The sequence below is a fragment of the Paracoccus sediminilitoris genome (assembly GCF_003259195.1).
GTDB lineage: Bacteria > Pseudomonadota > Alphaproteobacteria > Rhodobacterales > Rhodobacteraceae > Paracoccus > Paracoccus sediminilitoris.
In genome coordinates, this window is record NZ_QJPK01000016.1 from 1 (window position 1) to 56,512 (window position 56,512).

Sequence of the window (56,512 nt, forward strand, 5' to 3'; positions counted from 1 at the left end):
CACTGCCGCGCGGCATGGGCAAGATCGTGAATATTGCCAGCCTGCTGTCCTTCCAGGGGGGCATCCGCGTGCCTTCCTATACCGCCAGCAAGCATGGCGTGGCGGGACTGACCAAGCTGATGGCAAATGAATGGGCCGCCAAGGGCCTGAACGTCAATGCCATCGCGCCCGGCTATATCGAAACCAACAACACCGAGGCCCTTCGCGCCGATCCCGACCGGTCGCGGGCCATCCTGGACCGCATTCCCGCGGGCCGTTGGGGCAAGGCCCAGGATATCGGCCAGACCGCCGTCTTCCTGGCAGCGCCTGCATCCGATTACATCAACGGCGCGATCCTGAACGTCGATGGAGGCTGGCTTGCACGATAGGCTGCATCACACCCCGTCCGATGCCCCCGCAGGCATCGTCCATCTGGGCCTTGGGGCCTTTTTCCGCGCCCATGGGGCGATCTATGTCGATCAGGCCATGCAGGCCGGTGGCGGCGATTGGGGCATCATCGGGGTGTCGCTGAAATCGCCGGGCACGCGCGACAGGCTGCGCCCGCAGGGCTGGGCCTTTACGGCGGTCGAACTGGCCCCGGACGGCGAACGCCCGCAGGTCGTCACCATCCTGCGCGACGTCCTGGTCGCCCCCGAGGACGCGCAGGCCGTGCTGGACGCGATGGCCGATCCCGCCATCCGCATCGTCAGCCTGACGGTGACGGAAAAGGGCTATTGCCACGAACCCTCGACCGGTCGGCTGAACCGCGATCACCCCGATATCCGGCACGATCTGGACAACCCGCTGCCGCGATCGGCGCCGGGTTTCCTGGTCCGCGCGCTGGAACTGCGCCGCGCTGCGGGCACCGCGCCCTTCACGGTGCTGTGCTGCGACAACCTGCCGGAGAACGGGCATGTCCTGCGCGGCGTCGTGCTGGAACTGGCGGGTCTGATCGACCCTGAACTGGCCGATTGGATCAGGGCCGAAGGGCGCTTCCCCTCGACCATGGTGGACCGCATCGTGCCCGCGACCAGCCCCGAGGATCTGGATCAGGTCGCCCGCCTGACCGGCCAGCGCGACGAGGCCCCGGTCATGCACGAACCCTTCCGCCAGTGGGTGGTCGAGGATGATTTCGTGGGCGGCGACCGCCCTGATCTGGGCGCGGTTGGGGTGCAGCTGGTCGCCGATGTGACGCCCTATGAACACATGAAGCTGCGGATGCTGAACGGCACGCATTCCTCGCTGGCCTATCTGGGCTATCTGGCGGGCCATCAGACGATTGCCGAAACCATGGGTGATCCGGTCTTTTCCGCCTTCGTGCGCAAGCTGTGGCGTGATGAGATCATCCCCGCCCTGACCCCGCCGCCGGGCGAGGATCTGGCCGCCTATGCCGATGCATTGCACGACCGCTATGCCAACCCCGCCATCCGGCACCGCACCTGGCAGATTGCCATGGATGGCAGCCAGAAGCTGCCGCAGCGCATCCTGGGCACCATTGCCGAAGGCCGCGCCGCGGGCCGTGCGGTTCCGGGGCTGACCTTGGCGGTGGCCGCCTGGATGCGCTATGTCTCGGGGGTCGATCTGGCGGGCAGGGCGATCGAGGTCAAGGACCCGATGGCCGACCGGCTGGCCACCCTGTGGTGCGACGATCCCGCCGAAACGGTTGCGGGCTTTCTGGCGCTGGAACAGGTGTTTCCGGCGGCGCTGCGGGCGGATGCGGGCTTTGCGCGCGATCTGACGGCGGCGCTGACGGCGCTTTGCGACAAGGGGGCGGCGCAGGCCGCGGCCGATGCGTGATCCGCTGATCCTGAACCCGGCTGACAACGTGGCGATCCTGACCGAAAAGGGCATCGCCCTTGCCGGTCACAAGATCGCCCGCGCGGGTATCGCCCAAGGGCAGACGGTGGTCAAATACGGCCAGACCATCGGCTATGCCACCGCCGACATTGCCGCGGGCGATCACGTCCACAGCCACAACTGCGCCTTCGGCGAGCATGACCGCGACTATCGCCCCGGGGCGGGACTGGCCCAAGCGCAGGCGGCGCTAGCGGCGCATCAGGACGCAGGAATGGTCTTTCAGGGCTATCACCGCGACGGGGGGCAGGTCGGGACGCGCAACTTCATCGCGTTGGTGGCGACCGTGAACTGTTCGGCCACAGTGATCCGGCGCGCCGCCGAGGAATTGCGGATCGAAGGGGCGCTGGACCCTTACCCGCATGTCGATGGTGTGGTGGCCTTCGCGCATGGGACGGGATGCGGCATGGCCGACAGCGGGCCGGGCTGGCAGGCGCTGCAACGGGTGCTGACCGGCCATGCGGGGCATCCCAATGTCGGCGCGGCGCTGTTCGTGGGCCTGGGCTGCGAGGTGATGCAGATCGCCCGCATGAAGCGGGATCTGGGGCAGGCCGCGCGGTTCCACGGGCTGACCATCCAGGAAAACGGCGGTACCCGGCGCACCATCGATGCCATCAAGGACCGCGTGCGGCAGATGCTGCCGCAGGTCGATCAGGCGCGCCGCGCGCCGGTGCCCGCATCCGCGCTGCGGATCGGGCTGCAATGCGGCGGCTCGGACGGGTTTTCGGGGATCACGGCAAACCCGGCGCTTGGGGTGGCCTGCGACATGCTGGCGGCGCAGGGGGCATCGGTCGTGCTGTCCGAAACGCCCGAAATCTTCGGCGCCGAACGCCTGTTGCTGGACCGCGTGTCGCGTCCCGAACTGGCAGACCAGCTGCTGGCCCGCCTGCGCTGGTGGGAGGATTACGCCGCTCGGAACGGCGCGTCGCTGGACAACAACCCCAGCCCCGGCAACAAGGCTGGCGGGCTGACCACCATTTTGGAAAAATCCCTCGGTGCGGTCGCCAAGGCTGGTGCCACGCCGCTGAACGCGGTTCTGGAATATGGCGAGCCCATCACCGCGCCGGGGCTGAATTTCATGGATACGCCCGGCTATGATCCGGTGTCGGCCACGGGTCAGATCGCGGGCGGGGCGCAGCTGATCGTGTTCACCACCGGGCGCGGTTCGGCCTTCGGCTCCAAGCCCGCGCCGACGATCAAGCTGGCCACGAATGACGCGCTTTATGCCGCGATGCGCGACGACATGGACATGAACTGCGGTGATATCCTGTCGGGTGTCAGCCTGCAGGACAAGGCCCGCCAGATCATCGCGATGATCCTGGACGTGGCCTCGGGGCAGGAAACGAAAAGCGAGGCCCTGGGGCTGGGCGACAACGAATTCCTGCCCTGGCAGATCGGGGCCGTGGTCTAACCCACGGCCTGCGGCACCAGGGCGCCGCGGTGCTGGATCACCCGGCGGCTGAGGTCATGTCCCGCCATGATCGCCGCATGGCAGTCGGCCCCTTGCAGCCATGCGGCCAGATAGCCCGCGTTGAAGCTGTCGCCGGCGGCCGTCGTGTCGATTGCCGCCTCGGGGCGCAGGTCGGGCAGCCGCCCCTGACCCTGCGTGCCCTCAAAGGCCATCGGCCCGCCGCCATTCTTCACCACGACATGGCAGCTGCCCACGGCCAGATAGCGGGCGATGGTGGCCTGCGGATCGGCATCGCCGAAATGGGTGGCCTCGTCGTCAAAGCTGGGCAGGATCAGGTCGGCATGGGACGCCGCCTGCTGGATCGTCTCGCGCATCGTCGCCGCATCCGCCCACAGCCGGGGCCGCAGGTTCGGATCAAAGATGACGGTGGTGCCCGCCTTGCGCGCTTGGATCAGCGCCTGCATCAATGTCTGGCGGCCTTCGGCGGGCAGGATCGCCAGCGTGATCCCCGACAGATAGGCCATGCGCGCGCCCTGCAAGGCCCGCGTCAGTGCGCCTGCATCATCGGCCAGCCTGCGCGCGGCCGAGTTGTCGCGCCAATAGGAAAAGCTGCGTTCGCCATCCTTCAGGCTGATCGCATAAAGGCCGATCTCTCGCTCCGGGTCGCGGGTGACATGGTCGGTGCCGATGCCCTCGGCTTTCAGGAAATCGACCAGTTTCTGCGAAAATTCGCCGGTGCCGACGCGGGTCAGGTAATCGATCCGCCAGTCGCGCGGCATCAGGCGGCGCAGATACCATGCGGTGTTCAGCGTATCGCCCGCGACCCCAAGGCGCCACAGGTCGGGCTGGTCGCTGGCCGACAGTTCCACCATCGCTTCGCCCACGGAAATGATGCGTGTCATGTCAGGTCCTTTCGCGATGGGTCGATGGAAACGGGATCGTTCGGGCCAAGGCCGCGCCGGGTCTGTCGCATCGGGTGTCTTTCAGTCGGTGAAATAATCGGGATGGGCCGCGGCCATTTCGGGCAGTTCAGTCAGCATCTGGCGCAGATGGGTGCGGATCGCGGTTTCCGCCGCATCGGCATCGCCCGCCGTCAGCGCGTCCAGAACCGCGCGATGCTGGGCGATGGTCCGGCTGCGGTCGAAGACGCGCATCGACATGTGGCGCAGGCGGTTCATCTGCGATTTCAGCCGTTCCAGATCCTGCCAGACGGCGGGCTGCCCTGCGGCCAGCGCCATCGCCTGATGGAACCGGTCGTCCGATGCGATGAATTCGGCCACGTCGCCCGCCTTGTCGGCCTGGTCCTGGATCGCCAGTTCGGACTGCATGGCGCCCAGGTCGGGGCGGGCATCGGCCACCATGCGGGCCAGATCGCTTTCCACGGCTTCGCGGATCAGGCGGGCCGAAAGCACCGCACGGACCGAGATCTTGCCGATATAGGTGCCGCGCTGCGGCTTGATTTCGGCCAGACCCTCGCCTGCCAGGCGGATGAATGCCTCGCGGACGGGCTGGCGGGACAGGCCGATGCTGTCGGCGATCTCGGTTTCGGACAGGCGCGCACCGGGGGGCAGGTCGCCGCGGATGATGCGTTGATACAGCCAGTCATGGACCTGCTGGGCGGTGGATGCGGGGCGCGCAAGAATGGTATGTTCGGGCATCGGTTTCTCCTGCTCTCAGGACTATTCCATACTTCCATACAAGTAAAGTCTACGGGAGGTGAATTGCCGGACTCGACTTGTGGAAAGATGTTCCGTAATTAGAACGTAAAGTGAACATAACGAATGGATGGGAAAGGATCATGGGACGGCGGCTGCTTGGCATCTGGTTTCCAAGGCTGGCAAGCGAAGCCAGCCTGCGGCATCGCCCCGTCGAAGGGCCCTTTGCCTTGGTCCTGCGTGTCGGCAATGCCGATCAGCTGCATTGCCTGAACCCCGACGCCCTGGCACAGGGCCTGCACCCCGGCATGGCCTTGGCCAATGCCCGCGCGATCTGCCCCGATCTTTCCACGCGCCCCGCCGATCTGGCGGCGGACGGGGCGGCGCTGGCCAGCCTGCGCCGATGGGCGATGCGCTATTCGCCGCTGGTGGCGCGCGATGGGGGGGACGGGCTGTTGGCAGACATCACCGGCGTCGCCCATCTGTTCGGGGGCGAGGCAGAGCTGCTGGCCGACCTGCAGGACGGTCTGTCGCGTGCCGGGCTGTCGGCGGTGGCCGCCATTGCGGGCACGCGGGCGGCGGCGCATGCGTTGGCCCGTCATGGCGGGGGGATCGTGCCCGACGGGCGGCTGGCGCAGGGGGTCATGCATTTGCCGGTCCATGCCCTGCGGATCGACGGGACGACGGCGGCCGCGCTGGGGCGGGCGGGCCTGACCCATGTGGCCGATCTGGCGGCCCTGCCGCGCGCGCCCCTGGCCCGCCGTTTCGGGGCCGACCTGATGATGCGGCTGGACCAGTTGCTGGGCCATCAGCCCGAACCCGTCGCCGCCGAACCTGATGCGCCACATTTCGGGGTCCGCATGACCCTGCCCGAACCCATCGGGCTGCGGGACGACGTGATGGCGGGTCTGGAACGCCTGCTGGGGCGGCTGTGCGATCACCTGTCCCACCATCAGCACGGCGCGCGTCGGCTGCGGCTGGAACTGTCGCGCGTCGACCGGGAAACCGTGACCGTCGAGATCGGCCTGGCGCGGGCCATGCGCGATCCCGACCGGATGGCCGCGCTGTTCGCGCATGGCCTGGACGATATCGATGCCGGCTTCGGGATCGAGGCGATGCGCCTGACCGCCCCCCGGACCGAACCCCTTGCGCCGGGGCAGATCGCCATGGACCAGGCCGGGCAGGGGGGCGACGCGCTGGCCGACCTGCTGTCGCGGCTGGGCAACCGGCTGGGTTTCGATGCGGTCCTGCGGTTCCTGCCGGTGGAGAGTCTGATCCCCGAACGCAGCTTTCATCTGGCCGCCGCGGCCTATTCCTGCGCGGCGCGGGGGGTCGCATGGTCCGGTCCCGCACGCCCCTTGCGCCTGTTCCCGCCCCAGCTGGTCACGCCCACCAGCGAACCGCGCCCCGGCACGCCGCCTGCAGGGTTCGTCTGGCAGGGGCAGGTTCTGACCACCCTGCGCGCGGGGGGACCCGAACGGATCGCGCCCGAATGGTGGCTGGACGATCCCGACTGGCGTACGGGGCTGCGCGATTATTGGCGCATCCAGACGCATCAGGGGCCGCGGCTGTGGTTGTTCCACACGCCCCAGGACCCCGGCTGGCACGTGGCGGGGGAATTCGCATGACCGCCCCCCATACCCGCTATGCCGAACTTTGCGTGACGACGAACTTCACCTTTCTGACCGGGGCCTCCCACCCCGAGGAAATGGTCACCCGCGCCGCCGAACTGGGCCTCGAGGCCATCGCCATCACCGATCGCAATTCCGTCGCGGGTGTGGTGCGGGCCTTTTCCGCCTTGAAGGAACTGCGCCGCCTTCACGCCGAGGCCGGGCCCATCATCCGGTCCCAGCGGGTAACCGACCATTCCAGCCGCCAGGTGGTGCCGCATTTCACCGGCCAGACCCCGGCGCCCGATCTGCCCAAACCCGATCCCTCCGTGCCTGATCTGCCCGGCCCGACCCTGCCGCGCCTGATCGCCGGCAGCCGGCTGATCCTGCGCGACAGTGCAGTGGAATGGATCGCCCTGCCGACCGATCTGGCGGCATGGTCGCGGCTGACGCGGCTTTTGTCCCTGGGCAAGCGGCGGGCGCCCAAGGGGCAATGCCACCTGACGGGAGCGGATCTGGCCGAATGGGGCGCGGGAATGGTGCTGATCGCGCTGCCGCCCGACCCTTTGGGCCAGGCCCCAGACAAGGATGACCTGCTGGCCGTGGCGCGCCGTTTTCCGGGCAATGCCTATCTGGGGGCGGCGCCGCGCTATGACGGGCGCGACCAGGGGCGGCTGGATGCGCTGGCGCAGGTCTCGGCCGCCACGGGCCTGCCGATGGTGGCGGTGGGGGATGCGCTGATGCATCGCGCCTATCGCCGTCCTGTGGCAGATGTGCTGACCTGCCTGCGCCTTGGCCGGGCCATCGACAACATCGGCAGCGCCCGCCTGCCCAATGCCGAACGCCGCCTGAAATCGGGGGCGGACATGGCGCGGTTGTTTCACCGCTATCCCGCCGCGCTGAACCGTAGCATCCAGATCGCGGCGCGCTGCACCTTTGCGCTGGACGATCTGCGATATCAGTATCCGCAGGAGGACAGCGGCTCTGAGACCGCCCAGCAGCGGCTGGAACGTCTGACCCGCGAAGGCATGGCTTGGAGGTATCCCGCAGGCGCCCCCCAGAAGGTGCTGGACGGGATCGGCAAGGAACTGGCCCTGATTGCCGACATGGAATACGCGCCGTATTTCCTGACCGTCCATGACATCGTGGCCTTTGCCCGCAGCAAGGGCATCCTGTGCCAGGGGCGGGGGTCTGCTGCCAATTCGGTGGTCTGCTATCTGCTGGGCATCACCGAGGTTCCGCCCGAAACCATCACGCTGATCTTCGAACGCTTCATCAGCAAGGACCGGGGCGAGCCGCCCGATATCGACGTTGATTTCGAACATCAACGGCGCGAGGAGGTGATCCAGTGGATCTATGAGAAATACGGCCGCGAACGTGCCGGGCTGACCGCGACGGTGATCCATTTCCGGTCGCGCGCCGCCATCCGCGAGGTGGGCAAGGTCATGGGCCTGTCGCAGGACGTGGTGGCGCGGCTGACGGGGCAGATCTGGGGCTGGTCCTCGGCGGCGCCGGGCGATGACCGTCTGCGCGATGCGGGGCTGGACCCGCGCGACCGGCGGTTGCGCCAGACGGCCTGGCTGATTTCCCAGGTCATCGGCTTTCCCCGCCACCTGTCCCAGCATGTCGGCGGCTTCGTCATCACCCGCGACCGCCTGGATGAACTGTGCCCCATCGAAAATGCCGCGATGGAGGGGCGGACCATCATCGAATGGGACAAGGACGACATCGACACGCTTGGCCTGCTGAAGGTCGATATCCTGGCGCTGGGGATGCTGACGGCGATCCGCAAATCCTTTGCCCTGCTGGCCGATCACCGCGCCCGCCACCTGACGCTGGCCAACATCCCCCCCGAGGATCCCGCCGTCTATGACATGCTGTGCCGCGCCGATGCGGTGGGGGTCTTTCAGGTCGAAAGCCGCGCGCAGCTGAACTTCCTGCCGCGCATGCAGCCCCGCGCCTTCTATGACCTGGTCTGCGAGGTCGCCATCGTCCGCCCCGGTCCCATCCAGGGCGGCATGGTCCATCCCTTCATCAACCGCCGTCAGAAACGCGAACCGATCGAGGACCTTGGCCCCCAGATGATGGAGGTTCTGGGCCGCACCTATGGCGTGCCGCTGTTCCAGGAACAGGCCATGCAGATCGCCGTGGTCGCCGCGGGCTTCACCCCTTCCGAGGCTGATCGCCTGCGCCGGTCGCTGGCGACCTTCAAGCGGATGGGCACCATCGGCAGCTTTCGCGACCGCTTCGTGTCGGGAATGCTGGCGCGGGGCTATGACGCGGATTTCGCGCAGCGCTGCTTTGCCCAGATCGAGGGGTTCGGCAGTTACGGCTTTCCCGAAAGCCATGCGGCCAGTTTCGCGCGGCTGGTCTATGTCTCGGCCTGGCTGAAATGCCACCACCAGGCGATCTTTACCTGCGCGCTGCTGAACAGCCAGCCGATGGGGTTCTATGCCCCCGCCCAGCTGGTCCGCGATGCCCGCGACCGCGGCGTCGAGGTGCGTCCGGTATCCGTCAACCATTCCGAATGGGATTGCACGCTCGAACCGCGGCAGGACGGGTCGCTGGCCATCCGTCTGGGGTTCCGTTTGATCCGCGGCATGAAATCCGAGGATGCCGCCTGGATCGGGCTGGCGCGCGGCAATGGCTATGCCGATGTCGAGAGCCTGTGGCGCCGCGCCGGCGTGCCGCCTGCCGTGCTGGAGCGGCTGGCCGAATCCGATGCCTTTGCCGCCTTGGGCCTGACGCGGCGCGACGCGCTCTGGGCGGCCAAGGCGCTGAATGCCCCCAAACCCCTGCCGCTGTTCGGCCTGGACGGAGAAGGCGGGGATGAGCCGCAGGTGATCCTGCCCCCCATGTCCCTTGGCCAGGAGGTGGTCGAGGATTACGTGTCCCTGCGCCTGTCGCTGCGCGCCCATCCGCTGGAACTGTTGCGTCCCGACCTGCCGGGTTGCGTCCCCCATGAACGGCTGGGGCAGGCGTCGGGGCGCATTTCGGTCACCGGGCTGGTCATCACGCGTCAACGTCCGGGCACGGCATCGGGCGTGATCTTCCTGACGCTGGAGGATGAGACCGGCAACGCCAATGTCGTCGTCTGGAACAAGGTCTATGAAGCCTTCCGCAAACAGGTGGTCACGGGGCGCCTGCTGCGCGTTCGGGGCCGGGTCCAGCGCGACGGCCAGGTGATCCATGTGATCGCCGAACAGATCGAGGACCTGTCACCGCGCCTTGGCGAACTGGGCCGCCCCGTCACGCTGCAGGTGAATGACGGACGTGCCGACGAAACCCGCCGCCCTGTCGGGGGCAGCATGGGGGGCGGTGCGCGCCATCCCCGCGATCAGGCCCGCCAGCTGTTCCCCAGCCGTGATTTCCACTAGGCCGATCTGGCGGCGGGCTGCGCCACCCCGTGCCGCCCCAAGGGCAGCATCAGCGGTCGCCCCGAGGCCGGGTCGCTGATCACCATGCTGTCCAGCCCGAAGACGCGGCGCACCATGTCGCGCGTCAGCACTTGGTCGGGCGGACCCACGGCGTCGATGCTGCCCGCCCGCATCGCGACCAGGTGATCGGCATAGCGCGCCGCCAGGTTCAGGTCATGCAGCACCATCACCACCGTCGTGGCGCGCGCGCGGTTCAGGTCGACCAGCAGGTCCAGGACCTCGACCTGGTGACAGATGTCCAGATAGGTGGTCGGTTCGTCCAGCAGCAGAAGGTCGGTCTGCTGGGCCAGCGCCATGGCGATCCAAACCCGCTGACGCTGGCCGCCCGACAATTCGTCGACCGCGCGTTCGGCCAGATCCTGCGTGCCGGTCGCCTGCAGCGCCTCGGCCACGGCCTGATCGTCCCGGGCGGTCCAGCGCGACAGGAACCCCTGATGGGGGTGGCGGCCGCGCCCGACCAGATCGGCCACCGTGATGCCCTCGGGGGCGATGGGGGATTGCGGCAGCAGGCCAAGGGTCCGGGCCAGATGCCGGGGCGACATTGCGTGGATCGATTTGCCGTCCAGCAGCACCTGCCCGGCCTTGGGTGCGATCAGCCGCGACATGGTCCGCAGCAGGGTGGATTTCCCGCAGGCATTCGCCCCCACGATGGCGGTGATCCGGCCCGCGGGGATCTGCAGGTTCAGACCCTGAAAGATCATCCGCTCGCCATAGCCCGATGACAGGTCACGGGCGGAAAGGGTGTTGTCTGGCATCAGGTCGCTCCGGTCTTGTTGGCGCGGATAATCAGGAAGATCAGATAGGGCGCCCCGATGGCGCCGGTCACGACACCCACCGGATAGCGCCCCGGCAGCAGGAACTGGCCCGCGAAATCGCCTGCCAGCACCAGAAGGGCGCCGACCAGCGCCGCGGGGATCAGGACCGATCCGCGCGGCCCGACGATGCGCGCGGCGATGGGGCCGGACAGGAAGGCCACGAAGGCGATGGGACCGGTGATGGCAGTTGCCACCGCGATGATGCCCACCGCCGTCAGGATGACGATCAGCCGCGTGCGGGCGACATCCGTGCCAAGGGCCGCGGCGGTGTCCTCGCCCAACCTCAGCATCTCCAACCCGCGCCGCTGGCCGATCAGCAGGCTGCCGCAGGTCGCAAGGGCAAGCGCGGGCCACAGCGCCTGGTCCAGCGTCGCGCCGTTCAGGCTGCCGGTCAGCCAGCGCATCGCCTGCTGCAGATCCCAGGCCGGTGCCTGCGCCAGCAGGAAGGCGATGGCGCTGTCCAGCATCGCCGACACCCCGATCCCCACCAGGATCAGCCTCCCCCCCGAAATGCCGTCCCCGAAGGACAGCCCGAAGATCGCCGCCGCTACCGCCAGCCCCGCCACGACCGCCATGATGGCGACCCAGGGGGCACCAAGCGACAGGGTGACGATGGCAAAGACCGCCGCCGCGCTGGCGCCCGCATTGATGCCGATGATGTCGGGGCTGGCCAGCGGATTGCGCAGCATCACCTGAAACGCTGCGCCGCCCAGACCGAAGGACAGGCCCGACAGCACCGCCAGCACCACGCGCGGCAGGCGCAGCTGTCCCACGGTGAAGGATGCGCCAGGAACGTCGATCCCGGCCAGCACGCGCAGGACGTCGCCGGGCGGCGTCACGGATTGCCCGACGCACAACGTGATCAGAAAGGCCAAAGCCAGCGCCGCCGAAAGGCCGGCCACGGCCCGCGCATGGGCGCTCCGACGCCGGTGGCGGGCGGTCTGAAGGCGGGTCAGGGTGGTCTGCAGGGTCACAGGCTGGCGATCCTCTGGCGACGGACGATCCAGATGAAGAAGGGCGCGCCGATCAGGGCGGTGACGATGCCGACCGGCAGTTCGGACGGGCGGATCAGGATGCGCCCAAGCGTATCGGCCCCCAGAAGCAGGCAGGCCCCCGTCAGCGCCGACAGGGGCAGCAGCCAGCGATGATCGACCCCGAACAGCAGCCGGCACAGATGCGGCACGACCAGCCCGACAAAGCCGATGGGTCCGCAAATCGCGGTCGTGGCCCCGCACAGCAGGATGGCCGACACCGCCGCCAGCCCGCGCGCGACGGCGGGGCTTTCGCCAAGGCCGCGGGCCAGATCCTCGCCCAAGGCCAGCATGTTCAGGCGGCGGGCGGTGGGGATGGCCAACATAAGCCCGACTGCCAGAAAGGGCGCCACCTGCGCGATGCCCGCAAAGGTCGCGCCGCCCACACCGCCGATCTGCCATGACCGCACGCCGCCCGCGATATCGTTGCGCGGCAGCACCACCGCGATCACCATCGAGGACAGCGCGACCGATGTCGCAGCCCCCGACAGCGCAAGCTTCAGCGGAGTGGCACCGCCCCGGCCCATCGACCCGATGGCATAGACCAGTATCGCCGCCGCCGCCGCGCCCAGGATCGCGACCCAGACATAGGCCGCAAGGGTGGACATGCTGAACCAGGCGATGCCGATCACCACCGCCAGCGAGGCGCCCATGTTGACGCCCAGGATGCCCGGATCGGCCAACGGGTTGCGCGTGACCCCCTGCATGATGGCCCCTGCCAGCCCAAGTGCGGCACCCGCCATCACGGCCAGCACGGTACGCGGGATGCGGGTGGCGACGGCGGCCTGGCCGATCGTGTCGGCGTGACCGGCGAGGGCCGCCAGAATGTCATCCGCGCCGACGTGACGGGTGCCCACCATCACCGACAGCACGCACAGCGCCGCCAGCGTCAGCAGGGTCGCGCCCAGCCAGAACCCCTGCGACCGGGTCCGGGTCATCGCGCGTTCTGCGCGGCTTGCGCCAGCTGCGCGACATAGCCCGGCAGGACATAGGGGATGGCCAGCGGTGTCGGATTGGCGGCCGCCGCCTGCGGCCCCGTGCCCAGCATCACCACCGCGTCGTTGGCAACCGCCGGCATCCGGCCCAGCAGCGGATCGGCCCGCATCTGTTCCAGCAGCTCTGGGCCGCCATAGGTCACGATGATGTCCACGTCGTCGAACATGTCCACCCGCTCGGCGCTGATCGAACCCGAGAACTGGCCGGGTTTCGTCGCTTCGATCACGCTGGAGGGCGAGGCCAGCCCCAGGTCGTGGAAGAAGCGCACGCGCGCATCGTTGTCATTGTAGAAATTCACCACGCTCAGATCGGTCGGGTCCAGATGGGTGACGAACATCGCCGTCTTGCCCCTGATCTGCGGGTGCCGGGCCACGGCCTCGGCGATTTTTGCCTCGGTGCTGGCGATCAGGGCGTCGCCTTCTGCGGCCATCCCCATGCCCGCGCTGTCCAGGCGGATCATGTCGCGCCAATCGGTGGTCCAAGGCGCCTCGGGATAGGCGACGACCGGGGCGATCATCGACAGGGTGTCATATTCGGACTGTTCCAGCCCCGAATAGGCGGCCAGGATCACGTCGGGACGCGATGCCGCGACCGCCTCGAAGTCGATACCAGCGCCTTCCTCGAACAGCGGCGGGGGGGATGCGTCCAGCTGATCCAGCCGCGCGCTGACCCAGGGCAGGATGCGATCGTCGTCGTCATCCCCGAATGTGGCCGCCGCAAAACCCACAGGCAGGACGCCAAGCGCCAAGGGAACCTCGTGATTGGCCCATCCGACGGTGGCGATGCGCTGCGGCTTTGCAGGGATGGTGGTGGTGCCAAGCGCGTGGGTGATCACCTGCGGATAATCGCTGTCCCCGGCCAGCGACGGCATCGCGGCGGGCAGGGACAGGCAGGCGGCAAGCGCGGTCGCGCAGGGCAGGGATCGGCACCACATCGGCGACACTCCGTTGAAATTGATCGGTCTTTCGGCGAACGGGCCGGGATTTCAGGGTTGAGGCGTCGCATTTCTGCGACAGTCGGGCAGTTTCTTACAAAAACACTAGGAATAAGCAAGACGTTTACTGACGCCGGGATTAAAAGGCCCCGATCAGCAATCCGGCAGCGCGGCGCGACAGGGCGCGGCCCCCGGTAGCCAGCAAGACAACATTTCATTGCGGAAGATCTTCATGCGGATCACGACAGGAAGCGGCTTTGCGACAGGCCGTGGGGGCAGGGTGCTGATCGCAACCCTGCTGGGATGCAGCTCGGTCATGGCGGTGATGGCCACGGGGCTGCATGCGCAACAGGCGGATGACCAGGTGGTCGTCCTGGAACCCATCGTCGTCGATGGCGAGGATAACGGATCGATCGTGGCGCTGCGGTCGGGCGGGGCGGGCAAGCTAAACACGCCCTTTCTGGACAGCTCGGCCTCTGTGTCGGTCGTGACCGAGGCCGAGACGCGCGCCCGCGGTGCCGAAACCATCGAGGACGTGTTGGCCTATACCGCTGGCGTCGTCACCGACCAATATGGCGCCGATGAGCGGTTCGATTACTTCAAGGTGCGGGGTTTCGACCCCAATACCTATCGCGACGGCCTGCCCCTGGGTGCCCCCTTCGGCTCGATCCGCGAGGAAGCCTATGCCTATGACCGGTTCGAGATCGTCAAGGGCGCCAATTCCAGCGCCTTTGGCGTGTCGGACCCCGGCGGGGCGGTCAACTATCAGACCAAGCTGCCGAAATCAGACCGCTTTGGCGAGGTTTATACCACCCTCGGGTCCGACGAACGCGCCGAGGCGGGGTTTGATTTCGGCGACAACCTGACCTCGGACGACACGCTCTCCTATCGCCTGACGGGCAAGCTGCGCGATGGCGAGGCCGATTACGAACCGTCCCGCAACGACGAGAAATTCCTGATGGGCGGCCTGACCTGGCGTCCCGATGCCGCGACCAGCGTCAGCCTGGTGGTCGACGTCCTGGACCGCGACGGCATTCCCGGCAGCGGCGGTTTCCCGATGGGCACGCGTTTCGACCGCAGCGATTTCTTCGGAGAGCCGGATTTCAACTATCGCGGCACCGACCGGACCACGGCGTCGCTGATCATGGATCATGATTTCGGCGGGGGCCTTAGCCTGTCGTCGACCCTGCGCTACAGTGATACCGAAAGCGATTTCGGCTATGCCTATATCTCGGGGACGCCCGCCGAGGGGACCGTCGCGAACCGTGCCTTCTTCACCGACGACAACCGCGAACATCAGCTGATCGGCGATGCCCGCCTGACATATGACACGGCCCTGGGCGGCATCGACAGCCGCAGCATGCTGGGGGTCGAGTTCAGCAAATCCACCCAGACGCGGTCATACGGCTTCGGCCCGGCCCCCGATATCGACTGGACGAACCCCGTCTATACCGGCGCGCCCGACAGCGTGCCGATCATCACCGACACGCAGACGCGGCAGCGCGGTCGCGCGATCTATGGCCAGCAGGAAATGACCTTCGCGGGCAAATATGTGCTGTCGGCGGGCCTGCGCCATGACTGGCTGGACACCGGCATCAACGACCGCTTGGCTGGCACCAATGCCAGCGGCGACATCAGCGAGACCAGCGGCCGGCTGGGTCTGACCTACAAGGCCACGGATGAACTCTCGGTCTATGGCAGTTTCGCCCAATCGGTGGTTCCCGCTGCCGTTGGATTGGCCCCCGAACGCGGCGAGCAATACGAGTTGGGGGTGAAATATGCGCCGCTCTCCAGCCGTTCGATCTTCAGCGCGGCGGTCTATGACCTGACCAAGGACAACATCACCCGCACCGATCCCGTCACCAACCGCGCCTCGACCATCGGCGAGGTCCGGGTCCGCGGGCTGGACCTGGAAGCCAAGTCCGAGATGACGCCGAACATCACGCTGACTGCCGCCTATTCCTATGTCGACAGCAAGATCGTGCGGAACGGCACCGCCGGAAACGAGGGCAACCGGCTTGGCCTGGTTCCCGAACACACGGCGTCGGTCTGGATGGATTACCTGGTCGCTGGCGAGGGCGGCCGTGGCGACATGACCTTTGGGCTGGGGGCGCGTTATGTCGGCAGCTATGCCTATGACGATACGAACACGTCCTCGACCTCGGGGCATGTGCTGCTGGATGCGGCCTATTCCTATCAGATGAACGACCAGACCAGCCTGTCGGTCAATGTCAGCAACCTGACGGACGAAACCTATTCGGCCTATGGCGGGCTTTATGCCGATTTCTACAATGCGGGCCGCGAGGTTTCGGCCACGCTGCGCCGCAGCTGGTAAGGACATCGCCCCATCCGCCCGCGCGGGTGGGGCATCATTCGGGTTCCGAAATCTCGGCCTGTTCGGCGGCCCAGGCACCGGCGGCTTCGACCGCGACGGGCGAGGTGGTCGGTATCACCCCCAGATAGCTTTCGGTCTGCGCCACGGGAATGGCCGCCCGCTGCGTCATCCGATAAAGCGCATAGAGCGCGATGGTGGTGAACAGCGCCCCCAGCACCGACCAGAAGCCCGCCGGTCCCAGCCTTTCCATGGCCCAGCCCGCGACGATCGGCCCGGCGATCGCCCCCAACCCGAAGGTGAAGACCAGCCCGCCCGATGCGGCCGGCATGTCCTCGGGCGCAAGGGCGTCGTTGGTATAGGCAAGGAACAGCGCATAAAGGGGCGTCGTCACCCCGCCAGCGAAGAACGCTGCCGCCATCAGCGGCCACAGATCGCCCCCGACCATGATGCCAAAGGCGCAGAACAGCGCACCCAGCAGCGCCGCGCCGAAGATCAGCTTGCGCCGGTCCATGCGGTCCGACAGCCAGCCGATCGGATATTGCAGCAGCAGCGCACCCCCGAACAGCATCGCCACGAACAGCGCGATCTGCGATGCGGTCATGCCGATCTGGGTGCCAAAGACCGCCGCCATCCCCGATTGCGTCGCATAGACGCTGCCCAGCAGGAAGATCCCCACGGTGCTGAGGGGGGCGGCGCGCAGCAGGTCCGTCATCGACATGGGGCGCGCAACCTCGACCACCGGGGCCGGGGCCACCGACAGCAGGATCGGCGCGAAGGATATCGACACAAGGATTGAGGCGACGATGAACAGCGCCGAATTGCCCGCGTTCCCGAAGGGCAGAAGCGCCTGCGCCCCGATGATGCCCAAGGTCTGCGCGATCATATAGGCCGACAGGACCTGGCCCCGCGTCTGGTTGGTTGATGCCGCGTTCAGCCAGCTTTCGGCGGCCACATAGATGCCCGACATGCAGAACCCGATGATGGCGCGCAGGATCGTCCAGGCCAAAGGCTCGGGGACCAGCGGCAGCGCGATCAGCCCCGCCGAGGTAAAGCTGCCAAGGGCGGCAAAAACTCGCACATGACCCACCCGGCGGATCATCACCGGCGTCAGCCGTGCCCCCGACAGGAAGCCCACGAAATAGCCCGAGGTGACGATGGCCAGCGCGATCGAGGAGAAGCCCTCGATCTCTCCGCGCAGGCCGATCAGCGTGAACTGCATGCCGTTGCCCATCAGGATCAGCACGACGCCGACAAGCAGGGCCCAGACCGACATGAGGGTGCTGATCATCGCGCTTGTCCTTGCAGGTTTCCCGATCCGGGCACCTTGTCAGGGAATAACCCGCGCGTCACACCGATTTCGTCATCCCCCGGCCGGTTTGCGACCCTGGGCGCCGGAAATGGACCCTAGACGTCCAGTTCTTCGACGAATTGCGCGTTTTCCTGGATGTACTGAAAGCGCAGCTCGGGCTTCTTGCCCATCAGGCGTTCGACCAGATCGCCGGTTTCGCCGCCTTCGTCATCATCGATGCTGACGCGGATCAGCTTGCGGGTGGCCGGGTTCATCGTGGTGTCCTTCAGGTCCTTGGCGTCCATCTCGCCCAGACCCTTAAAGCGCTGCATGTCGATCTTGCCGCGACCGCCCAGGCCCTTGGCCATCATCCGCTCCTTCTCGGCATCGTCCGAGACATAGACGCGATGCGCGCCCTGCGTCAGGCGGTAAAGCGGCGGGCAGGCCAGGTACAGATGCCCACGGTCGATCATCGGACGCATCTGCGTGAAGAAGAACGTCATCAGCAGGCTGGCGATATGGGCGCCGTCCACATCGGCGTCGGTCATGATGATGATCTTGTCATAGCGCAGATCATCGACGTTGAACCTGGTCCCCATGCTGACGCCCAGAGCTTGGCACAGGTCGTTGATTTCCTGGTTAGCACCCATCTTGGACGATGCCGCGCCCAGCACGTTCAGGATCTTGCCGCGCAGCGGCAGCAGGGCCTGTTTCGTGCGGTCGCGCGCCATCTTGGCACTGCCACCTGCGCTGTCGCCCTCGACGATGAACAGCTCGGTTCCTTCGCGGTTGGTGGCGCTGCAATCGACCAGCTTGCCGGGCAGGCGCAGCTTTTTCGTGGCGGTCTTTCGGGCAGTTTCCTTTTCCTGGCGGCGGCGCAGGCGTTCGTCGGCCCGCAGGATCAGGAAGTCCAGGATCGCGCCGGCCGATTTCGTGTCCGAGGCCAGCCAGTTGTCGAAATGGTCGCGCACGGCGTTTTCCACCAGGCGCGCGGCCTCGACCGTGGCCAGGCGGTCCTTGGTCTGGCCCACGAATTCCGGTTCGCGGATGAAGCAGCTGACCAGCGCGCAGCCGCCCGTCAGCAGATCCTCGCGCGTGATGTTGCCGGCCTTCTTGTTGTTGACGCGTTCGCCATAGGCGCGCACGCCCTTCAGGATGGCCGACCAGAAGCCTGCCTCGTGGGTGCCGCCTTCGGGGGTGGGGACGGTGTTGCAATAGGACTGGATGAAGCCGTCGCGCGCGGGCGTCCAGTTGATGGCCCAATCGACCTTGCCGGGCGCGTTGAAGCGTTTGAAATCGATGCTACCCGCGAAGGGGCGCTCGGCATAGGTCGTGGCACCCGACAGGGTTTCCGACAGGTAATCGGCCAAGCCGCCAGGGAAATGGAAGGTCGCCTCGCGCGGGGTTTCGCCGTCGTCGATTTCGGTCTTCCAGCGGATTTCCACGCCGCTGAACAGATAGGCCTTGGACTTGACCATCTTCATCAGGCGGGCGGGCTTGAAGCGGTGATGGCCAAAGATCTGTTCGTCGGCATGGAAGGTCACAGTCGTGCCGCGCCGGTTCGGGGCCGCGCCGACCTTGACGACGGGTCCTTCGGGGATGCCGCGCGAAAAGCGCTGTTCGAACAGTTCCTTGTTGCGCGCGACCTGAACGACCATGCTGTCGGACAGGGCGTTCACCACCGATGCGCCGACCCCGTGCAACCCGCCCGAGGTCTCATAGGCATCGCCCGAGAACTTGCCCCCCGCATGCAGCGTGCAGAGGATCACCTCCAGCGCGGATTTGCCGGGGAATTTGGGGTGGGGGTCGATGGGAATACCGCGCCCGTTGTCGCGCACCACGACGCTATGATCGGCCAACAGCTCGATCTCGATGCGGCTGGCATGGCCCGCCACGGCCTCGTCCATCGAGTTGTCCAAGATCTCGGCCACAAGGTGGTGCAGCGCCCGTTCGTCGGTGCCGCCGATATACATGCCGGGGCGTTTGCGGACAGGTTCCAATCCCTCCAGAACCTCGATCGAGGATGCGGAATAGCTGTCGGTGCTGTTGCCACCGGAGAGAAGATCATCGGCCATCGGGTATGCTCGTTTCGTCGCGTGTTGGGGGCGGTTATCTCACGCCCAAGGGGCGGGCGGCAAGGGCTTGTGGTCCCCGGCCTTGCCCGCCACCAAGGATTGCGGCGCGATCAGGCAGGTTCGGCCTCGCGCAGGGCGACCATCTGGACAAAGCCCTGCCGCTGCTGACAGGCGGTCAGCCAGTCGCGTGTCGCGGGGAATTGCGACATCAGATCGTCATGCCCCTGGGCATAGCGCAGCACCTCGGCCATGTTCAGGTCCGCGACGGTAAAACGGTCACCGACCAGATAGCTGTGGGTTGCCAACTGCTGTTCGACCACCTTCAGGGGGCGGATCAGCCGCGTCGCGGCCTCGGCCACTAGGCCCGTATCCTCGGCCGATTGCAGGGTGCCGCGGTTGTGCAGGAACAGGATCGTCAGCGCATCGGGTTCGATGCTGGTGGCGGCATAGAACGACCACTGCATCATTAGGGCGTCTTCGTTGTCATCCTGCGGACCCAAGGGACCGCCATGCTTGCGCGCCAGATACAACGTGCAGGCCATGGATTCCGACAGCGTCAAATCCCCGTCTTGCAGCACCGGGACCGCGCCCGCGGGCGACAGCGCCAGGAAATCGGGGCTGCGCGTGTTGGTCGGCGCGTCCGCTGCGCCGACATCGGCCAGGCGATAGGCCTGGATGACGGGGCGGTGGAGGAAAGGCAGGCCCAGTTCGTGGCACAGCCAGATGATGCGCGAGGCGCGCGACCGCGCGACGCCGTGAATGGTCAGCATGATGCCCCCTTGTGATCTGGCCCTCAAGGTGGAGGTTCGGCACGCGGGGCGCAAGCCTCCTCAGCGGATGCCCGCCCGCGTGGCGGCCCGGTCGATGGCGTCGACGATGGCCTGCGGATCGGCGTGGTGGGGCATGTGGCCGATGCCCGGCAGCACGGTCAGGCGCGCGTTGGGCAATTCGCGCGCCATGCGGCCGGAATGGACATCCAGATAGACGGTATCGTCGGCGTCGCCATGGACGATTTCGATCGGCATGGTCAGTTCGGAGTACTTGGGGGCCATTGCCGCCAGATAGGGTTTCAGGTTGCCCACCTGTTCGGAATTGGCAATCAGGCTTTCGCGCCGCGCCGACAGTCCGGCCCCGATGTAATCGACATAGCCCTTGGGCGGGTCCTGCGGTTCAAAGATACCCGCAACGATGTCGTCCACCCGGCTTTCGGGGGCGAATGCGGTGATCAGCGGCACGGCCGTATGTTCGCCGATGCTGCTGTTCATGAAATCGTACCAGCGGCTCAGCTCTCCGGGCCAGGGATAGGTTGCGCCCGACACCAGGACCAGCGCCGCAGGCCCTGACGGGTCGCGCAGCGCCCAGCCCATCGTGACGGCCCCGCCATAGCTGTGGCCCAGCACGATGGGGTCCCTAACATCCAGCTGCTTGGCCGCAGCCCGCAGCAGATCGGCCTGCGCTAGCGGGTTGTCGGTCTGATCGCCGATGGAATCGGTCCAGCCCAGCCCGGGTCGGTCCAGCGCGATGACGCGATAACGGTCGGTCAGGCGCCCGACCAGGTCGAAGGTGAAATCGCGCGTGTTGCCGCTGGCCCCGTGGATCAGGACCAGGTCCGGCCCGCTGCCGCGAACGTCGGCATGTACCGTGGTGCCGTTCACCTGCAACAGCTGGCCCGTCGGCGGAAACTGCGCCTCGAAGGCGTTTTCGCGGGATGTGGCGCGTTTGTCGACCAGGGCGGCGCATCCGCTCAGCAGCAGCGCCGCCGCAAGTCCCAGAAGCAGCGGTTTCGTTTTCGGCATGGAGGAGGTCCCTTTCGCGTTCCCTTGGCCAACAGACACGCATCCGGTCGGGTTCCAGTGCAGGCCTGCGTCAAACCGCCGGTCGGCGCATCGGTGATTTGCACCGAACCCGTTTGCGCCGTAACTGGGGGCGACTCCACAACAAGGTGCCCCAGCCCCATGAATGCCCGCCTGACCCTCATGTCGCTTGCCCTGACGCTGGCCCCGCTGGCCGCCGGGGCCCATCCCCATGTCTTCATTGATGCCGGGCTGCGGCTGTCCTATCGCGATGACGCCCTGCGGCAGGTGCAGGTCGAATGGGCCTATGACGCCTTCTATTCCCTGCTGATCATCGAGGATCTAGACCTTGACCCCGATGGCGACGGCATCCTGACCCAGGACGAACTGCAGCGGCTGCAGGGTTTTGACGCGGATTGGGAACCGGGCTTTGACGGGCGGCTGTTCCTCAGCGTCGATGACCGGCCTGTCGCGATGGGACCGGGGACCGATTTCAAGGCCCGCTATCAGGACGGGCAGCTGATCTCGACCCATCTGCGGGCCCTTGAAACGCCCCTGGCGGAAGACGTCCCGCTGACGATCCAGGTCTATGACCCCGAATATTATGTCCAGTTCAGCATGCCCGATGCGCCCGTCTTTACCGGTCGCGCGCCTTGCCGCATGACCCAGCAGACAGGCGACCCCCAGGCCGCCGCCAAGGCCTATGACGATGCTGTCGAAGCGGCCTTGGCCCAGGATGACAGCACCCAGCCCGAAATGTTGACCGTCGATATTGGCAATGTCGGCGCCGATCAGGTCCGCATCGATTGCGGGGCCGGGGGATGATGGCCGCAGCGGTCAGGCCCATCGCCCTGACCGGGCTTGTCGTCGCCGCGATGCTTGCGGCGCTGTGGTTTGCCGGGGACCTTGAGGGCATCCAGAACTGGGCCGCCTTGCAGCAAAGGCAGGCCCAGGACCTGATGGCCGGATCGCTGCGCGCCCTGCGAGCCGGACAGCCGGGTGCGTTGCTGGGGCTGATGGCCGTCTGTTTCGGCTATGGGTTCGTGCACGCGGTCGGGCCGGGGCATGGCAAGCTGGTCATCGGCAGCTATGGCTTTGGTACGCAAGTGCCGCTGGGCCGACTGGCGGTGCTGTCGGTCCTGTCATCGGTCGCACAGGCGGGCACGGCCATCGCCCTGGTCTGGAGCGGCATCACGTTTCTGGACCTGACGCGCCAGGCGATGACCGACCTGACCGAGGATCACATGACCACCATCAGCACCGCCCTGATCGCGCTAATCGGCCTTTGGCTGGCATGGCGGGGCGCGCGGATGCTGATGGCACGGGCGGCGCATGACCACCACGACCGCCATCACGGCCCCGATTGCGGCTGCGGTCACGCCCATGGGCCGACGCCGCAGCAGGCGGTCCAGACGCGGTCTTGGCGCGACGCGATCCTGCTGATGGCCAGCATCGCGGCGCGGCCCTGCACGGGGGCGCTGTTCCTGCTGATCCTTACATGGCGGATGCAGATCTTCGGGGCAGGGGTGCTGGGAACGCTGGCGATGGGGCTGGGGACGGCCTCGGTCACGCTAGCGGTGGCGGGGCTGTCGGTCTGGGCGCGGCAGGGCAGCTTTGCGCTGTTCCCGCAAACGGGGCCCTTGGCGCGCGTGGGGCAATGGCTGCCGGGCGCGATGCAGCTGGGCGCGGGCTTGCTGATCGCCGCCGTGTCGGCGGCGATCCTGCTTTAGGCGGCCCTGCTCTAAGCAGTCAGGCCCAGCTGATCCAGAAAGGCCCGCATTTGCGGCCCTTGGGCCGCGCGATTGGCGAACAGCGTCGCCTGCGACCGCAGGATCGGTTCGGCTTGAAGGATGCGCAGGTTGTTGGCCTGCAGCGTCGCCCCGGATGATGTGATGTCCGCGATCGCCTCGGCGGTCAGGTTGGCGACGGTGCCCTCGGTCGCGCCTTGGCTGTCGACCAGTTGGTAATCGGCGACCTCGTGCAGGGCCAGAAAGGCACGGACCAGGCGGTGATACTTGGTGGCGATCCGCAGGCGAAAGCCGTGTTCGGCGCGGAAATCGCGGGCGATGGCCGCGAAATCGTCCAGATCGCGGCAATCGCGCCAGCATTCGGGCACCGCGATGATCAGGTCGGCATGGCCGAAACCCATCGGCGCCAGCTCCACCACGTCCGAGGTCCATCCGGCCAGCTTTTCGCGCACCAGATCGGTGCCGGTGACGCCCATCTCGATCCGGCCCGCGGCCAGTTCGCGCGGGATCTCGCCCGCCGACAGCAGGACCAGGGACACGCCCTCGGCCCCGTCGACACGACCTGCATATTCGCGGTCCGACCCGCTGCGCGACAGCGTCACGCCGCGTTCCGCGAACCAGTCGAAGGTCTGTTCCATCAGCCGCCCCTTGGACGGCACGCCAAGGCGGATCATGCGCTGGCCTCCAATTCGGCGATCAGGCCGGGGCGGATGATGCCACCCACGGCGGGAATTTCGCGACCTTTGCCCAGGACGCGGGTCAGCGCGTCATAGCGCCCGCCCGATGCGATGGCCGGCCAACCGTCGCGGTCGGCAACGAAGCTGAAGGTGAAGCCGTCGTAATATTCCAGGGTGGTGCGGCCGTGGCTGGCATCGAAGACGATGCCGTCCAGGTCGATGCCGCGATCCGCGATGGCCTGCATGCGCGTCGCGATGCGGGCCACGGCGGGCGCGATCGAGGGCATGTCGGCGGCCAGGTCGCGCAGCGCGGGCAGGGCTTGCGGTGCTGGTGCGCGCAGGGCGAACAGACGGTGCAAGCGTTCGGACCAGATGGCGGGCAGGGGGGGGACGGCGGCATCGGCCTGCAGGCGCGCAATGCGGCGGGTCATCTCATCCTGCGTGCGCAGCCCGGCCCAGACCGCGCCCGGCTGATCGAACTGCCGCATGGTCGAGGGGGTCGAGAAACGCTGCAGCAGGCGGTCGAAACGCCCCGGACGCCAGATATGGTGCGACAGCGCCCGCGCCCGGTCCTGCGTCAGCGGCAGCCCCGCCACCGCATCAAGTAGCAGCCCCATGTCGCCCATCCGCGCGGTCAACCCATAGGGGGCGACCAGACCGTGGAACAGGGCGAACAGTTCGGCATCGGCATCGGGGTCGCGGCTGAACAGCTCGAACCCCGCCTGCAGGTATTCGTTGTCGCGGGGGTTGGCGGGGCGGGTGTCGCCCATGTCCTGCTTGCGAAAGACCTCGCCCAGATAGCAGTACCGCGCGGGTTCGGCGCCGCTTTCCATATGCGCCTGGACGACCGGAACGGTGAAGTCGGGGCGCAGCATCATCTCGCCCCGGATGGGGTCGGCGGTGACATAGGCGCGGGCGCGGATATCCTCGCCATAGAGGTCCAGCAAGCTTTCGGCGGGCAGCAGGATGTCGGGCGCGATCTCTGCCGCACCCGCATCGCGGAAGGCCGCCAGCAGGCGCTGGCCGACGATCTGTTTGTCGCGCTTGCCGATCATCCCAGGATCCGCCGGACTTCGGCGACCAGGTCGGCGCGGGCGACTTCGGTCTGGGCGGGCTGGGATTTCCATTCGTCCAAGGTGGCCTCGGCGGCGATCCTAGCGCCCAGGACCAGGTCCTTGACCTGCACGACGCCGCGCTCGGCCTCGTTGCCGCCCTGGATGATGGCGACGGGTGCGCCGCGCTTGTCGGCGTATTTCAGCTGATTGCCAAAATTCTTGGGGTTGCCCAGATAGACCTCGGCGCGGATGCCTGCGGCGCGCAGATCGGCGGCCATGGATTGGTAATCCGACATGCGGTCGCGGTCCATGACGGTGACGACGACGGGGCCGATGTCGGTTTCCCCCGCCAGACCCTTGGCGCGCAGGGCGGCCAGCAGGCGGTCGACGCCGATGCTGACGCCGGTGGCGGGGACCTTCTGGCCGGTAAAGCGTTCGACCAGCCCGTCATAGCGACCGCCGCCCGCGACCGACCCGAACTGCCGCTTGCGGCCCTTTTCGTCCAGGATCTCGAAGGTCAGCTCGGCCTCGAAGACGGGGCCGGTGTAATAGCCAAGGCCGCGCACGACGGAAGGGTCGATGACGGCGCGATCCTCGGCCACGCCCATCGCGGCCAGCATGTCGGCGATCTGGGTCAGTTCGTGCACACCCTCGGCACCGATTTCCGATGCCCCGACCGCAGCGCGCAGATTGGCCAGGGTCGCGGCGTTGTCATCCCCCTTCGAGGTCAGGAAGGCCAGCACGGGCGCTGCCTGTTCGCTGGTCAAGCCGACGCCGTCGATCTGGGCGCCGCTGTCGTCGCGCCGCCCCGTGGTCAGCAGCGCCAGCACGCCCTCGCGCCCGACCTTGTCGAACTTGTCGATGGTGCGCAGCACGTCGTCGGACTGATCGGCGCCGACCGATGCGGCCTCAAGGACGCCGTTCAGGACCTTGCGATTGTTGATGCGGACCATGTAATCGCCGCGGTCGATGCCCACGGCCTCCAGCGCGTCGGCCAGCATGGCGCAGATTTCGGCGTCTGCTGCGACAGATGCGCTGCCCACCGTATCGGCATCGCATTGATAGAACTGGCGGAAGCGGCCCGGACCCGGCTTTTCGTTGCGCCAGACAGGCCCCATCGCATAGCGGCGATAGGGGCTGGGCAGGTCGTTGCGGAACTGCGCCGCGACCCGCGCCAAGGGCGCTGTCAGGTCGTAACGCAGCGCCAGCCAGTCGCCTGCGGTGCCGCCGCCGGGGACAGCCTCCTCTTGCCAGGCAAAGACGCCGGCATTCGGGCGGTCCACGTCGGGCAGGAACTTGCCCAGGGCCTCGACCGTCTCGACCGCGCTGGTTTCCAGCGGATCGAAGCCATGGCGATGATAGATCGCGGCGATGCGGTCCAGCATCTGCTTGCGTTCGGTGACATCCGCGCCGAAATAGTCGCGAAAGCCCTTGGGCGTCTCGGCCTTGGGCCGGGGCTGCTTCTTTTGATCTTTTGCCATGGTTCCTGTGCCTTTACGGGGCCAAATCCAAGCGCCGACTTAACGGAAGGATCCGACATGGACAAGAAGCCCGACGACCGTATCACCGAACTGGAGGTGGCTCTGGCCCATCTGACCCGCGTGACGGACGATCTGTCCGAGGTGATCGCACGCCAGGATCAGGAGATCAGTCGCCTGACGCGCCGCCTGGACATGCTGATGCGCGCCGAGGCCGAACGCCAGGCCCAGGGCGAGGGCAGCGTGGCCGTCGCCGACCAGCCGCCCCCGCATTACTGAGGCCTGCCGAAATCTCGGCTTCCCCCGCGCGGGTCGATGGGGTATGGCCGGTCCGAAAAGATTTCGGAAAACGGAAGGATCGTCCATGGCCAATGTTGTGGTTGTCGGAGCGCAATGGGGCGACGAGGGCAAGGGCAAGATCGTCGACTGGCTGTCTGAACGCGCGGATGTGATCGCGCGCTTCCAGGGTGGCCACAATGCCGGCCACACGCTGGTGATCGACGGGAAGGTCTTCAAGCTGTCGCTGCTGCCCTCGGGCATCGTGCGCGAGGACAAGCTGGCCGTCATCGGCAACGGCGTCGTGCTGGACCCTTGGTCGCTCTTTGCGGAAATCGACAAGCTGGCGGGCCAGGGCGTCAAGATCAGCACCGAGAACCTGATCATCGCGGAAAACACGCCCCTGATCCTGCCGCTGCACCAGGATCTGGACAAGCTGCGCGAGGAAGCTGCCGGCAAGGCCAAGATCGGCACGACCGGCCGCGGCATCGGCCCGGCGTATGAGGACAAGGTCGGCCGCCGCGCCATCCGCCTGGCCGATCTGGGCGATGAAAAGACGCTGGACGACCGCATCGAACGTCTGCTGGCCCATCACGACGCACTGCGCACAGGCCTTGGCGCCGAGGCCATCGACCGCGCCGAGCTGAAGGCCAAGCTGCTGGAGATCGCGCCCAAGCTGCTGCCCTATGCCCAGCCCGTCTGGAAGATCATGTCCGACGCCCGCAAGGCCGGCAAGCGCATCCTGTTCGAAGGCGCGCAGGGAAGCCTGCTGGACATCGATTTCGGCACCTATCCCTATGTCACCAGCTCGACTACGACCTCGGGGGCGGCGGCTTCGGGGACCGGCATGGGTCCGGGCGCGATCGATTTCGTGCTGGGCATCGTCAAGGCCTATACCACCCGCGTGGGCGAAGGCCCGTTCCCGACCGAATTGCAGGACGAGGACGGCCAGCGCCTTGGCGAACGCGGCCATGAATTCGGCACTGTGACGGGGCGCAAGCGCCGATGCGGCTGGTTCGATGCCGTCCTGGTGCGCCAGACCTGCGCCATCAGCGGCGTCAACGGCATCGCGCTGACCAAGCTGGATGTTCTGGACGGGTTCAAGACGCTGAAGATCTGCACGGGCTATGAGATCGACGGGGTGAAATACGACTATCTGCCGACCGCGGCCGCGCTGCAGGCCAAGGTGACCCCCATCTACGAAGAGATGGAGGGATGGCAGGAATCCACGCAAGGTGCACGCAGCTGGGCCGATTTGCCCGCCGCCGCCATCAAGTATGTCCGCCGGGTCGAGGAGCTGATCCAATGCCCCGTGGCCATGCTGTCGACCAGCCCCGAACGCGACGACACCATCCTGGTGACCGACCCGTTCGAGGATTGATCCCGCCAGAAGGGGGGCGATGTCGCCCCCCTGCCAAGGAAAGACCGCGATGAACCTCAAGTCCCGCAAGCGCCTGTCGCTTCTTGTCCTGCTGGTGCTGATGCCGCTTTACGTGGTCGTCGCCGTCACGCTGATGAACTGGTTGGATGCGCGGTTTGGTCGCCAGCATATCCTGGTCGAGGTCGCGATCTATGTCGTCCTTGGCATCCTCTGGGCGCTGCCCTTCAAGAAGGTGTTCCTCGGCGTTGGCAAAGAGGAATGACGGCTGACCCAGTGACGCGCCCCATCACCAGCGACCGGGGCATCACCGTCATCGGGGGCGGCCAGGTCAGCGATGCCGATCTGGCACTGGCGATGACCATCGCGCCCGTTCTTGTCGCCGCTGACGGGGGGGCTGATCGGGCGCTGGAACTGGGCCGCCTGCCCGATTGGGTGATCGGCGATCTGGACAGCATCTCGGATCGGGGGCGGGCCGCCGTCCCGCCCGACCGTCTGTTGCATGTGGCCGAACAGGACAGCACCGATTTCGTGAAATGCCTGACGCGCATCGACGCGCCCATCGTCATGGCGGTGGGCTTTGCGGGGCTGCGGCTGGACCATACGCTGGCGGCGCTGACGGCGCTGGTGGCCCAGGACGTGCCACGGGTCATCATGATCGCCTCGGATGACGTGATCTTCGTGGCGCCGCCGCGGGTGACGTTGCCGCTGATGCCGTGCACCCGCGTCTCGCTCTATCCGATGGGACCGGCGCGCGGGACCAGCAGCGGGCTGGAATGGCCCATCGACGGCATCGATTTCGCGCCGGGTGCGCGCGTCGGGACGTCGAACCGGGCGACGGGGGTTGTTTCGCTGCGGATCCAGGGCAAGATGCTGGTCATCCTGCCGCGCAAATCCCTGGGCACCGTGCTGACCGCCCTGTCGGTGCCCGCGGGCTGATCCCGACAAGGTGATCGGGCCGTGGCGGTTGTCGTCGCGCCCCGCATGGCCTATCTGAGGGGCAACCCGTCCACCGGAGGCTTGCAGATGTCGCTGAACCCGATCCGCCCCTGGCGCAATATCGAGCGTCGGAAATCCCGTCAGATCATGGTCGGCAACGTGCCCGTGGGGGGTGATGCGCCGATCAGCGTCCAGACGATGACGAACACGGACGGGCACGACGTGCGCGCCACGCTGGATCAGGTGATCCGCGCCGCCGACGCGGGCGCCGACATCGTGCGCATCAGCGCCCCCGACCAGGAGACGACGCGGGCATTGAAGGAGATCTGCCGCGAAAGCCCGGTCCCGATCGTGGCGGACATCCACTTCCACTACAAGCGCGCCATCGAGGCCGCCGAGGCCGGTGCCGCCTGCCTGCGCATCAACCCCGGCAATATCGGCAGCGCCGACCGCGTCCGCGAGGTCATCAAGGCCGCCCGCGACCACGGCTGTTCCATCCGCATCGGCGTCAACGCGGGCAGCCTGGAACGCCATCTGCTGGAGAAATACGGCGAGCCTTGCCCCGACGCGATGGTCGAAAGCGGCATGGATCACATCAAGATCCTGCAGGACAACGATTTCCACGAATTCAAGATCAGCGTGAAGGCCAGCGACGTGTTCCTGGCTGCAGCGGCCTATCAGCAGTTGGCCGATGCCACCGACGCCCCGATCCATCTGGGCATCACCGAAGCGGGCGGCTTTGTCGGCGGCACGGTGAAATCGGCGGTGGGACTGGGCAACCTTCTGTGGGCCGGCATCGGCGACACGATCCGCGTCAGCCTTTCGGCCGACCCCGTCGAGGAGGTTAAGGTCGGCTTCGAGATCCTGAAATCCTTGGGCCTGCGCACCCGCGGCGTGCAGATCATTTCCTGCCCCAGCTGTGCGCGTCAGGGTTTCGACGTCATCAAGACGGTCGAGGCGCTGGAAAAGCGGCTGGAGCATATCAAGACCCCGATGAGCCTGTCGATCATCGGTTGCGTGGTCAACGGCCCAGGTGAGGCGCTGATGACCGATCTGGGCTTTACCGGCGGTGGGGCGGGCAGCGGCATGATCTATATGGCCGGTCGCCAGAGCCACAAGCTGTCGAACGAGAAGATGGTCGATCACATCGTCGAACTGGTCGAAGCACGCGCCGAAAAGCTGGAGGCCGAAGCCGCTACGGAAGCAGCCGTTGAATAGGCCCAGTCAGTGACAGTGGACCGTTCCGCGAGCATTGTCCATGTGGCAACATTGCCCCGGAGGAGAGCTTTTGCGGCACCCTCCACCATGGGCGGTGGCGTTTTGCGGGACGACCAGCGCGGCCACGACTGCGGCCAGATAAAACATTGTCACGAAGCAACCTTTCAACATCTACAGTCTGAAAGATTAACGCTTCGTTAATAAATAGCTAGTAGGCTTATCCGCCCGTATGGCTCATGTGGCGGGTCATCTGACCTTCGACCTTCTGGCGGGAATAGTCGAAATCATGGCCCTTGGGCTTGCGCGCGATGGCGTCGCGGATTTCCTGGCGCAGGACGGTGTCGTCCGAATGCGCCCTCAAGGGGGCGCGCAGGTCGGCGCGGTCTTCCTGACCCAGGCACATGTACAATTCGCCCGTGCAGGTCACGCGCACCCGGTTGCAGCTTTCGCAGAAATTATGGGTCATCGGCGTGATGAAGCCGATCTTCTGCCCGGTTTCGGCCAGCTTGACATAGCGTGCGGGGCCGCCGGTGCGTTCGGCCAGATCCAGCAGGGTGAAACGTTCGGCCAGCTGGGTGCGCAGGTCAGACAGCGGCCAATACTGGTCCAGCCGATCCTCGTTGCCCAGATCGCCCATGGGCATCACCTCGATGAAGGTCAGGTCGTGGCCCTCCGCGCCGCACCATTCCACCAGCCGGAACAGTTCGACATCGTTGAAGCCCTTCAGGGCGACAGCGTTGATCTTGACCTGCAGGCCCGCGTCCTGTGCCGCCCTGATACCGTCCAGCACCTGTTGCAGGCGTCCCCACCGGGTGATCTGGGCGAATTTTTCGTGGTCCAGCGTGTCCAGCGACACGTTCACCCGGCGAACGCCGCATTCGTACAGTTCGGCCGCGTGGCGGGCCAGCTGGCTGCCATTGGTGGTGAGGGTCAGTTCGTCCAGACCGTGGCCCAGATGGCGCGACACGTTGCGGAAGAAACCCATGATGCCACGGCGGACCAGCGGTTCGCCGCCGGTTATGCGCAGCTTGCGCACGCCAAGGCCCACAAAGGCCGTGCAAAGGCGGTCCAGTTCCTCCAGCGTCAGCAATTCGGCCTTGGGCAGGAACTGCATATGCTCGGCCATGCAATAGACGCAGCGGAAATCGCAACGGTCGGTGACCGAGACCCGCAGGTAGTTGATGGGGCGGGCGAAGGGGTCGATCAGGGGGGCGTGCGTTTCCATGGTTGCAATCTAGGCATGCCGGGTGCCGCTCACAATGGGCAGGATCACGGGACTGCCAGTGGACCTTTCGTTTTTGTCGTGCCTAAACTGCGCCAACAGATAATCGCAGGAGACGCCGATGCGCATGACACCCCTTGCCGTGACGATGGGACTGGGGCTGGCACTGGCCGGATGCAGCCAGATGACCAAGACCGAAACCCGTCCGGATATCCAGCCGACCAAGACGGTGACTGCCGAACAGGTGGCGGCGGCGACCGCCATCACCCGCGCGCCCGCGCCGCGTCCGGCCGCCCGCGCCACCCCGGCGCAACTGGATACCACCACCCAGGAACAGCGCGAGGCGGCCGCCAAGGCGCCCGAGGCCAGCACCGAGACCAAGCTGGGATCGACCGTCGGGTCGCTTGGCAATCCGTCCGAAGGGGGCTTCTGGATCAAGACGCCGCTGGTCAAGACGCGGGCGATGGGGCGCATCGTGAACCCGGCCAACGGCAAATCCGCCAAGGTCGAGTTGATCCCGCTGACCAGTGGCGGAAGCGGCAGCCAGGTTTCCCTGCCTGCGCTGCAATTGCTGGGCATTTCGCTGACCGATCTGCCGACGTTGGACGTCTACAAATCCTGATCGCTGGTCGGGTCCGTTTCGGCGGGCCCGGCGGCATCCGGCGCATCGGCGTCATCTGATTTCTGCGCCTGAACCTGCGCTTGCGCCTGTGCGATCGCGGCTTCGCGATCCTTGCGCCATTCGGCGACACGTTCGGGGGCGCGCTTGGCCAGGTCCCGCAGCCAGGTGTCGACCGCCTGGCGCACGGCGCCGTTGCCGTCATCAGCCAGATGCGCCGCCCAGTCCAGCACGCGTTCGCGGATCTCCAGATCGGCGGGCTTTGGGTTGTTCATCTTGGCCCAAGGTAGGGTGCCCATCAGCGCCGCACGGCGCATGAACGGGTTCGGGGACTGCGCCCAGTCCAGCATGTCCTCGATCCGGGCTGGGTCGGCGACAAGACGCTTGGCGCCTGCGACCATCACCGCATCGGCGATCTCGGGGCCGTCCATGCCCGGCGCCCATTCGCGGATGGTGTCCCAGACGGCATCGTCGGGACGGATGCGCGCCTGCACCAGCAGGCGGGCGGCGGCCAGGCGGGCCTCGTGGATGTCGCTGTCCCACAGGGCGCGGGCCAGGGCGACGCGGCCGTCGATGTCCAGATTGTCGCGCCAGCCGGCAACGGCGGTCTCGATCTGGGCAGGGGTCAGGCCAAGCGTCTGGCGGCCGGTCTTGTGACGCGCGGCGTTGCGTTCGGCCAGTTCGGGATTGGCCAAGGCGCGAAGCTGGTCCAGTTCCTGCATGAAATTCTCCTGTTTTCCGCCCTCCTTCTAGGCGCGTGCGGGCCAAGCCTCAAGAAGATGGTGGAAGCGGGGCTGGCGGCGCGGTAAAAGGCCCGCAAAATCACGAGGTAACCCATGTCGCATTCCGCCCCAGCCCGTCCGATGACCTCTCGCCGCAGCGGCCCCCTGACGGGCGAAGCGACGGTGCCCGGTGACAAGTCGATCAGCCACCGCGCGCTGATCCTGGGGGCCCTGGCCGTGGGCGAAACGCGCATCACCGGCCTTCTGGAGGGCGAGGACGTGCTGGACACCGCCAAGGCCATGCGCGCCTTCGGCGCCGAGGTGACCCAGCATGGTCCCGGCGACTGGAGCGTCCACGGCGTCGGCGTCGGCGGTTTCCGGTCGCCCGAAGGGGTGATCGATTGCGGCAATTCCGGCACCGGCGTGCGGCTGATCATGGGGGCGATGGCCACGACTGACATCACCGCCACCTTCACGGGCGATGCCAGCCTGTCGCGCCGCCCCATGGCGCGGGTGACGGTGCCCTTGGCGCAGCTGGGCGCACGGATCACCGCCCGCGAGGGTGACCGCCTGCCCATCACCATCGAAGGGGCCGCCGACCCCGTGCCGCTGACCTATCGCACGCCGGTCGCCAGCGCGCAGATCAAATCGGCGATCCTGCTGGCGGGTCTGAACGTGCCGGGCGACACGGTTGTCATCGAATCCGAACCGACCCGCGACCATTCCGAACGGATGCTGGCAGGTTTCGGCGCCGAGATCCGGTCCGAGACCACCGATGAGGGCCACAGGATCACGCTGAAGGGCCGCCCCGAACTGCGCGCCCAGCCCGTGGCGGTGCCCCGCGACCCCTCCAGCGCGGCCTTCCCGGTCGCGGCGGCGCTGATCGTGCCGGGCAGCCATATCCGCGTGCCGGGCGTCAGCCGCAATCCCACGCGCGACGGCCTCTATGTCACGCTGCTGGAGATGGGCGCCGACATCGCCTTCGAAAACCCGCGTGAGGAAGGCGGCGAGCCCGTCGCCGATCTGGTCGTCCGCCATGGGCCCCTGAAGGGCGTGTCGGTCCCTGCCGAACGCGCCGCCAGCATGATCGACGAATTCCCGATCCTGTCGGTCATCGCGTCCTTTGCCCAAGGCAAGACGGTCATGAACGGCGTCGCCGAACTGCGCGTCAAGGAAAGCGACCGCATCGATGCCATGGCCCGCGGGCTGGAGGCGAACGGCGTCACCGTCGAGGAAACCCAGGACAGCATGACCGTCCATGGCGCGGCATCGGTGGCGGGCGGCGGTCAGGCCGTCACCCATCTGGACCACCGCATCGCCATGTCCTTCATGGTGCTGGGCCTTGCGACCGAAAACCCGGTGCAGATCGACGACGGCAACCCGATCACCACGTCCTTCCCCGATTTCGTGCCGCTGATGACCCGGCTTGGTGCGCAGATCGACTGATCCCTAGCGTTCGCAGGGATAGCCGACGCCTGCCAATGCGGTCCTGATCTCGTCCAGGATGGCGGGATCGTCGATGGTGGCAGGGGTCTTGACCTCTTCCCCATCGGCGATCTTGGCCATGGTCGCGCGCAGGATCTTGCCGGAACGGGTCTTGGGCAGGCGATCGACGACGCAGGCCGTCTTGAAGGCCGCCACCGGGCCGATCCGGTCGCGAACCATGGCGACCACCTCGGTCGTGACCTGCTGCGATGTCGCGGTCACGCCCTTTTTCAGACATAACAGACCCACGGGTGCCTGCCCCTTCAGTCTGTCGGCAACGCCGATGACGGCGCATTCGGCGACGGCGGGATGCGCGGACAGGACCTCCTCCATCGCGCCGGTGGACAGCCGGTGTCCGGCGACGTTGATGACGTCATCGGTGCGCGCCATGATGAAGACATAGCCGTCATCGTCGACAAAGCCCGCGTCACCGGTTTCGTAAAAGCCGGGGAAATGGTCCAGATAGGACTTGCGGAAACGGTCTTCGGCGTTCCACAGCGTCGGCAGCGTGCCGGGGGGCAGCGGCAGCTTCAGCGCGATGGCGCCAAGCGTGCCCGGTGCCACCGGGTAGCCGGCCTCGTCCAGGACATGCACCGCATAGCCAGGCATGGGAACCGAGGGACTGCCCTTGCGCACCGGCAGCAGCCCGGCCCCAAGCGGGTTGGCGGCAATGGGCCAGCCGGTTTCGGTCTGCCACCAGTGGTCGATGACGGGAACCTTCAGATGCTGTTCGGCCCAGGTGATGGTGTCGGGATCGGCCCGTTCCCCCGCCAGGAACAGCGCCCGAAGGTTGGAAAGATCATAGTTGCCGATCAGCCCCCCTTGTGGATCGTCACGCTTGACGGCGCGGATGGCGGTCGGCGCGGTGAAAAAGCTTTTGACCTTGTGATCGGCGACGATGCGCCAGAACGTGCCTGCATCGGGGGTGCCGACGGGCTTGCCCTCGAAGATGACGGTCGTCGCCCCCGCGATCAGCGGCCCATAGACGATATAGCTGTGTCCCACGACCCAGCCCACATCCGATGCGACGAAGAACACGTCCCCCGGCCCGATGTCATAGATCTGCGGCACGCTCCAGGCCAGGGCGACCAGATGCCCCGCGGTATGGCGCACGACGCCCTTGGGCTGACCCGTCGTCCCCGAGGTATAGAGGATATAGGCCGGATGATTGCCCGCGACCGGCACGCAATCGACGGGCGTGGCCGATGCCACGGCGTCGTCCCAGTCCAGGTCGCGTCCGGGCGTCATGTCGGCGGTGCATTCCGGGCGCTGATGGACCAGGCACAGACCTGGCTTGTGGCGCGCCTCGTCCAGGGCCTTGTTCAGCAGCGGCTTGTAGGGGACGGTGCGGTTCGGCTCCAGCCCGCAGGAGGCGGCAAGGATGGCCTTCGGTTGCGCGTCGTCGATCCGGACCGCCAGTTCATGCGCGGCAAAGCCGCCGAAGACCACCGAATGGATGGCCCCGATCCGCGCGCAGGCCAGCATCGCCTGCAGCGCCTCGGGGATCATCGGCATATAGATGATGACACGGTCGCCCACGCCCACGCCATGCGCCGCCAGAACGCCCGCCAGCCGCGCGACCCGATCCTGCAGCTCGGCATAGGTCATTCGGGCGACCTGACCGGTCATTGCGCTGTCGTGGATGACTGCGATCCGGTCGCCATGGCCCGCCGCGACGTGGCGGTCGATGGCATTCCAGCAGGTGTTGACCATCCCGTCCGCGAACCACTCGCCCACGGGTCCCTGGTCGAAGAAGGCGCGGCTTGGGCTGCGGGTCCAGTCGATGGCACGGCTTGCGGTCATCCAGAACCCCTCGGGGTCCGTTTGCCACTGTGAATAGATGTCCCGATAAGCCATGTTTCCCCTCCCTCGACACGCGCAGCCGCAGTGTTGCGCGGATCGGGGGGGTGCAAGCAAGCCAGTTAGCGCGTGGCAGGGGCGCTGTTCTGCAAAATACGTTCCGCAGGGCAGGCGGGGTTTTGCAAACCGTCGATTTCAAGGGGGATCGGCTTTGCCGGGCGGAACGGTTTGCAAAGCCGGGCGCGCGAATCGCGTTCGCGCGCCCGTCATGGCTCAGCCGTAATGGGTGACCGGCGTGCCGGCCAGAACGCTCATATTCAAGAGGCCGCGCGTGGTGATCGAAGGCGTCACGATATGGGCGCGGTTGCCCATGCCCATCAGGATCGGACCGACCTCGAGGCCGCCCGCGCGCATCTTCAGCGCGTTCCTGACGCCCGAGGCCGCATCGGTGCCCGCAAAGATCAGCACGTTTGCCACGCCTTCCAGACGCGAGTTCGGGAAGATCCGTTCGCGCAATTCGGGGTCCAGCGCCGCGTCGACATGCATTTCCCCATCATACATGAAATCAGGTTCATGCGCGTCCAGCAGCTCCAGCGCCTCGCGCATCTTGCGCCCCGAGGCACTGTCGGTATTGCCGAACTGCGAATGGCTGCACAGCGCGATCTTGGGGGCCAGGCCAAAGCGGCGGACATGGCGGGCGGCGCCCATCACGGCCTCCATCACCTGATGGGGCGTGGGGTCGTTGTGGCATTGCGTGTCGGCAATGAACAGCGGCCCTTCTTCCAGGATGATCATCGACAGCGCACCCACCGGATGCAGGCCGTCGCGGGCCAGGATCTGGCGGACATAGTCCAGATGCCAGCTGTATTGCCCGAATGTGCCGCAGATCAGGCTGTCGGCTTCGTTGCGATGCACCATGACCGCGCCGATGGCGGTGGTGTTGGTGCGCATGATCGCGCGCGCGATATCGGGGCTGACGCCGCGCCGCGCCATCAGGCCGTGATAGGTTTCCCAGTAATCGCGATAGCGCGGGTCGTTTTCGGGGTTCACGATCTGGAAGTCGATATCGGGGCGGATCGGCAGGCCCGCGCGTTCGGCGCGCATGGCGATGACGTCGGGACGGCCGATCAGGATCGGGACGTCGGTCGTTTCCTCCAGCATGGCGTTCGCTGCGCGCAGGACGCGCTCATCCTCGCCCTCGGCAAAGACGATGCGGCGTTCGGTGGTGGCGGCGGCCTCGAAGACGGGGCGCATGATCAGCGCGGATTTGAAGACCGAACCGTCCAGTTTCAGCTTGTAGGCCTCGAGGTCCTCCAGCGGACGCGCGGCGACGCCCGTCTCCATCGCGGCCTTGGCGACCGCGCTGCTGACGACGCCGACCAGACGCGGATCGAACGGTTTCGGGATCAGGTATTCTGGGCCGAAGGTCAGGGTCTCACCGCGATAGGCGGCGGCGGCTTCGGCGGCGGTGGTCGCGCGCGCCAGGGCCGCGATGCCTTCGATGCAGGCGATCTTCATCTCGTCGTTGATGGTCGTCGCGCCGACATCCAGCGCCCCGCGGAAGATGAAGGGAAAGCACAGGACGTTGTTGACCTGGTTGGGGTAATCGCTGCGCCCCGTGGCGATGATCGCGTCGGGCTTGACGGCGCGGGCGGCATCGGGGTCGATTTCGGGATTGGGGTTCGCCAGGGCGAAGATGATCGGGCGGTCGGCCATGCGGGCGACCATGTCCGGCGCCAGGACGCCCGGACCCGACAGGCCCAGGAACAGGTCGGCGCCGTCGATCACCTCGGTCAGGGCGCGCTTGTCGGAGGCCTGGGCATAGGCGGCCTTTTGCGGGTTCATGTCCTCGGTCCGGCCTTCGAAGACCAGGCCGTGGATGTCGCAAAGCCACACGTTCTCGCGACGCACGCCCAGCTTCAGCAGCATGTCCAGGCAGGCGATGCCAGCGGCCCCGCCGCCGGTCGAGACGATCTTGATGTCCTCGAACCGCTTTCCGGCGATGCGCAGCGCGTTGGTGGCGGCGGCGCCCACGACGATGGCCGTGCCGTGCTGGTCGTCATGGAAGACGGGGATGTTCATCCGCTCGCGGCACAGCTTTTCGACGACAAAGCAATCGGGGGCCTTGATGTCTTCCAGGTTCACGGCGCCGAAGGTCGGTTCCAGCGCGCAGACGATCTCGGCCAGCTTGACAGGGTCGGGTTCGTTCACCTCGATGTCGAAACAGTCGATATCGGCAAATTTCTTGAAGAGGACGGCCTTGCCCTCCATCACCGGCTTGGATGCCAGCGCCCCGATATTGCCCAGGCCCAGCACCGCCGTCCCGTTCGAGATGACCGCCACAAGGTTGCCCTTGGTGGTGTAACGCGCCGCGGTCGAAGGGTCGGCCTTGATCTCGAGGCAGGCTTCGGCCACGCCGGGGGAATAGGCGCGGGCCAGGTCGCGGCCGTTCGCCATCGGCTTGGTGGCGCGGATCTCCAGCTTACCGGGTCGCGGAAATTCATGATAATCCAGTGCTGCCTGGCGCGCGCTGTCCTGCCTGCGGTCTTCCATTCTGCCCCTCCGGTTTCGGAATTGGTTTACCGTTAAACCAAATTGTGGGCGGGGAACAGCAGGCTTGTGCACCGCGTTTGCACGGGCCTGCAGGAGGGTCCGCTTGCACTGTTCGGCGCGGACGCGCAGATTGAGGCCGACGACACCAAGGGGGCTGACCGATGTCATTGCTGGATGCTGCACGCGACGTGCGCGAAAATGCCTATGCGCCTTATTCGAATTTCAAGGTGGGGGCGGCGATCCGTTCTGCCTCTGGGGTGGTCTATACGGGCTGCAACGTCGAAAACGTCGCCTATCCCGAGGGCACCTGCGCCGAGGCGGGCGCCATCGCCGCCATGGTCGCCGCCGGAGAGACCCGCCTGACCGAAGTCGCCGTCATCGCCGACAGCCCCAGCCCTGTGCCCCCTTGTGGCGGCTGTCGGCAGAAACTGGCCGAATTCGCCGACGGCCATACCCCCGTCCTTTTGGCGACCACCGATGGCGGGCGGATGGAAACCACAGTCGGCGACCTGCTGCCGGGCCGTTTCGACGCCGGCCACATGACCAACGCATCATGACCGATCCACGTCCGGTCATTGCCGCCATCCGCGATGGGCGGGGTCTGGATGGTCCGGGTGCGGCCCTGATTGCCCAGGGTCTGGCCGATGGTTCGGTCAGCGACGCCCAGGCCGGGGCATTCGCCATGGCCGTCCTGACCAAGGGCGTCGGGCCCGCGGGACGCGTCTCCCTGACCCGCGCCATGCGCGACAGTGGACAGGTCCTGCAATGGGACCTGTCGGGGCCTGTGGTCGACAAGCATTCGACCGGTGGCATCGGCGACACGGTCAGCCTGGTGCTGGCGCCGCTGCTGGCCGCGCGGGGCGTTTTCGTGCCGATGGTGTCGGGGCGTGGCCTTGGCCATACGGGTGGCACCCTGGACAAGCTGGAGGCGATCCCGGGCTTTCTCTGCGACCAGAGCCAGCAGGATTTTACCCGCATCGTGCGCCAGATCGGATGCGCCATCGTGTCGGCCACCGGCGATGTCGCGCCCGCCGACAAGCGGCTTTACGCGATCCGGGACGAATCGGGGACGGTCGAATCGATCGACCTGATCACCGCGTCGATCCTGTCGAAAAAGCTGGCGGCGGGGCTGGATGCGCTGGTGCTGGACGTCAAGGCAGGGTCGGGGGCGATCATGAAAAAGCCCGACAGCGCCCCGCGCCTGGCGCGGGCGCTGGTCGACACGGCCAACGGGGCAGGCTGCGTTACATCCGCCCTGATCACCGACATGGACCAGCCGCTGTCCCGCAGCGCCGGAAACGCGCTGGAGGTCCAAGAGGCGATCCGCGTGCTGCAGGGCGAAAGAGGTGCGCTGCGCGACCTGACGCTAGCCTTGGCCGCGGAATGCCTGCGCTTGGCCGGACAATCGACCGAGGGCCTGGAGGGCACGCTGGACAGCGGTGCCGCCGCCGAAGTCTTTGGCCGGATGGTGGCCGCGCAGGGTGGCCCCGCAGACCTGATGGAACGCCCCGGCGCGCATCTGGCCGCAGCGCCGGTCATCCATGCCGTTCCCACACCGACTGGTCGCGTGGCCCGGATCGACGTGACGGCCTTGGGTCACGCGGTCGTGGCCTTGGGGGGCGGCCGCGTCCGCGCCGGTGATCCGGTCGATCCGCGCGTCGGTCTGGACCGGATGGCGAAGTTGGGCGACCAGGTCGGCCCGGACCAACCGCTGGCCTATGTCCATGCCGCCGATGATACCGCGGCGCAGGTGGCCGTCGCCGCCGTGCAATCGGCTTATCACCTTGGGGAGGAGGGCCAGTCCGGCCCCCTGATCCGCGAAAGGATCACCACATGACCCGCGCCTTCCTGATCGTCATGGACAGCGTCGGCATCGGCGGTGCCCCTGATGCCGACCAGTATTTCAACGACGGCCAGCCCGATACCGGGGCCAATACCGTGGGCCATATCGCGCAGGCCCGCCCGCTGAGCATGCCGCATCTGGCGGGGCTTGGCCTGGGCCACGCCGTACGGCTGGCCTCGGGGCAGGATGCGCCGGGCTTGATGGTCGATCCGCAGGGTGCGTGGGGCGCCGCGACCGAACTGTCGCGCGGCAAGGACACCCCCTCGGGCCACTGGGAGATCGCGGGCGTTCCCGTGCCCTGGGATTGGTATTATTTCCCCGACACCACCCCGGCTTTCCCCCCTGAAGTGACAGCGCGCATCTGTGAATTGGCGGGAACGGGCGGCATCCTGGCCAATCGCCATGCATCGGGCACAGAGGTCATCGACGATTTCGGCCACGAGCATCTGCAGACCGGCTGGCCGATCTGCTATACTTCGGTCGACAGCGTGCTGCAGATCGCGGCCCATGAGGACGTCTTTGGCCTGGACCGCCTGATCGACCTCTGCCGCGAACTGGCGCCCATGCTGCACAAGATGCGGGTGGGACGGGTCATCGCGCGTCCCTTCTTGGGACAGCCGGGCAGCTTCCAGCGCACACCGAACCGCCGAGATTTCGCCATCGCGCCGCCTGCGAAGACCATTCTGGACATCGCGTCCGAGGCGGGACGCGACACCCATGCCATCGGCAAGATCGGCGATATCTTCAGCCATCGCGGCATCGCTTATCTGCACAAGGGCAAATCCGATGCGGATCTGGGCGAGCATCTGGTCCGTCTTGGGGGGGAGGCCGCGGACGGCAGCCTGACCTTCGCCAATTTCGTCGAATTCGACACGAATTTCGGCCATCGCCGGGACGTCGAGGGGTATGCCGCGCAGTTGGAATGGTTTGACGCGGTAGCCGGGCGCTTCTTGGCTACGCTTGGGCCAGGCGATCTGGCAATCTTCACCGCCGATCACGGCAATGACCCGACATGGCGCGGCACCGATCACACCCGCGAACGCGTGCCCGTGCTGGTTCACGGGGCGGGGACACGGTCGGTGGGGCAGGTGGGCTTTGCCGACATCGGGGCCACGGTCATGGAACATCTGGGGCTTGCGGCCCCCGAACACGGGACCTCTTTCCTATGAAGAAGATCGAACTGCACCTGCATCTGGAGGGCGCGGCACCGCCCGACTTCATCCGCGCCGTCGCCAAGGAAAAGCGCACCGATCTGAGCGGCGTCTTTGATGAACGCGGCGCCTATGCCTATGATGATTTTCCGGGTTTCCTGCGCTGCTACGAGGCTGCGACCGCCGTCCTGACGACGCCCCGCGACTATGCCCGGCTGCTGGCCGAGGTGCTGGAACGCTGCGCTGAAGAAGGCGTCATCTATACCGAGCTGTTCGTGTCGCCCGAATTCTGCGGCGGGGGCGATCTTTCGGCTTGGCGCGATTACCTGGCCGCCATGACCGAGGTGGCCCATAAGGGCCGCGCCATGGGCATCGACAGCCGTGGCATCATCACGGCCATCCGCCACATGGGCCCCGACCATGCCCGGCTATCGGCGCTCTGTGCGGCGGAAACCGCCTTTGACGCGGGCGGCGGCTGGATCACCGGTTTCGGCATGGGCGGGGCCGAACAGGTCCACAAGGCCACCGATTTCGCGTGGAGCTTCGATTGCGCGCGCGAAGCGGGACTGGGTCTGACCTGCCATGCGGGCGAATGGGGCGGGCCGGACAGCGTACGACAGGCGCTGGATCTAGGCTGCACCCGCATCGGCCACGGCGTGCAGGCGATCGAGGATGCGCAGCTGGTCCGCGATCTGGCCGAACAGGAAATCACGCTTGAAGTCTGCCCGGGGTCGAACATCGCGCTTGGGGTTTATCCGTCGTGGGACAAGCATCCCATCGTGCGGTTGGCCGATGCGGGCGTTCGGGTGACCGTGTCGACCGATGATCCGCCCTTCTTCCACACCACGATGCGCGACGAATACGACCGGCTTGCATCGGTCTTTGGCTGGGGCGATACCGAGTTCCGACAGATCAACCTCTGGGCCGCCGAAGCCGCCTTTTGCGACACCGCCACCCAAGACCGCCTGAAAAAGGAATTCGCCTGATGCCCCATCTGACCGTCGTCGATCACCCCCTGATCCAGCACAAGCTGTCGATCATGCGCCAGGAACAGGTCTCGACCGCCGGTTTCCGCCGCCTTCTGCGCGAGATCAGCCTGCTGCTGGCCTATGAGGTCACGCGGGAACTGGAACTGACCACCATGACCATCCAAACCCCCATGTGCGAGATGGAGGCCCCCACGCTGGAGGGCAAAAAGCTGGCGCTGATCTCGATCCTGCGGGCCGGGAACGGTTTGTTGGACGGGATCTTGGAACTGATCCCCGGAGCGCGGGTCGGTTTCGTGGGTCTTTATCGCGACCCCGAGACGCTGAAGCCCGTCGAATATTATTGCAAGGTCCCCAAGGAACTGGACGCCCGCATGACCATCGTCGTCGATCCGATGCTGGCCACCGGCAATTCCTCGGTCGCGGCGATCGACATGCTGAAGGCGCGCGGCGCCAAGAACCTGCGTTTCCTCTGCCTGCTGGCCGCGCCGGAAGGCGTCGAGCGCATGCGCGAAGCCCATCCCGACGTGCCGATCTTCACCGCCTCTCTGGACGAAAAGCTGGACGATCACGGCTATATCGTGCCGGGTCTGGGCGATGCCGGCGACCGGATGTTCGGGACGAAATAAGCCACCGTCCGTTAACTGCCGTTTCACGCTTTGGCCCTAGTCTGGGGCCAAAGCGGAAAGTGGATGGCAGATGCGGTTTGAACATTGGGTGGCGGCGTTGATCATGACGGGCGGGTCGGCGCTGGCGGCGCCGAACCCTCCGCCGCCGGGTGATTTCACGGGGACACAATATATCGACGGCGCGGGCTGCGTCTTTCGCCGCGACGATGCGGGCTGGTCTGCGCGCATCGATGGGGCAGGGCAGCCTCTTTGCGGTTTTCCCCCCAGCATCGCGCAGGTTCGTCAAACCGCCGCACCGGCTGAACCGGATGCCGAGACCTTGCTGATGGAACAGCTGACCCACCAGCTGCGCCCCGGCGAATGGGCCGCTGATCCCGCCCAGCCCGAAACACGCCGCCCGGCAGAACCTGCCCGTCATCCCGATCCCTTGCAGACGACCTTGACGGATGCGCTAAAAGTGGCGCCCGCCGTCAGAGAGGCTGCGGCGATCAAGCCCGCCGATGATCTCTGCACGCGCCTTGGGTATAGACCAGGGGATGAGGCCGCGCCGGGTGCCGCATTGGGGCTGTGTCCGGGGATGAAGATCAAGACGGCAACGGCGGCTGCGCCCGTCACCAAAGCCGCGCCGAAGACCGACCCAGAAAAATCCCGGCCGGCGAAACCGGCATCCAACCCCGTCAGTGCCCCCGTCAGTGCCGTTGTGGCGCGCAGGCCCGCGCCCGCCGCCGCGCCGAAACCGATGGTCGAGATGATCCCGGCCTCGGCGCGTTATATTCAGGTGGGGGCATTTCAGGACGGCGAAAATGCCCTGATCGTGTTGCGCGCCCTGTCGTCCCGCGGCTATCGCGTGGCGCAATCACGCATCAACGACAAGAACAAGGGCATGCGGGTCATCATGGCCGGACCCTTCCCCGACCGGCAGAAGCTGGTCGAGGCCTTGGCCGAACTGCGCCGCACGGGCTATGCCGGGGCAATGCCGCGCTAGGCGGTGCGAACCGCCTCGATCATGCGGGCGACATTGTCTGGATCCGCGTCGGGCGTGATGCCATGGCCCAGGTTGAAGACATGCGGACCGTTCCGCAGCGAGCGGGTGATCCGCTGCGCCTCGTGGACCAGTTCGGGGCCACCGGTGACCATGTGGCCCGGTGCCAGATTGCCCTGCACGCAGCCATCGACCTGCACGTTCTGCGCCGCCCATTCCGCCGAAACAGAGTTGTCCAGCGCGACGCAATCGGCGCCCGTGGCCTTGGCGAAACCGATATAGCGGTCGCCCGCCTCTCTTGGGAAGGCGATGACAGGAATGCCGGGGTGGCGTTCTTTCAGCGCAGAGATGATGCGCTTGGCGGGCGCCAGAGCGAAATCATCGAAATCCTGGCCATTGAGGCTGCCCGCCCAGCTGTCGAACAGCTTGACGACCTCGGCCCCGGCTTCGATCTGGGCCGAGAGATAGAGGATGGTCGCCTCGGTAATCAGATCGATCAAGGCGCTGAATGTTTCGCGATCGGCGGCTTTGAAGGCATGGGCCGGACCCTGATCCTTGGTGCCACGTCCCGCGATCATGTATGTGGCCACGGTCCAAGGCGCGCCTGCAAAACCGATCAGCGTCGTTTCCCGCGGCAGCTCCTGCGACAGGATGCGCACCGTCTCATAGATGGGCGACAGCCGTTCGTGGATCTGATCCGCCGATTTCAGCTGCGCGAAATCCTGCGCCGAGGTGATTGTGGAGAGCCGCGGCCCTTCGCCCGTCACGAACCACAGATCGGCCCCAAGCGCCTGCGGTACCAGCAGGATATCGGCAAACAGGATCGAGGCGTCGAAGCCGAAACGACGGATCGGCTGCAAGGTCACCTCGGCCGCCAGTTCAGGGTTGTAGCACAGCGACAGGAAATCGCCCGCCTTGGCCCGCGTTGCGCGATATTCCGGCAGGTATCGGCCAGCTTGGCGCATCATCCAGATCGGTGGGGTGGGCAATGTCTCGCCCGCCAGGGCGCGCAGCAGAAGTTTGGTCATATGGCCTCCTGCGCCCCTTGAAGGCGAGGCGACAGACGTTGTCAAGCGTGCGTCCGGCCGCTATCCATGCGCCATGACACAGATGCCCGACACCTCCCGCCCCATCAAGATCGGCACCCGCGGATCGGTTCTGGCATTGGCCCAAGCCCATGAGACGCGCGACCGGATGATGGCTGCGCACGGCTTGCCCGCTGATGCCTTCGAAATCGTCGTCATCAAGACGACCGGCGACCGGATCACCGATCGCCCCTTGAAGGAGATCGGCGGCAAGGGCCTCTTCACCCGAGAGATCGAGGAGGCCCTGACCGCAGGCGCAATCGACATCGCGGTCCATTCCATGAAGGACATGCCGACGCTGCAGCCCGACGGTCTGATCATCGACTGTCTGCTGCCTCGGGAAGATGTGCGCGACGCATTCGTCAGCCCTCATTTCGGTTCGATTTCGGACCTCCCGCTTGGGGCGACGGTCGGTTCGTCAAGCTTGCGCCGGCGCGCCCAGCTGGCACATCGTCGTCCCGATCTGATCTTGGTCGAATTCCGCGGTAACGTTCAGACAAGGTTGAAGAAACTGGATGATGGCGTGGCCGTCGCGACGTTTCTGGCAATGGCAGGTCTTCGCCGTCTGAACATGGTGCATGTGGCCCAAAGCGGCATCGATCCTGCCGAAATGCTGCCTGCTGTCGCCCAAGGCGCCATCGGTGTCGAGCGTCGCGCCGATGACACACGGATCGCTGACCTGCTGAAGCCGTTGCACGATGCCGAGACCGGCCTGCGCGTCGCGGCCGAGCGGGCGTTCCTGAAGCGTCTGGATGGTTCCTGTCAGACGCCCATCGCGGGTCTGGCCGAAGTCATCGGCGATGGTCTGACTTTGCGCGGAGAGATCTTGCGCCCCGATGGCAGTGCGGTCGTCAGCGGTACCAGAAATGGCGGCGTGGCCGATGGTGCCGCGATGGGTACGGATCTGGCGGAGGAACTGCTGACGCGGGGCGGACCGGGCTTCATGACCCTATGATGGGGTCGCTGCGCGATCATGTCGCAGGACCATCATCGGGCGCGCCAAGAATGGCGCGCCCGTATCATCTTCAATAACTGCGGATCAGCCCAACCAGGCGGCCCTGAATGCGCACCCGGTCTTCAGGCAGCAATCGGGTTTCGTAGGCAGGATTCGCGGCTTCAAGGGCAATCATCGCGCCCTTGCGACGATAGCGCTTCAGGGTCGCTTCCTGATCGTCGACCAATGCCACGATGATGTCACCGGTTTCAGCCGTATCCTGTTCACGGATCACCACCACGTCGCCGTCGTTTATTCCGGCGTCGATCATCGAATCGCCGGTCACTTCCAGCGCATAGTGATGTTCGCGCCCTGTCAGCATTGTCCCGGGAACCGCAACGTGATGCGACACCTCGGAAATGGCTTCAATGGGCACGCCGGCGGCGATGCGACCCATCAAAGGCAACTGCACGGCGGGGCTGTCCACCACGGTCATGGCCCCGCGCGGCCGCGAGGGCCGCGTGTTGGAGATCACGCGCGGCGTGAATGCGGGCTTGGCCCCGGTCTCCGGTTCCGCCGCATCGGCCAAGTGCGCCAGTGCGTCCGGCAAACGCAGGACTTCCAACGCGCGGGCGCGATGGGGAAGGCGCCGGATGAACCCACGCTCTTCAAGTGCGGTCACAAGACGATGGATCCCCGACTTGGACCTGAGGTCCAAGGCATCCTTCATCTCGTCGAATGACGGCGGTACGCCATCGCGAACCATCCGCCTCTGGATGAATTCCAGCAGTTGGATCTGCTTTTTTGTCAACATGGCCCGGCCTCATCGATATGTTCCGTTAATGTTCTAGCCGATGGCCCGAATCACGTCAATCATTTGACGCAGTGAAGATAAAAAAACAGTTAATTGTCAGAGACCAAGAGGAATGTACTCCATCACCTTGCCGGGGCGTCGCGCGGGATCGTGGGCCGGACGGATCAACAGGGCATCAGCCTGCGCCATCAAGGAAAGCCGGGCGGAATCCTGATCCTCGAAAGGGGTGATCACGGGTATGTCGCCCGCGCGATCCATGCGGGCCCGCAGATAGTGCTGGCGCGGCCCCTCGGCAGGCAGCTCGCGTCCAAGCCGGGCGCGACCGGTCAAGATATCCGCCGGAAGACCCTGCATCGCGCGTATCAGAGGTTGCATGAACAATACCCCGCAGGTCATTGCTGAAACTGGGTTTCCCGGCAGGCCCAGCATGACCGAATCGCGCAGTCGTCCAGCCATCAGCGGCTTTCCGGGCCGCATTGCGATCTTGTAGAAGGCGCGATCCAATCCCAGTTCCGCCGCGATCTTGCCGATCAGATCGTGATCGCCGACCGACGCGCCACCGATGGTCACGATCAGGTCGGCATCACCCGCTGCCGTGAAACTTTCGCGTAGGCTTTCATCCGTATCCTGGGCAATGGGCAGGATGCGGGGCACGCCCCCCGCCTGCGACACCATCGCCGCAATCGCCAAGTCATTGGAGCTGATGATCTGTCCGGGTCGCGGATCACTGCCCGGAGGCAGAAGTTCGTCACCGCCGGCAAGAATGGCCACACGCGGCTGCTTGGCCACAGTGACGGTCGGCAGGTTCATGGCCGCCAGCAGGCCGATATGGGCGGCCGTCAGGATCCGCCCGGCTTCCACCTGATCACCCTTGACGAAATCATTGCCCCGGGCCCTGATATTGCTGCCCGATGACCGTGTCTGGACGCGGATGCTGTCCCCGTCACGCAGGATGTTTTCCTGCAATTCGACATGGTCGAACCCGGCGGGAACGGGCGCGCCGGTGAAAATCCGGATGGCCTGGCTTGGGCCGGGTTGCCCCGTCCAGGGATGTCCTGCCGCGGCGGTGCCGACGACCTGAATGGGACCCGACATATCGGCGGCGCGCATGGCATAGCCATCCATCGCCGACGCATCAAAGGGCGGCTGTGTCAGTCGGGACACGGCGGGTTCCAGCAATGCCCGACCGTGTGCCTGTGCCAAGGGCACGGTTTCAGCGACAGGTGCCTTGGCCAGCGCCAAAACGCGTTCCAGGGCCTCGGGGACGGTGATCATGGCTGCGCCTCATAGAGGCCCGATTTCCCGCCCTCTTTTCTAAGCAACCGGATATCGGTGATCTGCATCCCCTTTTCAGCCGCCTTGAGCATATCATAAATGGTCAGGCAGGCGGTCGTCACCGCCGTCAGGGCCTCCATCTCAACGCCCGTCCGACCCGTGGTGCGCACCGTCGCCGTGACGCGGATGCCGGGCAGGGTGTCATCGGGGATCAGTTCCAGCGCGACCTTGGCGATGGGCAGGGGATGACACAAAGGGATCAGATCGGCGGTCCGCTTGGCACCCATGATGCCTGCCAGCCGCGCGACGCCCATGACGTCACCCTTGGCGGCCCCGCCCTTGGCCAGGGCCAGCGTGTCGGTGGTCATGATGACACAGCCCGTCGCCACGGCCTCGCGTGCGGTTTCTTCCTTGCCGGAGACATCGACCATGTGGGCCTGACCGGCGGCGTCGAAATGGGTCAGGCTCATGCCGGTACGTCCAAAATGGCGCGGGTCGCTGCGGCGACGTCATCCTGGCGCATCAGGCTTTCGCCGATCAGGAAACGGCGCGCGCCGACCCGCATCATGTCAGCCAGATCCGCAGGCGCGAAAAGACCGCTTTCGCAGACCACCTGACGGTCGGCGGGAATGCGCGGCGCCAGTTCGCGCGTCACATCAAGGGTGACGTCGAAGGTCTTGAGATTACGGTTGTTTATCCCGATCATCGGAGATTTGAGGCGCAGGGCGCGATCCAGTTCATCCGCGTCGTGCACCTCGATCAGGGCGTCCATGCCCCAATGGGTCGCGGCATCTTCCAGTTCGGCCGCCAGAACGTCGTCGACCGAAGCCATGATGATCAGGATGCAATCGGCACCCCATGCCCGCGCTTCGGCAACCTGATAGGTGTCATGCAGGAAATCCTTGCGCAGAGCCGGCAGATCGCAGGCATCGCGCGCGGCGGTCAGATAGTCCGGCGCCCCCTGAAAGCTGGGACCGTCGGTCAGGACCGACAGGCAGGCCGCGCCCCCGGCCTGATAGGCGCGGGCCAGTTCAGCGGGCGCGAAATCGGACCGGATCAGGCCTTTCGACGGGCTGGCCTTCTTGATTTCGGCGATCAGCGCCGGACCGGTCTTGGCCGTCGCATCAAGGGCTCGGGCAAAGCCACGGGGGGCCGAAGCGGCACGTGCGGCGGCCTCGACATCGGCCAGCGGACGCGCGGCCTTGGCGGCGGCGATTTCGTCCAGCTTGTAGGCCTTGATCTTTTCCAGAATATCCATGGGTCCGGTTCTAACGCTGCGAGTGTGTCGAGGGAAGGGGACCTATGCGGTCCAATCGATCGGTTGGCGGCCCTGATTGGCCAACCAGTCATTGATCCGGCTGAAAGGCCGACTGCCAAAGAAGCCCCGCCGCGCCGACAGGGGCGAGGGATGGGCCGTGGCAATCACCAGATCCTGCGGTCTGGCCAGATCGGCCAGCGTCTTCTGCGCATGGTTGCCCCACAGAAGGAAGGCCAGCGGCCCATGGTCCTGTGCTGCGGCAACGGCCTGTCGGGCCAGATGATGCCAACCCCATTTCGCATGTACGCCCGCTTGGCCCGGCAGGACGCTGAGTGCGCTGTTCAGCAGCAGCACCCCCTGACGCGCCCATCCCGACAAGTCGCCGGTCGGGGGCGTCGCACCCACATCGTCCTGCAGTTCGGCAAAGATGTTGCGCAGCGACCGTGGCAGCGGTGTTTCTGCCGTGACGGAAAAGGCCAATCCGTTGGCGTGGCCGGGTGTCGGATAAGGGTCTTGGCCCAGAATGACGACGCGGGTTTCTGCGGGACTGGTGGCCTGCAGCGCCGCAAAGACGTTGTCCGCGCCGGGCAGCCAGTCCTGACCCGCCAGCCGGTTGCGAATGGCGGGCCATTCCTGTTGAAAAAAGGGCAGGTCGGCCCAGGCTTCCGGCGGGGTCATGCCTCGGGCGGGCCGGTCACTTGGGACAGCGCGACAAGGCGGGCCTTGGCAGCCCCGCTGTCGATGGATTCAGCGGCCATCCGCGCGCCGTCGCGGAGGTCGGTCACCTTGTCGGCCACCAGCAAGGCCGCTGCCGCGTTCAGCAGCACGGCGTCGCGATAGGCGCCGGTCTGGCCCTCCAACAGGGCGCGGAAGGCGGCGGCGTTCTGTTCGGGTTCGCCGCCGATGATGTCCTCGAACGGATGACGCGGCAGGCCGGCATCCTCGGGCGAGATGGTGAATTCGGTGATCTGGCCGTCCTTGAGGGCGGCGACATGGCTTTCGGCGGCGATGCTCAGCTCATCCGTGCCATCGCCGCCATGGACCAGCCAGGCCGCATCGGAACCCAGATCGCGCAGCACCTCGGCCATGGGGCGGATCCACTGGGCGCTGAAGGCACCGGTCAACTGGCGCCGGACGGCTGCGGGATTTGTCAGTGGGCCCAGAAGGTTAAAGACGGTTCTTGTCCCAAGCTCCGCGCGCGGCGGGCCGACATGGCGCATGGCCGGGTGGTGCATCGGCGCCATCATGAAACAGATGCCCGCATGGTTCAGGGCCTGTTGCGCAACGGCAGGCCCGCCCATGACGTTGATGCCCATCTTGACCAGCGCATCCGCAGCGCCCGATTTCGACGACAGGTTGCGGTTGCCGTGCTTGGCGACGGGCACGCCCGCGCCCGCCACAACGAAGGCCGTCGCGGTCGAGATGTTCAGCGTGCCCTTGCCGTCGCCACCCGTTCCGACGATGTCCATGGCACCTGCGGGCGCGGTCACGCGGTTCATGCGGTTGCGCATGGCGCGGGCTGCGGCGGCAATTTCCTGGACGGTTTCGCCGCGCACGCGCAGGGCCATCAGCAGGCCGCCGATCTGGGCGGGAGTGGCAGCGCCGTCGAACAGGGCGGAAAAGGCGGTTTCGGCCTCGGGGCCGGTCAGCGGACGGGTCGCGGCGATCCCGATCAACGGGCGGATGTCGGTCATGCGGCGGCCTCTGCCTTGGTGCAGCGGGACAGGAAGGTGCGGATCATCTCGTGTCCGTTTTCAGAGGCGATGGATTCGGGGTGGAACTGCACGCCTTCGATCGGCAGATCGCGGTGGATCAGCCCCATGATCGTCCCGTCATCCGAGGTCGCGGTGACGCGCAGGCAATCGGGCAGGCTTTCGGGCTGCACAGTCAGCGAATGATAGCGCGTGGCATTCATGGGCGAGGGGAGGCCTGCGAAGACCCCCGTGCCGTCATGGCTGATCGCATCGACCTTGCCATGCAGGATGCGCGTCGCGCGCACGATCTTGCCACCAAAAGCCTGGCCGATCGACTGATGGCCCAGGCACACGCCCAGCAGCGGGATGCGCCGATCCGCGGCCGCCTTGATCAGGTCCAGACAGATGCCCGCCTGATCGGGATCGCAGGGACCCGGAGAGATCACGATGCCGTCGGGGTCCAGCGCCAGCGCCTGATCGACGGTCAGTTGATCGTTGCGGCGCACCGTGACCTCGGCCCCCGCTTCGCCCATGTAATGGACCAGGTTCCAGGTGAAGCTGTCGTAATTGTCGATCAGAAGGATCATCGGCTTGGCACCTTGTCGTCAGGGAACTTGGATCTTCGCGCGGCGGCGTGAACGGAGGCGGTGAATGGGGGCGGTTTCCCCCCGCAAAAGCGTCCGCTATAGATGGGGCAAAGCGCGGCCAAGGGTCAAGACCGGGCGATCAAAATGGCGCGACGGCGCCGCGAAGGACAAGAGGGGCAGATGGCACGGGGAATTCTGACAGGCGCGGTTCATGGTGCGCTGCTGGGCGCGGCGGCCTTGGTGGGGCTGTCGTTGCTGGCGCCCCTGCCGCAGCCGCAGGACGCATCGCCGATGGTCGCCACCCCCGACGAAGGGGCGACACCTTCGGGGCGGATGGACCTGCCGGTGGGGTCGGAATTCGGGCGTGCGGGGGATGTGGCTCCGCGTGCGCCCACGCCGATCCGTGCTGGCGAAAGCGAACGTCAATCCGAACCCGTGGCGGTCACCGCCCCCGTGGCCGAGCCCGCGCCGCGCCCCGTGACGGATGACAATGCCAGGCCCGATACCCTTGCGGGAGACAGCATGCCGGCGCAGAGCCAGCCCGCGCCCTTCGATGCGGCCCCTGGCCTGCAACTGCCCGGTGGCGCCGCGGATGCGCCGATGACGCGCAGCCTGCCGGGGCTGGCGCCCGATGCACCCCAGGACAGCCTGCCGCAGCTGGCGGACAGCCCCAATGCTCAGGACGCGCAGCCCGATCCGGCCCCCGAGATGCCCGCACCGGGGCTGGACCTGTCGCTGCCCCCCGATCTGACCGATCTGCGCAAGATGGAGCGTAACTGACATGAACCCGATCAACCCCGCCCTGGCCGCCACCTTTGCCCCGCCGGTCATGGAGGCGCGCCGCTGGTTGCAGGGCGTCGATTTCCCGCCCGACCGGCCGCTGATCAATGTCAGCCAGGCGGCTCCCGTCGATCCGCCACCCCTGGGCCTGCGCCAGGCCATCGCCGACGCCGCGCTGAACCGCCCCGAGGCGCATCTTTACGGTCCGGTGCTGGGCAATGGCGATCTGCGCGACGCGGTGGCGGCTCGGTTCGGCGCCGCCTATGGCGGGTCGCTGACGGGCGGCAACGTGGCGATCACGCAGGGCTGCAACCAGGCCTTCTGTGCGGCAATGGCGACATTGGCCGGGGCGGGGGACCAGGTGATCGTGCCGACACCCTGGTATTTCAACCACAAGATGTGGCTGGACATGTCCGGCGTTCAGACGGTGCCCTTGCCCTGTGGCGCGGCGATGTTGCCCGACCCCGAGGAGGCGCGCGCCCTGATCACCCCGCGGACCCGCGCGATCGTGCTGGTGACGCCGAACAACCCATCGGGGGCGGAATATCCGGCCGAGCTGGTGGGGCGCTTCTTCGATCTGGCGCAAAGCCATGGGCTGGCGCTGGTGGTGGATGAGACCTATCGCGATTTCGACAGCCGCACAGGCGCGCCGCATGACCTGTTCCAGCGCCCCGATTGGGATCGCACGCTGGTCCAGCTTTACAGTTTTTCCAAGGCCTATCGCCTGACCGGGCATCGGGTCGGTGCGCTGGTCGCAGGCCAGGACCGCCTGGCCGAGGTCGAGAAATTCCTGGATACGGTCGCGATCTCTCCGTCGCAGCTGGGGCAGGTGGGGGCGGTCTGGGGGCTGGCGAACCTGGACGACTGGCTGGCCGGCGAACGGGCCGAGATCCTGGCCCGCCGCCGTGCCACCGAAACCGCGCTTGCTGATCTGACCGGTTGGACGCTGAAAAGTGCCGGGGCGTATTTTGCCTGGGTGGAATATCCCTTCGCCGAAAGCTCGGCCGATCTGGCACGGCGCATGGTGTCGGAGATCGGGGTGCTGGCGTTGCCTGGAACGATGTTCACGCCCGAAGGCGACCCGACCGGCGCGCGCCATCTGCGGCTGGCCTTTGCCAATGTCGATGCGGACGGGATCGCGCAATTGGCAGGGCGGCTGGCACAGCTTGGGGCCTGATCCACTTGTGGCGCGGGGCGCGGCGTCCTAAAGACGGCAAAGACACGACCACGAGGAAGGCCGCGCCATGTCACAGCTGCGAACCAAGGGCAAATCAACCGTCGTCTGGATCCTTTTGGGTCTGATGGTCCTGGGGTTGGGGGGCTTCGGCGTCACCAGCTTTTCAGGGGGCACGACCGAGGTCGGCTCGGTCGGCGATACCAAGATCACCGCGGATGAATACGCCCGCGCCCTGCAGAACGAGATGCGCAACCTGTCGCAGCAGACCGGGCAGCAGATCACCATGGCGCAGGCCCAGCAGATGGGGCTGCCCGCGATGGTTCAGGGCCAGCTGATCGGCGCGGCGGCGCTCGCCGAACAGGCGCGCCGCATCGGCGTTTCCGTGGGCGATGAGAAGGTCGCCGAAACGATCATGCAGGCAGGTGCCTTCCAGGGGCCGAACGGCAGGTTCGACCGCACCGCCTATTCCGAGATCCTGCGCCGCGAACGTCTGACCGAGGCCGATTTCGAAGCGACCGTTCGCGACGACGAATCCCGCCTGATCCTGCAGCGCGCCATTGCGGGCGGGGTCGAGGCCCCCACGCCGATGGTCGATCAGACCGCGCGCTGGCTGTTGCAGACGCGCGATTTCGCTTGGCGCGAACTGACCGCGGATGATCTGGCCGAACCCATCGCCGATCCCGACGAGGCGACGCTGAAAGCATGGCACGAGGCCAATGGCGCACGTTTCACCGCACCCGAAACCCGCAAGATCAGCTATGCCTGGGTCAATCCGGACATGCTGTCATCGGAAGTCGAAGTCGACGAAGAGGCCCTGCGCGCCGTCTATGACCGCAACATCGATCAGTTCCAGCGCCCTGAGCGCCGGATGGTCGGCCGCCTTGTCTTCCCGACCGAGGCCGACGCGCAAGCCGCCCGTGACCAGATCGACGCCGGCGAAAAGCCCTTCGAAGCCTTCGTGATCGACCGTGGCCTGTCGCTGGATGATATCGACCTGGGCGAGGTGACGCGCCAGGATCTGGGGCAGGCCGCCGATACCGTCTTTGCCGCCGAACAGCCCGGTGTCGTGGGCCCGGTCCAGACCGATCTGGGCCCGGCGCTGTTTTCCGTAAACGCGATCCTTGATCCCGTCGACATCCCGTTCGAAGAGGCGCGCGACGATCTGCGCGGCGAGGCAGCCCTGAGCCGTGCCGCCCGCCAGATCCAGGACCGTACGCCCGACTATGAAGACCTGCTGGCCGGTGGTGCCACGCTGGAGGAGCTGGCCGAGGAGACGGAGCTGGAATTGGGGCAGGTGGACTGGACTGCCGAGGGCAATCCCGAGGAAGGCAGCATCGCCGGTTACGAAGGTTTCCGCGAACGTGCCGCAGACATCACCGCCAGCGATTTCCCGCAGCTGTTCGAACTGGCCGATGGCGGTGTCTTCGCCATGCGACTGGACGAAATCGTGCCGCCGACCCTGAAGCCCTTCGACACGGTCCGGGACGAGGTTCTGGCCGATTGGAAACAGGCCGAACTGCAGCGCCGCCTGCTGGACTTGGCCGCCGAACAGCGTCTGGCTGCCGTGGCGCAGACCTCGCCCGGAGCGGATGCAGAACCGCAGGCCGAGGCGGTCGAAGAACCCGCCGCCGTCGATTGGACGACCGAAACCGACATGTCGCGCAGCGATTACATGCGTGGTTTGCCGCCCGAGATCCTGTCCCAGGCCTTTGCGATGGCCGAGCCGGGCGATGTCGGGGTCGTCGATGCGGGTGACCGGGTCTTTGTGCTGCGCCTGGATCAGATCAGCGATGCGGACCTCTCGACCGAGGATGCGACGCAGATCGTCGACAGCGTCAAGTCGCGTCTGGACCAGTCCTTGCAGGGCGACATCTTCGACTATTACGCCCGCCATGTTCAGCGCAATTCCAAGGTGCAGATCGACCAGCAGGCCATCAACGCCATCAACGCGCAGGTTCAGTGATGCAGCTGACGCCCGATTTCGAATCCTTCAAGGCGCAATGGGCTGCGGGTCACAACCAGCTGGTCACCATCCGTTTGGCGGCCGATCTGGACACGCCCGTCAGCCTGATGCTGAAACTGGCCGAGGCTGCCCCGCAGAGCTTCATGCTGGAATCCGTCACCGGGGGCGAGGTTCGCGGTCGTTATTCGATCGTCGGCATGAAGCCCGACCTGATCTGGGAATGCCGCGACGGCAAGGCCCGGATCAACCGGCAGGCCCGCTTTACCGAAGACTTCGAGGATGATGCCCGTCCCGCGCTGGACAGCCTGCGCGCCCTGATCGCAGAGAGCCGGATCGAGACCATGCCCGAGGGCGTGCCGCCGGTGGCCGCGGGGCTGTTCGGCTATCTGGGCTATGACATGATCCGGCTGGTCGAACACCTGCCGCATGTGAACCCCGACCCGCTGGACACGCCCGATGCGATGATGATGCGGCCATCCGTCGTGGCGGTGCTGGATGGGGTCAAGGGCGAGGTGACGCTTTGTGCGCCCGCGTGGCATGACGGGAACGACAATGCGCGCGCCGCCTATGCGCGTGCCGCCGAACGGGTGATGGATGCGCTGCGGTCGCTGGACCGCCAGCCGACCGAACCGCGCGCCTTGGGCCATGACATGCAGATCGGCGCGCCCGTGTCGAACTTTGCCAAGGCCGACTATCTGTCGGCTGTGGAAAAGGCCAAGGAATACATCCGTGCGGGCGACATCTTCCAGGTGGTGCCCAGCCAACGCTGGCGGCTGGATTTCCCGCTGCCGCCCTTTGCGCTTTATCGCAGTCTGCGGCGCACCAACCCGTCGCCCTTCATGTTCTTCCTGAACATGGGCAGCTTCCAGATCGTCGGCGCCAGCCCCGAGATCCTGGTCCGCCTGCGCGATGGCGAAGTCACGATCCGCCCCATCGCGGGCACCCGTCCGCGGGGCGCGGACGAAGCCGAG

At 66.5% G+C, this 56,512-nt stretch carries 52 protein-coding genes (1 of these 52 cut by a window edge); 26 read left to right on the plus strand and 26 right to left on the minus strand.

Annotation, left to right across the window (positions count from 1 at the left end; translation table 11 throughout):
- The 3 genes from DKT70_RS12205 to DKT70_RS12215 form a co-directional block, all read left to right on the plus strand.
- On the plus strand, positions 1-368 hold a 368-nt coding region (locus tag DKT70_RS12205; RefSeq protein WP_146612631.1), incomplete at its 5' end, for an SDR family oxidoreductase.
- 1 nt (position 369) lies between these two features.
- Positions 370-1,776, plus strand: coding sequence for a mannitol dehydrogenase family protein (locus DKT70_RS12210; protein WP_456095298.1), 1,407 nt, complete (start codon positions 370-372; stop codon positions 1,774-1,776).
- Positions 1,769-3,244: a UxaA family hydrolase gene (locus tag DKT70_RS12215; protein ID WP_111559405.1), complete on the plus strand. Its 1,476-nt coding sequence runs from the start codon at positions 1,769-1,771 to the stop codon at positions 3,242-3,244. The genes DKT70_RS12210 and DKT70_RS12215 overlap by 8 nt, the downstream gene beginning before the upstream one ends.
- On the opposite strand, the gene DKT70_RS12220 is transcribed toward DKT70_RS12215, so the two are convergent.
- The gene (locus tag DKT70_RS12220) at positions 3,241-4,146 is read right to left on the minus strand and encodes a sugar kinase (RefSeq protein WP_111559406.1); all 906 of its coding nucleotides are present in this window, start codon (positions 4,144-4,146) and stop codon (positions 3,241-3,243) included. The genes DKT70_RS12215 and DKT70_RS12220 overlap by 4 nt on opposite strands.
- An 81-nt stretch (positions 4,147-4,227) precedes the next feature.
- Positions 4,228-4,902: a GntR family transcriptional regulator gene (locus DKT70_RS12225; RefSeq protein ID WP_072296280.1), complete on the minus strand. Its 675-nt coding sequence runs from the start codon at positions 4,900-4,902 to the stop codon at positions 4,228-4,230.
- Positions 4,903-5,042: 140 nt separating this feature from the next.
- Here DKT70_RS12225 and DKT70_RS12230 point away from each other — a divergent pair, with 140 nt between their 5' ends.
- Together DKT70_RS12230 and DKT70_RS12235 are read left to right on the plus strand one after the other, a co-directional pair.
- Complete coding sequence (locus DKT70_RS12230; protein ID WP_111559407.1) at positions 5,043-6,527, plus strand: Y-family DNA polymerase; 1,485 nt, start codon at positions 5,043-5,045, stop codon at positions 6,525-6,527.
- Positions 6,524-9,886 (plus strand): error-prone DNA polymerase, encoded by a 3,363-nt coding sequence (locus DKT70_RS12235; RefSeq protein WP_111559408.1) that lies wholly within the window; start codon positions 6,524-6,526, stop codon positions 9,884-9,886. The genes DKT70_RS12230 and DKT70_RS12235 overlap by 4 nt, the downstream gene beginning before the upstream one ends.
- On the opposite strand, the gene DKT70_RS12240 is transcribed toward DKT70_RS12235, so the two are convergent.
- Genes DKT70_RS12240 through DKT70_RS12255 form a run of 4 tightly spaced genes read right to left on the minus strand, consistent with a single transcriptional unit; the run spans position 9,883 to position 13,722 of the window.
- On the minus strand, positions 9,883-10,701 hold the full coding sequence (locus DKT70_RS12240; protein WP_111559409.1) for an ABC transporter ATP-binding protein: 819 nt from the start codon (positions 10,699-10,701) through the stop codon (positions 9,883-9,885). The two genes, DKT70_RS12235 and DKT70_RS12240, sit on opposite strands and share 4 nt — an antisense overlap.
- Positions 10,701-11,735 (minus strand): FecCD family ABC transporter permease, encoded by a 1,035-nt coding sequence (locus DKT70_RS12245; RefSeq protein ID WP_233490553.1) that lies wholly within the window; start codon positions 11,733-11,735, stop codon positions 10,701-10,703. Before DKT70_RS12245 ends, DKT70_RS12240 begins: the two co-directional genes overlap by 1 nt.
- Positions 11,732-12,730, minus strand: a complete 999-nt coding sequence (locus DKT70_RS12250) for a FecCD family ABC transporter permease (RefSeq protein ID WP_111559410.1) — start codon at positions 12,728-12,730, stop codon at positions 11,732-11,734. Before DKT70_RS12250 ends, DKT70_RS12245 begins: the two co-directional genes overlap by 4 nt.
- The gene (locus DKT70_RS12255) at positions 12,727-13,722 is read right to left on the minus strand and encodes an iron-siderophore ABC transporter substrate-binding protein (protein WP_111559411.1); all 996 of its coding nucleotides are present in this window, start codon (positions 13,720-13,722) and stop codon (positions 12,727-12,729) included. The genes DKT70_RS12250 and DKT70_RS12255 overlap by 4 nt, the downstream gene beginning before the upstream one ends.
- 232 nt (positions 13,723-13,954) lie before the next feature.
- Between DKT70_RS12255 and DKT70_RS12260 the strand changes: the two genes are divergently transcribed.
- Complete coding sequence (locus DKT70_RS12260; RefSeq protein ID WP_111559471.1) at positions 13,955-16,057, plus strand: TonB-dependent siderophore receptor; 2,103 nt, start codon at positions 13,955-13,957, stop codon at positions 16,055-16,057.
- Between the two features lie 34 nt (positions 16,058-16,091).
- Here DKT70_RS12260 and DKT70_RS12265 read toward each other — a convergent pair whose 3' ends face one another.
- The 4 genes from DKT70_RS12265 to DKT70_RS12280 all read right to left on the minus strand — a co-directional run bounded on the left by DKT70_RS12265 (position 16,092) and on the right by DKT70_RS12280 (position 21,216).
- A complete protein-coding gene (locus tag DKT70_RS12265; protein WP_111559412.1) occupies positions 16,092-17,345 on the minus strand; it encodes an MFS transporter in 1,254 nt (417 codons plus the stop codon).
- A 116-nt stretch (positions 17,346-17,461) separates the two neighbouring features.
- Complete coding sequence (parE, locus tag DKT70_RS12270) at positions 17,462-19,420, minus strand: DNA topoisomerase IV subunit B (RefSeq protein WP_111559413.1); 1,959 nt, start codon at positions 19,418-19,420, stop codon at positions 17,462-17,464.
- 110 nt (positions 19,421-19,530) lie between these two features.
- Positions 19,531-20,190, minus strand: coding sequence for a glutathione S-transferase family protein (locus tag DKT70_RS12275; protein WP_111559414.1), 660 nt, complete (start codon positions 20,188-20,190; stop codon positions 19,531-19,533).
- 60 nt (positions 20,191-20,250) lie between these two features.
- Positions 20,251-21,216 (minus strand): alpha/beta fold hydrolase, encoded by a 966-nt coding sequence (locus tag DKT70_RS12280; protein WP_111559415.1) that lies wholly within the window; start codon positions 21,214-21,216, stop codon positions 20,251-20,253.
- A gap of 159 nt (positions 21,217-21,375) precedes the next feature.
- Here DKT70_RS12280 and DKT70_RS12285 point away from each other — a divergent pair, with 159 nt between their 5' ends.
- On the plus strand, positions 21,376-22,038 hold the full coding sequence (locus tag DKT70_RS12285; protein WP_111559416.1) for a DUF1007 family protein: 663 nt from the start codon (positions 21,376-21,378) through the stop codon (positions 22,036-22,038).
- Positions 22,038-22,943, plus strand: coding sequence for a nickel/cobalt transporter (locus DKT70_RS12290; protein WP_111559472.1), 906 nt, complete (start codon positions 22,038-22,040; stop codon positions 22,941-22,943). Before DKT70_RS12285 ends, DKT70_RS12290 begins: the two co-directional genes overlap by 1 nt.
- An 11-nt stretch (positions 22,944-22,954) precedes the next feature.
- Here DKT70_RS12290 and hisG read toward each other — a convergent pair whose 3' ends face one another.
- Genes hisG through hisS form a run of 3 tightly spaced genes read right to left on the minus strand, consistent with a single transcriptional unit; the run spans position 22,955 to position 26,174 of the window.
- Positions 22,955-23,635 (minus strand): ATP phosphoribosyltransferase, encoded by a 681-nt coding sequence (gene hisG / locus DKT70_RS12295; protein WP_111559417.1) that lies wholly within the window; start codon positions 23,633-23,635, stop codon positions 22,955-22,957.
- Positions 23,632-24,690 (minus strand): ATP phosphoribosyltransferase regulatory subunit, encoded by a 1,059-nt coding sequence (locus DKT70_RS12300; protein WP_111559473.1) that lies wholly within the window; start codon positions 24,688-24,690, stop codon positions 23,632-23,634. The genes hisG and DKT70_RS12300 overlap by 4 nt, the downstream gene beginning before the upstream one ends.
- The gene (gene hisS, locus DKT70_RS12305; protein WP_111559418.1) at positions 24,690-26,174 is read right to left on the minus strand and encodes a histidine--tRNA ligase; all 1,485 of its coding nucleotides are present in this window, start codon (positions 26,172-26,174) and stop codon (positions 24,690-24,692) included. The genes DKT70_RS12300 and hisS overlap by 1 nt, the downstream gene beginning before the upstream one ends.
- Positions 26,175-26,231: 57 nt before the next feature.
- Here hisS and DKT70_RS12310 point away from each other — a divergent pair, with 57 nt between their 5' ends.
- The 5 genes from DKT70_RS12310 (at position 26,232) to ispG (ending at position 29,982) form a co-directional block, all read left to right on the plus strand.
- Positions 26,232-26,450 (plus strand): SlyX family protein, encoded by a 219-nt coding sequence (locus tag DKT70_RS12310; RefSeq protein ID WP_108502259.1) that lies wholly within the window; start codon positions 26,232-26,234, stop codon positions 26,448-26,450.
- An 85-nt stretch (positions 26,451-26,535) separates the two neighbouring features.
- Positions 26,536-27,828 (plus strand): adenylosuccinate synthase, encoded by a 1,293-nt coding sequence (locus DKT70_RS12315; RefSeq protein ID WP_111559419.1) that lies wholly within the window; start codon positions 26,536-26,538, stop codon positions 27,826-27,828.
- 49 nt (positions 27,829-27,877) lie between these two features.
- Positions 27,878-28,090 (plus strand): DUF2842 domain-containing protein, encoded by a 213-nt coding sequence (locus DKT70_RS12320; protein WP_111559420.1) that lies wholly within the window; start codon positions 27,878-27,880, stop codon positions 28,088-28,090.
- On the plus strand, positions 28,087-28,764 hold the full coding sequence (locus tag DKT70_RS12325; protein WP_111559421.1) for a thiamine diphosphokinase: 678 nt from the start codon (positions 28,087-28,089) through the stop codon (positions 28,762-28,764). The genes DKT70_RS12320 and DKT70_RS12325 overlap by 4 nt, the downstream gene beginning before the upstream one ends.
- Positions 28,765-28,851: 87 nt before the next feature.
- Positions 28,852-29,982, plus strand: a complete 1,131-nt coding sequence (gene ispG / locus DKT70_RS12330; RefSeq protein WP_111559474.1) for a flavodoxin-dependent (E)-4-hydroxy-3-methylbut-2-enyl-diphosphate synthase — start codon at positions 28,852-28,854, stop codon at positions 29,980-29,982.
- Between the two features lie 6 nt (positions 29,983-29,988).
- Here the strand turns inward: ispG and DKT70_RS18055 are convergent, their stop codons facing one another.
- Positions 29,989-30,135, minus strand: a complete 147-nt coding sequence (locus tag DKT70_RS18055; RefSeq protein WP_158530041.1) for a hypothetical protein — start codon at positions 30,133-30,135, stop codon at positions 29,989-29,991.
- 64 nt (positions 30,136-30,199) lie between these two features.
- Positions 30,200-31,207 (minus strand): GTP 3',8-cyclase MoaA, encoded by a 1,008-nt coding sequence (moaA, locus tag DKT70_RS12335; protein ID WP_111559422.1) that lies wholly within the window; start codon positions 31,205-31,207, stop codon positions 30,200-30,202.
- 118 nt (positions 31,208-31,325) lie between these two features.
- On the opposite strand from moaA, the gene DKT70_RS12340 reads away from it, so the two are divergent.
- Entirely contained in the window at positions 31,326-31,826 is a 501-nt protein-coding gene (locus DKT70_RS12340; protein ID WP_233490554.1) for a hypothetical protein, read from the plus strand.
- Here the strand turns inward: DKT70_RS12340 and DKT70_RS12345 are convergent.
- The gene (locus tag DKT70_RS12345) at positions 31,814-32,545 is read right to left on the minus strand and encodes a DNA alkylation repair protein (RefSeq protein WP_111559423.1); all 732 of its coding nucleotides are present in this window, start codon (positions 32,543-32,545) and stop codon (positions 31,814-31,816) included. The two genes, DKT70_RS12340 and DKT70_RS12345, sit on opposite strands and share 13 nt — an antisense overlap.
- 114 nt (positions 32,546-32,659) lie before the next feature.
- Between DKT70_RS12345 and aroA the strand changes: the two genes are divergently transcribed.
- On the plus strand, positions 32,660-33,991 hold the full coding sequence (gene aroA / locus DKT70_RS12350) for a 3-phosphoshikimate 1-carboxyvinyltransferase (RefSeq protein ID WP_111559424.1): 1,332 nt from the start codon (positions 32,660-32,662) through the stop codon (positions 33,989-33,991).
- A gap of 3 nt (positions 33,992-33,994) precedes the next feature.
- On the opposite strand, the gene DKT70_RS12355 is transcribed toward aroA, so the two are convergent.
- Positions 33,995-35,887, minus strand: coding sequence for a propionyl-CoA synthetase (locus DKT70_RS12355; RefSeq protein WP_111559425.1), 1,893 nt, complete (start codon positions 35,885-35,887; stop codon positions 33,995-33,997).
- Positions 35,888-36,103: 216 nt separating this feature from the next.
- On the minus strand, positions 36,104-38,383 hold the full coding sequence (locus tag DKT70_RS12360; protein ID WP_111559426.1) for an NADP-dependent malic enzyme: 2,280 nt from the start codon (positions 38,381-38,383) through the stop codon (positions 36,104-36,106).
- Between the two features lie 161 nt (positions 38,384-38,544).
- Between DKT70_RS12360 and DKT70_RS12365 the strand changes: the two genes are divergently transcribed.
- The 6 genes from DKT70_RS12365 to DKT70_RS12390 all read left to right on the plus strand — a co-directional run bounded on the left by DKT70_RS12365 (position 38,545) and on the right by DKT70_RS12390 (position 43,977).
- Positions 38,545-38,940 (plus strand): cytidine deaminase, encoded by a 396-nt coding sequence (locus tag DKT70_RS12365; protein ID WP_111559427.1) that lies wholly within the window; start codon positions 38,545-38,547, stop codon positions 38,938-38,940.
- Positions 38,937-40,220: a thymidine phosphorylase gene (locus DKT70_RS12370; RefSeq protein ID WP_111559428.1), complete on the plus strand. Its 1,284-nt coding sequence runs from the start codon at positions 38,937-38,939 to the stop codon at positions 40,218-40,220. Before DKT70_RS12365 ends, DKT70_RS12370 begins: the two co-directional genes overlap by 4 nt.
- Entirely contained in the window at positions 40,217-41,395 is a 1,179-nt protein-coding gene (locus DKT70_RS12375; RefSeq protein WP_111559429.1) for a phosphopentomutase, read from the plus strand. The genes DKT70_RS12370 and DKT70_RS12375 overlap by 4 nt, the downstream gene beginning before the upstream one ends.
- On the plus strand, positions 41,392-42,363 hold the full coding sequence (locus tag DKT70_RS12380) for an adenosine deaminase (RefSeq protein WP_111559430.1): 972 nt from the start codon (positions 41,392-41,394) through the stop codon (positions 42,361-42,363). The genes DKT70_RS12375 and DKT70_RS12380 overlap by 4 nt, the downstream gene beginning before the upstream one ends.
- The gene (gene upp / locus DKT70_RS12385; protein WP_199559588.1) at positions 42,363-42,992 is read left to right on the plus strand and encodes a uracil phosphoribosyltransferase; all 630 of its coding nucleotides are present in this window, start codon (positions 42,363-42,365) and stop codon (positions 42,990-42,992) included. Before DKT70_RS12380 ends, upp begins: the two co-directional genes overlap by 1 nt.
- 70 nt (positions 42,993-43,062) lie before the next feature.
- Positions 43,063-43,977: an SPOR domain-containing protein gene (locus tag DKT70_RS12390; protein WP_111559431.1), complete on the plus strand. Its 915-nt coding sequence runs from the start codon at positions 43,063-43,065 to the stop codon at positions 43,975-43,977.
- Here DKT70_RS12390 and hemE read toward each other — a convergent pair.
- Entirely contained in the window at positions 43,974-45,002 is a 1,029-nt protein-coding gene (hemE, locus tag DKT70_RS12395; RefSeq protein WP_111559432.1) for a uroporphyrinogen decarboxylase, read from the minus strand. The two genes, DKT70_RS12390 and hemE, sit on opposite strands and share 4 nt — an antisense overlap.
- A 73-nt stretch (positions 45,003-45,075) precedes the next feature.
- Between hemE and hemC the strand changes: the two genes are divergently transcribed.
- Complete coding sequence (gene hemC / locus DKT70_RS12400; RefSeq protein WP_111559433.1) at positions 45,076-46,014, plus strand: hydroxymethylbilane synthase; 939 nt, start codon at positions 45,076-45,078, stop codon at positions 46,012-46,014.
- Between the two features lie 70 nt (positions 46,015-46,084).
- Here the strand turns inward: hemC and lexA are convergent, their stop codons facing one another.
- The 7 genes from lexA to DKT70_RS12435 form a co-directional block, all read right to left on the minus strand.
- Positions 46,085-46,807 carry a transcriptional repressor LexA gene (gene lexA, locus DKT70_RS12405; RefSeq protein ID WP_072296251.1) on the minus strand — a complete coding sequence of 241 codons (723 nt, stop codon included), beginning with the start codon at positions 46,805-46,807 and terminating at the stop codon, positions 46,085-46,087.
- Positions 46,808-46,903: 96 nt separating this feature from the next.
- Complete coding sequence (locus DKT70_RS12410; RefSeq protein ID WP_111559434.1) at positions 46,904-48,082, minus strand: molybdopterin molybdotransferase MoeA; 1,179 nt, start codon at positions 48,080-48,082, stop codon at positions 46,904-46,906.
- A complete protein-coding gene (moaC, locus tag DKT70_RS12415; protein WP_111559435.1) occupies positions 48,079-48,552 on the minus strand; it encodes a cyclic pyranopterin monophosphate synthase MoaC in 474 nt (157 codons plus the stop codon). The genes DKT70_RS12410 and moaC overlap by 4 nt, the downstream gene beginning before the upstream one ends.
- Positions 48,549-49,340, minus strand: coding sequence for an indole-3-glycerol phosphate synthase TrpC (gene trpC, locus DKT70_RS12420; RefSeq protein ID WP_111559436.1), 792 nt, complete (start codon positions 49,338-49,340; stop codon positions 48,549-48,551). Before trpC ends, moaC begins: the two co-directional genes overlap by 4 nt.
- Positions 49,341-49,382: 42 nt before the next feature.
- Entirely contained in the window at positions 49,383-50,018 is a 636-nt protein-coding gene (locus tag DKT70_RS12425) for a uracil-DNA glycosylase (protein WP_111559437.1), read from the minus strand.
- Positions 50,015-51,034, minus strand: coding sequence for an anthranilate phosphoribosyltransferase (trpD, locus tag DKT70_RS12430; protein WP_111559438.1), 1,020 nt, complete (start codon positions 51,032-51,034; stop codon positions 50,015-50,017). The genes DKT70_RS12425 and trpD overlap by 4 nt, the downstream gene beginning before the upstream one ends.
- A complete protein-coding gene (locus tag DKT70_RS12435) occupies positions 51,031-51,621 on the minus strand; it encodes an anthranilate synthase component II (protein ID WP_111559439.1) in 591 nt (196 codons plus the stop codon). Before DKT70_RS12435 ends, trpD begins: the two co-directional genes overlap by 4 nt.
- 180 nt (positions 51,622-51,801) lie before the next feature.
- On the opposite strand from DKT70_RS12435, the gene DKT70_RS12440 reads away from it, so the two are divergent.
- The 4 genes from DKT70_RS12440 to trpE form a co-directional block, all read left to right on the plus strand.
- Positions 51,802-52,401, plus strand: coding sequence for a hypothetical protein (locus DKT70_RS12440; protein WP_146612632.1), 600 nt, complete (start codon positions 51,802-51,804; stop codon positions 52,399-52,401).
- 1 nt (position 52,402) lies between these two features.
- The gene (locus DKT70_RS12445) at positions 52,403-53,578 is read left to right on the plus strand and encodes an aminotransferase (RefSeq protein WP_111559441.1); all 1,176 of its coding nucleotides are present in this window, start codon (positions 52,403-52,405) and stop codon (positions 53,576-53,578) included.
- 67 nt (positions 53,579-53,645) lie between these two features.
- Positions 53,646-55,541, plus strand: coding sequence for a peptidylprolyl isomerase (locus DKT70_RS12450; RefSeq protein WP_233490555.1), 1,896 nt, complete (start codon positions 53,646-53,648; stop codon positions 55,539-55,541).
- Positions 55,541-56,512: the 5' portion of an anthranilate synthase component I gene (gene trpE / locus DKT70_RS12455; RefSeq protein ID WP_111559442.1), read on the plus strand. The gene runs 534 nt beyond the window's last position; 972 of the gene's 1,506 nt are visible here — the first part of the coding sequence; its start codon is at positions 55,541-55,543; the stop codon falls past the right edge of the window. Before DKT70_RS12450 ends, trpE begins: the two co-directional genes overlap by 1 nt.

Coding starts and splice junctions, on each gene's coding strand:
- DKT70_RS12265 (WP_111559412.1), bottom strand. CDS start 17,345: ATGATCAGCACCCTCATGTCGGTCTGGGCCCTGCTTGTCGGCGTCGTG.
- DKT70_RS12380 (WP_111559430.1), top strand. CDS start 41,392: ATGAAGAAGATCGAACTGCACCTGCATCTGGAGGGCGCGGCACCGCCC.
- DKT70_RS12320 (WP_111559420.1), top strand. CDS start 27,878: ATGAACCTCAAGTCCCGCAAGCGCCTGTCGCTTCTTGTCCTGCTGGTG.
- DKT70_RS12250 (WP_111559410.1), bottom strand. CDS start 12,730: ATGACCCGGACCCGGTCGCAGGGGTTCTGGCTGGGCGCGACCCTGCTG.
- DKT70_RS12370 (WP_111559428.1), top strand. CDS start 38,937: ATGACCGATCCACGTCCGGTCATTGCCGCCATCCGCGATGGGCGGGGT.
- DKT70_RS12445 (WP_111559441.1), top strand. CDS start 52,403: ATGAACCCGATCAACCCCGCCCTGGCCGCCACCTTTGCCCCGCCGGTC.
- DKT70_RS12425 (WP_111559437.1), bottom strand. CDS start 50,018: ATGACCCCGCCGGAAGCCTGGGCCGACCTGCCCTTTTTTCAACAGGAA.
- DKT70_RS12310 (WP_108502259.1), top strand. CDS start 26,232: ATGGACAAGAAGCCCGACGACCGTATCACCGAACTGGAGGTGGCTCTG.
- DKT70_RS12285 (WP_111559416.1), top strand. CDS start 21,376: ATGAATGCCCGCCTGACCCTCATGTCGCTTGCCCTGACGCTGGCCCCG.
- DKT70_RS12290 (WP_111559472.1), top strand. CDS start 22,038: ATGGCCGCAGCGGTCAGGCCCATCGCCCTGACCGGGCTTGTCGTCGCC.
- DKT70_RS12435 (WP_111559439.1), bottom strand. CDS start 51,621: ATGATCCTTCTGATCGACAATTACGACAGCTTCACCTGGAACCTGGTC.
- moaC (WP_111559435.1), bottom strand. CDS start 48,552: ATGAGCCTGACCCATTTCGACGCCGCCGGTCAGGCCCACATGGTCGAT.
- upp (WP_199559588.1), top strand. CDS start 42,363: ATGCCCCATCTGACCGTCGTCGATCACCCCCTGATCCAGCACAAGCTG.
- parE (WP_111559413.1), bottom strand. CDS start 19,420: ATGGCCGATGATCTTCTCTCCGGTGGCAACAGCACCGACAGCTATTCC.
- trpC (WP_111559436.1), bottom strand. CDS start 49,340: ATGGATATTCTGGAAAAGATCAAGGCCTACAAGCTGGACGAAATCGCC.
- DKT70_RS12230 (WP_111559407.1), top strand. CDS start 5,043: ATGGGACGGCGGCTGCTTGGCATCTGGTTTCCAAGGCTGGCAAGCGAA.
- DKT70_RS12360 (WP_111559426.1), bottom strand. CDS start 38,383: ATGGAAGACCGCAGGCAGGACAGCGCGCGCCAGGCAGCACTGGATTAT.
- hisG (WP_111559417.1), bottom strand. CDS start 23,635: ATGATCCGCCTTGGCGTGCCGTCCAAGGGGCGGCTGATGGAACAGACC.
- ispG (WP_111559474.1), top strand. CDS start 28,852: ATGTCGCTGAACCCGATCCGCCCCTGGCGCAATATCGAGCGTCGGAAA.
- DKT70_RS12225 (WP_072296280.1), bottom strand. CDS start 4,902: ATGCCCGAACATACCATTCTTGCGCGCCCCGCATCCACCGCCCAGCAG.
- DKT70_RS12390 (WP_111559431.1), top strand. CDS start 43,063: ATGCGGTTTGAACATTGGGTGGCGGCGTTGATCATGACGGGCGGGTCG.
- DKT70_RS12260 (WP_111559471.1), top strand. CDS start 13,955: ATGCGGATCACGACAGGAAGCGGCTTTGCGACAGGCCGTGGGGGCAGG.
- DKT70_RS12325 (WP_111559421.1), top strand. CDS start 28,087: ATGACGGCTGACCCAGTGACGCGCCCCATCACCAGCGACCGGGGCATC.
- DKT70_RS12275 (WP_111559414.1), bottom strand. CDS start 20,190: ATGCTGACCATTCACGGCGTCGCGCGGTCGCGCGCCTCGCGCATCATC.
- hisS (WP_111559418.1), bottom strand. CDS start 26,174: ATGGCAAAAGATCAAAAGAAGCAGCCCCGGCCCAAGGCCGAGACGCCC.
- DKT70_RS12280 (WP_111559415.1), bottom strand. CDS start 21,216: ATGCCGAAAACGAAACCGCTGCTTCTGGGACTTGCGGCGGCGCTGCTG.
- moaA (WP_111559422.1), bottom strand. CDS start 31,207: ATGGAAACGCACGCCCCCCTGATCGACCCCTTCGCCCGCCCCATCAAC.
- DKT70_RS12450 (WP_233490555.1), top strand. CDS start 53,646: ATGTCACAGCTGCGAACCAAGGGCAAATCAACCGTCGTCTGGATCCTT.
- DKT70_RS12215 (WP_111559405.1), top strand. CDS start 1,769: ATGCGTGATCCGCTGATCCTGAACCCGGCTGACAACGTGGCGATCCTG.
- DKT70_RS12345 (WP_111559423.1), bottom strand. CDS start 32,545: ATGCAGGAACTGGACCAGCTTCGCGCCTTGGCCAATCCCGAACTGGCC.
- DKT70_RS12440 (WP_146612632.1), top strand. CDS start 51,802: ATGGCACGGGGAATTCTGACAGGCGCGGTTCATGGTGCGCTGCTGGGC.
- aroA (WP_111559424.1), top strand. CDS start 32,660: ATGTCGCATTCCGCCCCAGCCCGTCCGATGACCTCTCGCCGCAGCGGC.
- trpD (WP_111559438.1), bottom strand. CDS start 51,034: ATGACCGACATCCGCCCGTTGATCGGGATCGCCGCGACCCGTCCGCTG.
- DKT70_RS12255 (WP_111559411.1), bottom strand. CDS start 13,722: ATGTGGTGCCGATCCCTGCCCTGCGCGACCGCGCTTGCCGCCTGCCTG.
- DKT70_RS12375 (WP_111559429.1), top strand. CDS start 40,217: ATGACCCGCGCCTTCCTGATCGTCATGGACAGCGTCGGCATCGGCGGT.
- DKT70_RS12365 (WP_111559427.1), top strand. CDS start 38,545: ATGTCATTGCTGGATGCTGCACGCGACGTGCGCGAAAATGCCTATGCG.
- DKT70_RS12220 (WP_111559406.1), bottom strand. CDS start 4,146: ATGACACGCATCATTTCCGTGGGCGAAGCGATGGTGGAACTGTCGGCC.
- lexA (WP_072296251.1), bottom strand. CDS start 46,807: ATGTTGACAAAAAAGCAGATCCAACTGCTGGAATTCATCCAGAGGCGG.
- DKT70_RS12240 (WP_111559409.1), bottom strand. CDS start 10,701: ATGCCAGACAACACCCTTTCCGCCCGTGACCTGTCATCGGGCTATGGC.
- hemE (WP_111559432.1), bottom strand. CDS start 45,002: ATGACCAAACTTCTGCTGCGCGCCCTGGCGGGCGAGACATTGCCCACC.
- DKT70_RS12355 (WP_111559425.1), bottom strand. CDS start 35,887: ATGGCTTATCGGGACATCTATTCACAGTGGCAAACGGACCCCGAGGGG.
- DKT70_RS12235 (WP_111559408.1), top strand. CDS start 6,524: ATGACCGCCCCCCATACCCGCTATGCCGAACTTTGCGTGACGACGAAC.
- DKT70_RS12340 (WP_233490554.1), top strand. CDS start 31,326: ATGCGCATGACACCCCTTGCCGTGACGATGGGACTGGGGCTGGCACTG.
- hemC (WP_111559433.1), top strand. CDS start 45,076: ATGACACAGATGCCCGACACCTCCCGCCCCATCAAGATCGGCACCCGC.
- DKT70_RS12315 (WP_111559419.1), top strand. CDS start 26,536: ATGGCCAATGTTGTGGTTGTCGGAGCGCAATGGGGCGACGAGGGCAAG.
- DKT70_RS12410 (WP_111559434.1), bottom strand. CDS start 48,082: ATGATCACCGTCCCCGAGGCCCTGGAACGCGTTTTGGCGCTGGCCAAG.